General features: G+C 71.1%; 58 protein-coding genes (2 of these 58 cut by a window edge). 36 read left to right on the top strand and 22 right to left on the bottom strand.

All coding sequences use genetic code 11. The features are described 5' to 3' along the window. Positions 1–358 carry the beginning of a saccharopine dehydrogenase family protein gene (locus NAF06_RS14300; RefSeq protein WP_008586596.1) on the bottom strand. Its footprint begins 911 nt before the window's first position, so the window shows 358 of its 1,269 coding nt (coding positions 1–358); the start codon lies at positions 356–358; the stop codon falls past the left edge of the window. A 169-nt stretch (positions 359–527) separates the two neighbouring features. Here NAF06_RS14300 and NAF06_RS14305 point away from each other — a divergent pair, with 169 nt between their 5' ends. Both NAF06_RS14305 and NAF06_RS14310 read left to right on the top strand, forming a co-directional pair. Beyond that, positions 528–791, top strand: a complete 264-nt coding sequence (locus NAF06_RS14305) for a hypothetical protein (RefSeq protein WP_049906258.1) — start codon at positions 528–530, stop codon at positions 789–791. Continuing rightward, complete coding sequence (locus NAF06_RS14310) at positions 784–999, top strand: hypothetical protein (protein ID WP_049906260.1); 216 nt, start codon at positions 784–786, stop codon at positions 997–999. The genes NAF06_RS14305 and NAF06_RS14310 overlap by 8 nt, the downstream gene beginning before the upstream one ends. Before the next feature lie 141 nt (positions 1,000–1,140). Here the strand turns inward: NAF06_RS14310 and NAF06_RS14315 are convergent, their stop codons facing one another. The 4 genes from NAF06_RS14315 to NAF06_RS14330 all read right to left on the bottom strand — a co-directional run bounded on the left by NAF06_RS14315 (position 1,141) and on the right by NAF06_RS14330 (position 4,502). Further along, complete coding sequence (locus NAF06_RS14315) at positions 1,141–1,785, bottom strand: ribonuclease HI family protein (RefSeq protein WP_008586593.1); 645 nt, start codon at positions 1,783–1,785, stop codon at positions 1,141–1,143. Positions 1,786–1,928: 143 nt separating this feature from the next. After that, entirely contained in the window at positions 1,929–2,822 is an 894-nt protein-coding gene (locus tag NAF06_RS14320) for a DUF4097 family beta strand repeat-containing protein (protein ID WP_008586591.1), read from the bottom strand. Then, positions 2,815–3,498, bottom strand: coding sequence for a sensor domain-containing protein (locus tag NAF06_RS14325; RefSeq protein ID WP_239638725.1), 684 nt, complete (start codon positions 3,496–3,498; stop codon positions 2,815–2,817). Before NAF06_RS14325 ends, NAF06_RS14320 begins: the two co-directional genes overlap by 8 nt. A 233-nt stretch (positions 3,499–3,731) precedes the next feature. Then, positions 3,732–4,502, bottom strand: coding sequence for a sensor domain-containing protein (locus tag NAF06_RS14330; RefSeq protein WP_006628378.1), 771 nt, complete (start codon positions 4,500–4,502; stop codon positions 3,732–3,734). Between the two features lie 185 nt (positions 4,503–4,687). On the opposite strand from NAF06_RS14330, the gene NAF06_RS14335 reads away from it, so the two are divergent. Genes NAF06_RS14335 through NAF06_RS14345 form a run of 3 tightly spaced genes read left to right on the top strand, consistent with a single transcriptional unit; the run spans position 4,688 to position 5,696 of the window. Further along, a complete protein-coding gene (locus NAF06_RS14335) occupies positions 4,688–5,044 on the top strand; it encodes an ArsR/SmtB family transcription factor (protein ID WP_006628379.1) in 357 nt (118 codons plus the stop codon). Continuing rightward, positions 5,041–5,427 (top strand): hypothetical protein, encoded by a 387-nt coding sequence (locus tag NAF06_RS14340; RefSeq protein ID WP_006628380.1) that lies wholly within the window; start codon positions 5,041–5,043, stop codon positions 5,425–5,427. The genes NAF06_RS14335 and NAF06_RS14340 overlap by 4 nt, the downstream gene beginning before the upstream one ends. After that, positions 5,424–5,696, top strand: a complete 273-nt coding sequence (locus tag NAF06_RS14345) for a DUF7521 family protein (protein ID WP_006628381.1) — start codon at positions 5,424–5,426, stop codon at positions 5,694–5,696. The genes NAF06_RS14340 and NAF06_RS14345 overlap by 4 nt, the downstream gene beginning before the upstream one ends. 285 nt (positions 5,697–5,981) lie before the next feature. Here NAF06_RS14345 and NAF06_RS14350 read toward each other — a convergent pair whose 3' ends face one another. The 3 genes from NAF06_RS14350 to NAF06_RS14360 form a co-directional block, all read right to left on the bottom strand. Beyond that, complete coding sequence (locus NAF06_RS14350) at positions 5,982–6,902, bottom strand: NAD-dependent epimerase/dehydratase family protein (RefSeq protein WP_008586585.1); 921 nt, start codon at positions 6,900–6,902, stop codon at positions 5,982–5,984. An 83-nt stretch (positions 6,903–6,985) separates the two neighbouring features. Beyond that, positions 6,986–9,577 carry a hybrid sensor histidine kinase/response regulator gene (locus NAF06_RS14355; RefSeq protein ID WP_008586583.1) on the bottom strand — a complete coding sequence of 864 codons (2,592 nt, stop codon included), beginning with the start codon at positions 9,575–9,577 and terminating at the stop codon, positions 6,986–6,988. Positions 9,578–9,851: 274 nt separating this feature from the next. Then, positions 9,852–10,517, bottom strand: coding sequence for an O-methyltransferase (locus NAF06_RS14360; RefSeq protein WP_008586581.1), 666 nt, complete (start codon positions 10,515–10,517; stop codon positions 9,852–9,854). 167 nt (positions 10,518–10,684) lie between these two features. On the opposite strand from NAF06_RS14360, the gene NAF06_RS14365 reads away from it, so the two are divergent. The 3 genes from NAF06_RS14365 to NAF06_RS14375 all read left to right on the top strand — a co-directional run bounded on the left by NAF06_RS14365 (position 10,685) and on the right by NAF06_RS14375 (position 13,463). After that, positions 10,685–12,358 (top strand): acyl-CoA mutase large subunit family protein, encoded by a 1,674-nt coding sequence (locus NAF06_RS14365; RefSeq protein WP_008586579.1) that lies wholly within the window; start codon positions 10,685–10,687, stop codon positions 12,356–12,358. A gap of 74 nt (positions 12,359–12,432) precedes the next feature. Then, complete coding sequence (mce, locus tag NAF06_RS14370; protein WP_008586577.1) at positions 12,433–12,819, top strand: methylmalonyl-CoA epimerase; 387 nt, start codon at positions 12,433–12,435, stop codon at positions 12,817–12,819. Between the two features lie 86 nt (positions 12,820–12,905). Beyond that, positions 12,906–13,463, top strand: coding sequence for a type IV pilin domain-containing protein (locus tag NAF06_RS14375; protein ID WP_008586575.1), 558 nt, complete (start codon positions 12,906–12,908; stop codon positions 13,461–13,463). Positions 13,464–13,500: 37 nt separating this feature from the next. On the opposite strand, the gene NAF06_RS14380 is transcribed toward NAF06_RS14375, so the two are convergent. Next, complete coding sequence (locus tag NAF06_RS14380; RefSeq protein ID WP_049908869.1) at positions 13,501–15,663, bottom strand: S9 family peptidase; 2,163 nt, start codon at positions 15,661–15,663, stop codon at positions 13,501–13,503. A 91-nt stretch (positions 15,664–15,754) separates the two neighbouring features. Here NAF06_RS14380 and NAF06_RS14385 point away from each other — a divergent pair, with 91 nt between their 5' ends. From NAF06_RS14385 to NAF06_RS14425, 9 genes are all read left to right on the top strand, one after another. Beyond that, positions 15,755–16,432, top strand: coding sequence for a cyclase family protein (locus NAF06_RS14385; RefSeq protein ID WP_008586571.1), 678 nt, complete (start codon positions 15,755–15,757; stop codon positions 16,430–16,432). Positions 16,433–16,536: 104 nt separating this feature from the next. After that, on the top strand, positions 16,537–16,818 hold the full coding sequence (locus NAF06_RS14390; RefSeq protein WP_004595867.1) for a 50S ribosomal protein L44e: 282 nt from the start codon (positions 16,537–16,539) through the stop codon (positions 16,816–16,818). Between the two features lie 2 nt (positions 16,819–16,820). Further along, complete coding sequence (locus NAF06_RS14395) at positions 16,821–16,994, top strand: 30S ribosomal protein S27e (RefSeq protein WP_004595868.1); 174 nt, start codon at positions 16,821–16,823, stop codon at positions 16,992–16,994. Between the two features lie 18 nt (positions 16,995–17,012). Beyond that, positions 17,013–17,813, top strand: a complete 801-nt coding sequence (locus tag NAF06_RS14400; protein WP_008586566.1) for a translation initiation factor IF-2 subunit alpha — start codon at positions 17,013–17,015, stop codon at positions 17,811–17,813. A gap of 36 nt (positions 17,814–17,849) precedes the next feature. Continuing rightward, positions 17,850–18,032 (top strand): RNA-protein complex protein Nop10, encoded by a 183-nt coding sequence (locus NAF06_RS14405; RefSeq protein ID WP_008586564.1) that lies wholly within the window; start codon positions 17,850–17,852, stop codon positions 18,030–18,032. 82 nt (positions 18,033–18,114) lie between these two features. Beyond that, the gene (locus NAF06_RS14410; protein WP_008586561.1) at positions 18,115–18,867 is read left to right on the top strand and encodes a proteasome assembly chaperone family protein; all 753 of its coding nucleotides are present in this window, start codon (positions 18,115–18,117) and stop codon (positions 18,865–18,867) included. Positions 18,868–18,978: 111 nt separating this feature from the next. Next, positions 18,979–20,145 (top strand): thiolase domain-containing protein, encoded by a 1,167-nt coding sequence (locus tag NAF06_RS14415; protein WP_008586560.1) that lies wholly within the window; start codon positions 18,979–18,981, stop codon positions 20,143–20,145. Then, entirely contained in the window at positions 20,142–20,585 is a 444-nt protein-coding gene (locus NAF06_RS14420) for a Zn-ribbon domain-containing OB-fold protein (protein ID WP_008586558.1), read from the top strand. The genes NAF06_RS14415 and NAF06_RS14420 overlap by 4 nt, the downstream gene beginning before the upstream one ends. A 93-nt stretch (positions 20,586–20,678) precedes the next feature. After that, the gene (locus tag NAF06_RS14425; RefSeq protein WP_008586556.1) at positions 20,679–23,375 is read left to right on the top strand and encodes a hybrid sensor histidine kinase/response regulator; all 2,697 of its coding nucleotides are present in this window, start codon (positions 20,679–20,681) and stop codon (positions 23,373–23,375) included. Positions 23,376–23,402: 27 nt separating this feature from the next. Here the strand turns inward: NAF06_RS14425 and NAF06_RS14430 are convergent, their stop codons facing one another. Next, entirely contained in the window at positions 23,403–24,173 is a 771-nt protein-coding gene (locus NAF06_RS14430) for a VOC family protein (protein WP_008586554.1), read from the bottom strand. A gap of 182 nt (positions 24,174–24,355) precedes the next feature. Between NAF06_RS14430 and NAF06_RS14435 the strand changes: the two genes are divergently transcribed. From NAF06_RS14435 to NAF06_RS14460, 6 genes are all read left to right on the top strand, one after another. Then, positions 24,356–25,315 (top strand): UbiA family prenyltransferase, encoded by a 960-nt coding sequence (locus NAF06_RS14435; RefSeq protein WP_049908868.1) that lies wholly within the window; start codon positions 24,356–24,358, stop codon positions 25,313–25,315. Positions 25,316–25,410: 95 nt separating this feature from the next. After that, positions 25,411–27,123 (top strand): histidine kinase N-terminal 7TM domain-containing protein, encoded by a 1,713-nt coding sequence (locus tag NAF06_RS14440; RefSeq protein WP_008586550.1) that lies wholly within the window; start codon positions 25,411–25,413, stop codon positions 27,121–27,123. Between the two features lie 30 nt (positions 27,124–27,153). Beyond that, on the top strand, positions 27,154–27,594 hold the full coding sequence (locus tag NAF06_RS14445; protein ID WP_008586547.1) for an EamA family transporter: 441 nt from the start codon (positions 27,154–27,156) through the stop codon (positions 27,592–27,594). Positions 27,595–27,723: 129 nt separating this feature from the next. Further along, positions 27,724–29,337, top strand: coding sequence for an MATE family efflux transporter (locus tag NAF06_RS14450; protein ID WP_008586545.1), 1,614 nt, complete (start codon positions 27,724–27,726; stop codon positions 29,335–29,337). 229 nt (positions 29,338–29,566) lie between these two features. After that, positions 29,567–29,860 (top strand): DUF6199 family natural product biosynthesis protein, encoded by a 294-nt coding sequence (locus NAF06_RS14455; RefSeq protein WP_049908867.1) that lies wholly within the window; start codon positions 29,567–29,569, stop codon positions 29,858–29,860. A 145-nt stretch (positions 29,861–30,005) separates the two neighbouring features. Next, entirely contained in the window at positions 30,006–30,431 is a 426-nt protein-coding gene (locus tag NAF06_RS14460) for a universal stress protein (protein WP_008586541.1), read from the top strand. A 78-nt stretch (positions 30,432–30,509) separates the two neighbouring features. On the opposite strand, the gene arcS is transcribed toward NAF06_RS14460, so the two are convergent. Further along, the gene (arcS, locus tag NAF06_RS14465; RefSeq protein ID WP_008586539.1) at positions 30,510–32,300 is read right to left on the bottom strand and encodes an archaeosine synthase subunit alpha; all 1,791 of its coding nucleotides are present in this window, start codon (positions 32,298–32,300) and stop codon (positions 30,510–30,512) included. A 124-nt stretch (positions 32,301–32,424) separates the two neighbouring features. Between arcS and NAF06_RS14470 the strand changes: the two genes are divergently transcribed. Both NAF06_RS14470 and NAF06_RS14475 read left to right on the top strand, forming a co-directional pair. Next, entirely contained in the window at positions 32,425–32,922 is a 498-nt protein-coding gene (locus NAF06_RS14470) for a pyridoxamine 5'-phosphate oxidase family protein (RefSeq protein ID WP_008586536.1), read from the top strand. A gap of 138 nt (positions 32,923–33,060) precedes the next feature. After that, positions 33,061–34,341 carry an amidohydrolase gene (locus NAF06_RS14475; protein WP_251106168.1) on the top strand — a complete coding sequence of 427 codons (1,281 nt, stop codon included), beginning with the start codon at positions 33,061–33,063 and terminating at the stop codon, positions 34,339–34,341. 374 nt (positions 34,342–34,715) lie between these two features. Here NAF06_RS14475 and NAF06_RS14480 read toward each other — a convergent pair whose 3' ends face one another. Both NAF06_RS14480 and NAF06_RS14485 read right to left on the bottom strand, forming a co-directional pair. Next, entirely contained in the window at positions 34,716–35,162 is a 447-nt protein-coding gene (locus tag NAF06_RS14480; RefSeq protein WP_008586534.1) for a Rieske (2Fe-2S) protein, read from the bottom strand. Positions 35,163–35,189: 27 nt separating this feature from the next. Further along, positions 35,190–36,560, bottom strand: coding sequence for a geranylgeranyl reductase family protein (locus tag NAF06_RS14485; protein WP_008586531.1), 1,371 nt, complete (start codon positions 36,558–36,560; stop codon positions 35,190–35,192). A gap of 158 nt (positions 36,561–36,718) precedes the next feature. Between NAF06_RS14485 and fer the strand changes: the two genes are divergently transcribed. Beyond that, positions 36,719–37,519 (top strand): ferredoxin Fer, encoded by an 801-nt coding sequence (gene fer / locus NAF06_RS15515; protein ID WP_008586529.1) that lies wholly within the window; start codon positions 36,719–36,721, stop codon positions 37,517–37,519. 36 nt (positions 37,520–37,555) lie between these two features. Here the strand turns inward: fer and NAF06_RS14495 are convergent, their stop codons facing one another. The 5 genes from NAF06_RS14495 to NAF06_RS14515 form a co-directional block, all read right to left on the bottom strand. Continuing rightward, positions 37,556–38,602: an ABC transporter permease gene (locus tag NAF06_RS14495; RefSeq protein WP_008586527.1), complete on the bottom strand. Its 1,047-nt coding sequence runs from the start codon at positions 38,600–38,602 to the stop codon at positions 37,556–37,558. Then, positions 38,595–39,893, bottom strand: coding sequence for an ABC transporter permease (locus NAF06_RS14500; protein WP_008586525.1), 1,299 nt, complete (start codon positions 39,891–39,893; stop codon positions 38,595–38,597). The genes NAF06_RS14495 and NAF06_RS14500 overlap by 8 nt, the downstream gene beginning before the upstream one ends. Continuing rightward, complete coding sequence (locus NAF06_RS14505; protein ID WP_008586523.1) at positions 39,890–41,506, bottom strand: ABC transporter ATP-binding protein; 1,617 nt, start codon at positions 41,504–41,506, stop codon at positions 39,890–39,892. The genes NAF06_RS14500 and NAF06_RS14505 overlap by 4 nt, the downstream gene beginning before the upstream one ends. A gap of 227 nt (positions 41,507–41,733) precedes the next feature. Beyond that, complete coding sequence (locus NAF06_RS14510; RefSeq protein ID WP_008586521.1) at positions 41,734–42,876, bottom strand: BMP family lipoprotein; 1,143 nt, start codon at positions 42,874–42,876, stop codon at positions 41,734–41,736. Positions 42,877–43,056: 180 nt separating this feature from the next. Further along, positions 43,057–44,562, bottom strand: coding sequence for a phosphohexomutase domain-containing protein (locus tag NAF06_RS14515; protein WP_008586519.1), 1,506 nt, complete (start codon positions 44,560–44,562; stop codon positions 43,057–43,059). A gap of 103 nt (positions 44,563–44,665) precedes the next feature. Between NAF06_RS14515 and NAF06_RS14520 the strand changes: the two genes are divergently transcribed. After that, positions 44,666–44,944, top strand: a complete 279-nt coding sequence (locus NAF06_RS14520) for an acylphosphatase (RefSeq protein WP_008586516.1) — start codon at positions 44,666–44,668, stop codon at positions 44,942–44,944. A 43-nt stretch (positions 44,945–44,987) separates the two neighbouring features. Here the strand turns inward: NAF06_RS14520 and NAF06_RS14525 are convergent, their stop codons facing one another. Next, entirely contained in the window at positions 44,988–45,473 is a 486-nt protein-coding gene (locus NAF06_RS14525) for a DUF7960 family protein (RefSeq protein WP_008586515.1), read from the bottom strand. 127 nt (positions 45,474–45,600) lie between these two features. Between NAF06_RS14525 and NAF06_RS14530 the strand changes: the two genes are divergently transcribed. Then, entirely contained in the window at positions 45,601–46,500 is a 900-nt protein-coding gene (locus NAF06_RS14530) for a hypothetical protein (protein ID WP_008586512.1), read from the top strand. Between the two features lie 120 nt (positions 46,501–46,620). After that, on the top strand, positions 46,621–46,833 hold the full coding sequence (locus NAF06_RS14535) for a hypothetical protein (protein ID WP_008586510.1): 213 nt from the start codon (positions 46,621–46,623) through the stop codon (positions 46,831–46,833). Between the two features lie 2 nt (positions 46,834–46,835). Here NAF06_RS14535 and NAF06_RS14540 read toward each other — a convergent pair whose 3' ends face one another. Beyond that, positions 46,836–47,294: a winged helix-turn-helix transcriptional regulator gene (locus NAF06_RS14540; RefSeq protein WP_008586508.1), complete on the bottom strand. Its 459-nt coding sequence runs from the start codon at positions 47,292–47,294 to the stop codon at positions 46,836–46,838. A 69-nt stretch (positions 47,295–47,363) separates the two neighbouring features. Between NAF06_RS14540 and NAF06_RS14545 the strand changes: the two genes are divergently transcribed. After that, entirely contained in the window at positions 47,364–47,813 is a 450-nt protein-coding gene (locus tag NAF06_RS14545) for a DoxX family protein (RefSeq protein ID WP_008586506.1), read from the top strand. Between the two features lie 66 nt (positions 47,814–47,879). Beyond that, entirely contained in the window at positions 47,880–48,362 is a 483-nt protein-coding gene (locus tag NAF06_RS14550) for a VOC family protein (RefSeq protein ID WP_008586504.1), read from the top strand. 43 nt (positions 48,363–48,405) lie between these two features. Here NAF06_RS14550 and NAF06_RS14555 read toward each other — a convergent pair whose 3' ends face one another. Further along, positions 48,406–48,867: an SRPBCC family protein gene (locus NAF06_RS14555; RefSeq protein WP_008586502.1), complete on the bottom strand. Its 462-nt coding sequence runs from the start codon at positions 48,865–48,867 to the stop codon at positions 48,406–48,408. A gap of 189 nt (positions 48,868–49,056) precedes the next feature. Here NAF06_RS14555 and NAF06_RS15600 point away from each other — a divergent pair, with 189 nt between their 5' ends. Together NAF06_RS15600 and NAF06_RS14560 are read left to right on the top strand one after the other, a co-directional pair. Continuing rightward, positions 49,057–49,176: a DUF7989 family protein gene (locus tag NAF06_RS15600; protein ID WP_486612226.1), complete on the top strand. Its 120-nt coding sequence runs from the start codon at positions 49,057–49,059 to the stop codon at positions 49,174–49,176. A gap of 104 nt (positions 49,177–49,280) precedes the next feature. Further along, positions 49,281–49,796, top strand: coding sequence for a CNNM domain-containing protein (locus tag NAF06_RS14560; RefSeq protein ID WP_008586499.1), 516 nt, complete (start codon positions 49,281–49,283; stop codon positions 49,794–49,796). Positions 49,797–49,894: 98 nt separating this feature from the next. On the opposite strand, the gene NAF06_RS14565 is transcribed toward NAF06_RS14560, so the two are convergent. Continuing rightward, positions 49,895–50,800, bottom strand: coding sequence for a hypothetical protein (locus tag NAF06_RS14565; RefSeq protein ID WP_008586497.1), 906 nt, complete (start codon positions 50,798–50,800; stop codon positions 49,895–49,897). A gap of 113 nt (positions 50,801–50,913) precedes the next feature. Here NAF06_RS14565 and NAF06_RS14570 point away from each other — a divergent pair, with 113 nt between their 5' ends. The 3 genes in view from NAF06_RS14570 to NAF06_RS14580 are tightly spaced (each overlapping or abutting the next) and all read left to right on the top strand, a layout consistent with a single transcriptional unit that may run on beyond the window. After that, positions 50,914–51,960, top strand: a complete 1,047-nt coding sequence (locus NAF06_RS14570; RefSeq protein ID WP_008586495.1) for an ABC transporter ATP-binding protein — start codon at positions 50,914–50,916, stop codon at positions 51,958–51,960. After that, the gene (locus tag NAF06_RS14575; RefSeq protein ID WP_008586493.1) at positions 51,957–54,002 is read left to right on the top strand and encodes an ABC transporter permease family protein; all 2,046 of its coding nucleotides are present in this window, start codon (positions 51,957–51,959) and stop codon (positions 54,000–54,002) included. Before NAF06_RS14570 ends, NAF06_RS14575 begins: the two co-directional genes overlap by 4 nt. Next, positions 53,995–54,734: the 5' portion of an ABC transporter permease gene (locus NAF06_RS14580; protein WP_008586491.1), read on the top strand. Its footprint extends 307 nt past the window's final position; 740 of the gene's 1,047 nt are visible here — the first part of the coding sequence; it begins with the start codon at positions 53,995–53,997; the stop codon falls past the right edge of the window. Before NAF06_RS14575 ends, NAF06_RS14580 begins: the two co-directional genes overlap by 8 nt.

Genomic DNA, 54,734 nt, shown 5'->3' on the forward strand with positions numbered 1-54,734 from the left:
CTTCGCCGGTGAGATCGCAGTAGTCCGTCCCGGTCTCGACGCAGGCCTCGACCAGCGGCGAGCCGTACTTCGTGTACGGCCCGACCGTCGTACAGACGACGCGCGCGTCGCGGGCGATCGCCCGCAGGCTCTCGGGGTCCGTCGCGTCGCCCACGACGACGGGCACGTCGTCCCACGCGTCGCCGCGACGGGCGAGGTCGGAGACGAGCGCGTCGAGCTTTCCCCGGTTCCGGCCGCCGACGGCCAGCGAGAGCTCCTCCGGCCCGTACCGCTCGGTGAGGTACTCGGCGGTGAACCGGCCCGCGACTCCGGTCGCTCCCCACACCACAACGTCGTACGTCGGATCGGCGTCGGTCATTCACCGACCCTACGCGGCGACCGCGCTAAACTCCCGGGGTCGCGGGCCTCCCGCCATGCGCGCGCGGCCGACGCGCTGACTCGACGCTGACTCGGTTCGGCGGCGAGCGCGGCGTCGCAGACGCTCGCGGCGCGCTACCTCTTTACATGACCGGCCGTAAGGGGTACGCATGGCCGTTGGCACCCGGTTATCACTACAGCTCGCCGACTTCGGCACCCGCTCGCTCGTCACGCACAGCCTCATGGCGCTGGGGTTCGTCGGGGCCGTCGTCACGGGACTGTTCGTCGAGGGACAGGTAGGCACCATCTCGATGGCGGCGTTCATCAACTTCACCGCCGGGCTGTGGATCTCGCAGTCGATCCACTCGCTCGGCAACGCCGCCACCGAAGACGAGTACCAGGGCGTCCTCAAAGAGTTGTTAGACCGTGTCTAGCGACGTCGAACCCGGCATCGACGCCGGCCGGTTCGGGCGGATCCTCCTGCTCGTCGGCTTCGTCACGACCGTCTTCCTGTTCCTCACCGCGAACCGACTGACCGGCGACGCCTTCCGCATCGGCGCTGTCGCCATCGGCATGGTCGGACTGATCACCGCGATCATCGGCTTCCTCGTCGCCGCCGGCAGCGCGGTCGACGCCTCCTGACCCCGCCCCGGACGCGTTCCGCCGATCGCGTCGCCGGTGCGGTTCGGGGACGAGTTCGACCCCTCCTCGACGTCGGTCGCCGCCTCTCAGCCGGTCGGCGGGTGGTCCGGGGCGCTTCAGGCACCCGCGCTCGCGGGCCGGTCACGGACCGAGCGCGGCGATGTCCGCGCCGACGGCGGCGCGGGCGTCGGCCGGGTTCGGGTCGCTGTCGGCCAGGTGCGTCCACTCGCAGGCGGGGAGCGCCGCGAGGCGCTCGCGGATCGCCGGCCTGTAGGGCGCGGCCGCCGCGAGGCCCTCCGCGTCGCCCCAGACGTCGTCGATGACGGTCCGCGAGTCGATCCGGACCTCGACGGCCGCCGGCTCCCACCGCGCCGCCAGCGCTTCGAGACCGAGGTGGAGCGCCGCGTACTCCGCGGTGTTGTTCTCCGAGCGCGCCCCCACCGGTCGACCGAGCCTCACCGTCGGCCCGTTGGCCGCTCGGAGCACCGCGCCCGCGCCGGCCGGACCGGGGTTTCCGCGGGAGCTTCCGTCGACGTAGAGGACGACCTCGTCGCCGGCCGCCCTCGGGCAGTCGTCCGCCGCTGCGCGGGGGTCGGCGGCGAGCACCTCCTCGGCGGCGCTTCGGATCTCCCCGTCCGTGGTCCCGGGGTCGAACAGCCCGCCGTACCCGGAGACGGCACCGTCGATGGCGTCTATCGCCGGGCCGATCTCGTAGCCGTACCGGGCGAGCACCTCGTCGACCCGGGCGGCGAGCGGCGAGAGCGTCCCGGTGGGGAGTCGGTCCACGCTACGCCCCGCCCGAGCGTCGCCTTTCGCGTCTGTCCATCGTTCTTATCACGGTTAGCAGGCACAAAAAGCCGATGACGACGACGCCGCGGGCACCGTTCACGCAGACGACGCCGCAACCGCCGGTGGCGGCGTCGTCGTGATCACGCCCAAATCGTGACATCGCCGTCGTTCGTCCGCGCCGTCAGGACGGCTTCGCCGTCGTTGACGCCCGCCCGTAATCGGGTCTCCGTTCGCTCGTGGACCCGGAACGACGAGTCGGCGTCCGTCACGCTGACCTCGCCGTCGCGCGTGCGAGCGGTGAGCGCCGCGCTCAGCTCGTCGCCGAGACGAAGCGAGAGGTCGCCGTCCGACGACTCGACGACCGCGTCCGCGACCGCGGCGGGCACGTCGGCGAACACGTCGCCGTCTCGCGTCCGGAGCGTCTCGACGCGAGCGGGGTCTCCGACGCGGATCGTCCCGTCGTTCGTCGTCGCGGACACGGGTCCGCCGGTGCCGTCGACGCTGACGTCACCGTCCCGTGACTCGACGGCCACCGCGCCGCGCGCGTCGGTGACGGCGACGTCACCGTCCGACGTGACGAGCGTCGCTCCGTCCGGGACCGAGGTCGCGTGAACGTCTCCGTCGGTCGTATGAAGCCGGTCCACGGCCACGTTCGGCGGGGCGTGGACCTCGACGTCGACTCGCCCTCCGCCGAAACCGAAGATCCGCGGCTCGTTCGTAGTCACCTCCAGCCGGTCGTCGTCGACTCGCACCGTCGCGTCGAGTTCGTCGAGCGAGACGCCGCCGAGCGCGCGTTTCCGAGCGACGACCTCGATATCGTCGCGAGGCTCGCTGCGGAACGCGACGTCACCGGTGGCGTCCGAGACCGTGAGCGTCGACACCGTTGACGGGTCGACGGTCCGCCGCTCAGCCGTCGTTCTGCGCTCGGCGTCGACGACTGCTCCGCAGCCGGCGAGGACGCCGCTCAGCGCGACGCCGCCCGCGGCGAGCAGTCGGCGACGCGTCGTCGCGTTCGCTGTCGGCTCGTCAGTCATCGGCGGCCCCCGCGGAGTTCACCGTGCCGCCGAGGAGGGCCCCGGTGAGGAACCCGCCGAACCGTGCGACGCCGTTGAGCACGTGGAGCGATGCGAGGAGGACGAAGAGCCCGAGGCCGGCACCGGCGACCGCCTCCCGCAGCGTGTCCACCACGTACGGACCGATCGTGTAGGTCACGCCGGCGGCGTCGTAGAACGCCGGCAGCGAGAGCAGCGAGACCGCCACGGCGAAGGCGGTGACGAGGGCGGTGAACGCGACGATGCCGTAGACGAACTTGAGGCCCACCAGCAGGAGGCCGGTCCAAGTCGTCGGCGCGGTCAGGACGCGCTTCGCCGTTCCGAGCGCCTCATCGACCGAACCGAAGGCGAGTTCCACCTTGGACGGCGCGCCGTCGATGTCGACGTCGAGGAGCCACTCGGCGAGTCGACGCTCGAACGAACCGATGCCGAGCGTCACGAGGAGCGTCGCGAGGACGATCGGGACGCCGGCGAGCGTCACGAGCAGCCCGAGGCCGGTAGAGAGCCCGGTCGTGACGAGCGTGAAGTAGGCGATCCCCAGCGGGAACGCCAACAGCAAGTACGCGAGGTTGCGGTACGTCTGTCCGTCGAACGGCACACCGACGAAGCGCGCGAGCGCCTCGCCCGGTGAGCGTGGGGACCAACTGTGGTCGCTCATGCCGTACTCTCGGCTTGACACCGAGTTCACGTATAAAGAACTGAGCGCTACAGGACGGGCAAGAGCACCAAAAATATAAGTAGGAGTTTGTCAGCTGCCACCCGATCGGAAGGTGTAACCGGCGAGGCGGAGCGCCCGACCCCCGCGGCGGGGCGGCCGGGCGCGCTCGGGATGAGCGCGACGACACCGCGGACGCGCCGCGGACGACCGCGTCGACGACGCGACGACAGCAGCTAGGACGCGTCCGTGGCGTCGACCGTCGAGGTCCCCGTCCAGCCCAGCGTGAGCTCCGCCCAGCGCGCGCAGACCCAGCCGACGGCGTTCAGCGCGTTCAGCCCGACGACGAGCGCCGCGACGCCGACGAGCGACATCGCGAGCGCGCCCGGCAGCGTGGACACTTCCCACGACGTGAGCCGAAGGATGAACGAGACGCCGACCTCGAACTGCTCCCACGGGACGACGAGAGACAGCTCTCGCCGGATCGGTTCCGGGAGAATGAGCCCGACGGAGGTCCCCGGCGCGTCGTAGTACAGCGGGGTCGCCGCCAGCGACCCGCCGACGCTGAGGACGACCGTGATGAGGGTGAACCCGACGACCCCGACGAGCAGCTTCGAGAGGACGAAGGCCAGAGCGCCCCACACGGCGAGGTCGGTCACCACGGCGACCGCGCCGTCGAGCGGGCCGGACGCCTCGGAGACCTTCCAGGACGGGGGCTCGATCTCGGCACCGAGGAGCGTTCGGGCGAGTGCGCGCTCGGCGATCGACACCAGCACCACCCCGCCCACGGTCGCGGCGAGTATCGGGACGCCGATCAGGAGCACGGACAGCCCGAGACCGAGCGAGAGCCCGACCACCGTACAGACGAAGTACGCGATCCCGAGCGGAAACGCGAGTGCGAGGTAGAGCGCGGCGGCGTACGTGCGCGCCCTGAACGGTGCCGAGAGCACCGTGGTGGTGATGCGGTCGTTCGCGGGTCCGGCGGGGAACGCGTCCGAGAGGGCCATCAACGGTCCAGGAGCGTCTAGCGGTAGTAATAAACTTCGGCTCCCCGGGCGCGGCTCTCATCGCGTGCGAGCGTGCCGTTAAGATCCGAGAGACGGGTGGCAAGCGCGTTCGTTCCGTGGGCGGCGGGCTACCGACGGCGCTCACGCCGAGGAAACTAAGTTGCTCCGAGGAGACCCTTCGTCGGATGGGTTCGGAGCCGTCGGTGGACCCGCGGGAAGTGTACTCGCTGCTCGACGACGAGCACGCCCGACGGATCCTCATCGAGACCTACGACGAGACGCGCTCGGCGCGGGCGCTGAGCGAGGCGTGCGACGCCTCCGAGGCGACGGTGTACCGCCGCCTCGAACGCCTCCGCGAGCAGGATCTCGTCGAGACCGTTCAGGAGGTCGACCCCGACCGCGGGCCGCAACAGGTGTACGCCGCCCGGCTCAACCGGGTCTCGGTCGACCTGACCGCGACCGGCTTCGAAGTGAGCGTCGACTACGTCGAAGAGACGGCCGCGGATCGACTGACGCGGCTCTACGAGGAGTTATCGGGATGAAGTGGGCACACGCGGCGGCGACGACACCCGATGCCGTTGCGGCGCTCGACGCCTTCCCGGCGCTCAGACGGGCGGCGGTGCCGACGCAGGTCGAAGCGGTCGGCGGCGGCGTCCCGCTCGCCGCCGTGACGGTGGCAGCGTTCTTCGTCTCGGTCCTGCTCGCGGTGTTCGTCACGTACCGCTTCGCGCGCGGGTACCTCCGGACCCGCCGCCGGCCGCTGTTGTACCTCACGCTCGGGCTCCTCCTTCTGGCCCCGCTACCGATGTTCCTCCGGCTGGCGCTCGGTAACGTCGGGGAAGTGAGCGCCACCGAGCGGACGGTGGCCGTCACCGCGAGCAAACTCTGCGGACTCCTGGTCGTCCTCGGGGTGGTCCACCGGTGACGCTCTCGCTCGTCGCGACCGCCGGCGGCGTCGCGACCGCCTGCCTCGGGACGTACGTGGCGTACCTGGCCTACGACGGTCACCGCCGGAACGAGAGTCGGACGATGCTGCTGTTGGCCGTCGGCGTCGCGTGTATCGCGGTCCTCCCGTACGTCATCGCGTACGGCGTGACGCCCCTGTTCGCGCTCTCCGACGCCGCGACCGTCTTCGGCGTCACGGTGGCACACCTGATTGGACTCGGGGCGCTGGCGCGGTCGGTGACGGGCTGACGCCGGGGGGACTCCCGCCGGCCCGACCGATCGAAACCGGATCGCGGGCCGGCACGTCGCGCCGTGCGCCTGACTCCCCTCGATGACCGGAACCGTCGGAGAGCTCCGCGCGTCGTCGGTGCCGGACCAGAACGCGAGCCCGAGGACGGCGACGTGGCCGAGGTCGACGGCGGCGGCGAGGAACCGCGCGGGTCCTTCGGACCGACCGCCAGCGACCGTCACCGCGGTGTCGGGGCACACCGATCCGCCCGGCCTCGCGGCCGAGGATGACCGAACGCCGTGCGGCTACTCGTCGCTGCGGTACGGCTCGCAGACGAGTTCAACGCCCGCCTCGAAGCTGATCTCGGGCTCCCAGCCGGTGGCCTCGTGGAACGTCGAGTAGTCGGCCATCGTGTCGTGGACGTAGCCGTCGAACGGACACTCGATGTACTCGGGGTCGATGTCGGTGTCGAGCGCGTCGTTGATCATCGTTACCATCTCGTTGAACGAGTACGCCTCTTGGGTGCCGACGTTGTACACGCCCGTCAGCTCGCGGTCGGCGGCGAGCTCGCAGGCGCGCGCCACGTCCGAGACGTGCGTGAAGTCGCGGGTCTGGGTCCCGTCGCCGAACAGCTCGGGGGCCTCCCCGTTGGCGATCTTGTCGGCGAACTGCGCGACCGTGTTCGCGTACTCGCCTTTGTGCTCCTCGTTGCCGGCGAAGCCCTGATACACCGAGAAGAACCGCAGTCCCGCCACGTTCATGTCGTGGTGGTTGGCGTAGTACTCGGCGTAGCGCTCGCGGGCGAGCTTCGAGGCCTCGTAGGCGGTGCGGGCCTCGACCTCCATGTCGACCGGCGAGGGCTCGGTGCGGCTCCCGTAGATCGACGAGGTGGAGGCGTAGACGACGGTGTCACACCCCGCTTTCCGGGCGCGCTCGACGGTGTTGACGAACCCCTCGACGTTGACGCGGCAGCCGCGCTGGGGGTCGGACTCGTGCATGTTCCGCGAGGAGAGCGCGGCGAGGTGGAAGACGACGTCGACGTCGACCGGGAAGTCGCCGTCGACGACGGAGGCCTCGACGAACTCGACCGCGTCGTCGAGGTTCTCGGGCGTGCCGAGATAGGTGTCGTCGACCGCGATCACGTCGTTGTCGGCCGCGAGCCGGTTCGCGAGGTTCGAGCCGATGAAGCCCGCGCCGCCCGTGACGAGGACGCGTTTGTCCTGCATGGGCGAGGCTCGTTTCGGCGGGCGCATTACCGTGTCGGTTTCTGCGGGTCGCGGCCGCGACGGTTCGCGTCCGACGACCGGACTCAGTCCGTGCGTTCGTCCGCGGTCGCGGCCGGCTCCGGGCGGTCGACCCCGACGAACTCGAACCGCGCGCCGCCGTCGTCGCCCTCCGTGACGGCGACCTCCCAGCCGTGCGCCTCGGCGATGCGCTCCACGATGGCGAGCCCGAACCCGGTTCCCGTCTCGGACGTCGTGTAGCCGCTCTCGAACACCGTCTCGCGCTCCTCCGGGTCGATCCCCGGGCCGTTGTCCGCGACGTAGAAGCCGTCGGGGAGGTCGCCGACGACGACGCGGTCGCCGCCGTGTTCGTCGGCGTTCCGGAACAGGTTGCCGAGGAGCTGGCGGACCCGCCCGGGGTCGGCGAGGATCTCGGCGTCGGTCTCGACCGCGACTTCGATCGGCGTCTCCTCCGCGTCGCCCGCGTCGCGGTCCGTCCCGAACGGGTCGTCGCCGCCGGCCGACTCGAACGCCTCGTCGCTGTACGCGGCGGTCAGCTCCCCGAGGTGGACGCGCTCGAACGACCCGACGGTCTCGCCCTGCTTGGCGAGCGCGAGCACGTCGTCGATCAGCCGTTCCATCTCGTCGAGCGCGCGTTCACAGCGGTCGAAGTACGAGTCGGTCCCCGTCTCGCGGGCGAGCCTGAGGTATCCGGAGAGGACGTTGAGCGGGTTCCGCAGGTCGTGCGAGACGATCGAGGCGAACTCGTCGAGCCGCTCGTTCTCCCGTTCGATGCGCCGCTCGTACGCCTTGCGCTCGGAGATGTCGCGGCTGCTCGCCAGGAACCGGTCCTCCCCTTGGACGTCGATGCGCCGCACGTGGACCTCCGCCGGGAACGTCGAGCCGTCGGCGCGCGCGAACGACGTCTCCAGCCGGACCGTCTCGTCCATCTCCAACCCGTTCCAGAGCCGCTTCCCCTCCTCCGGGTCGAGTTCGTCGTCGACCTCCCACACGTCCATGCCGACGACCTCGTCGCGGTCGTACCCGAGCGCCGTCGTCATCGCCCGGTTGGCGTCGACGATCTCCCCCGCCTCGTCGTGGATGTCGATCATGTCCGGCGAGCGCTCGAACAGCGCCTCCAGCCGCGCGGACGTCTGTTCGAGCCGCCGCTGCCGCCGGCGCTGCTCGGTCACGTCCCAGGAGACGGCGAGGACCCCGTCGAACTCGCCGTCGATGACGAGGCGCGTCAGCGAGTAGTCGATGATCATGCCCGAAGCGCTCGGCACGTCGAGTTCCGCGGTCCCCGACAGCGACTCCCGCTCGCCCTCGACGAGCGCGGCGAACGGGTCGCCGTCGCTCGTCTCCCTGATCCGGTCGACCAGCGTGCTCCGCCGCCCGACGAGCCCCTCCGGTGTGGTCTCGTACACCTCGGCGAGCCGGTCGTTTGCGAGCGCGAACCGGCCGTCAGCGTCGTACACGCAGACGGCCTCGGGGAGCTCGTCCACGATCCGGCGGTACCGTTCGAGCTCGCGCTCGCGCGCCTTCTCCTCGGTGACGTCGATGTGGATGCCGACGGCCCGCCGCGGCTCGCCGCCGTCGGTCCACTCGACGACCCGGCCCCGGTCGCGGATCCACCTCCACTCGCCCGATTTCGCCCGCATCCGGAAGTCGCACTGGTAGAGGTCGGTCTCGCCCGCGAAGTGCCGCTCGATGGCGTCCCACGCCGCGTCGATGTCGTCCGGGTGGACGCGCTCCTCCCACGACGCGAGCTCGAACGCGATCTCATCGGGGTCGTGGCCGAGCATCGCCGCCCACCGCTCGTCGAACCGGACCTCGTCGGTCTGGACGTTCCAGTCCCAGACGCCGACGTCCGCCCCCTCGACGGCCAGTCGGAGGCGCTCGGAGAGCTCGCGGAGGTCGCGCTCGCGCTCCCGCCGCTCGGTCACGTCCCGGACGTACAGCGCCATCCCGTCGTCGGTCGGGTACGCGTTCACGACGAGGTGGGCGTCGAGCCGGTCGACGCGCTGGTCGAACTGGACCGGGTCGCCGCTCGCAGCGGCCTCGCGGAGCGCCGCCTCGCCGTCGGAGCCGACGGTTCCCGGGAACACGTCCCAGAGGAGTTCTCCGACGACCTCGTCCGAGTCGAGGCCGCTCATCCCCGCCGCGCGCTCGTTGAGGTGCGTCACCCGCCAGTCGCCGTCGACCACGCAGAACCCGTCGGCGACCCGCTCGAACCGGTCGGCGGTCCGGCGGTCGCCCCGCGTCGAGGGGACCACCTCGTCGACGGCGGCCGCGAGCCGCTCGTACTCGTCTCCCATCTCCGCCCTGCGGAGGTACTCGTCGACCCCGGCCGAGATCGCGCGGCTGGCGACAGCCTCGGACCCCTGGCCGGCGAACAGGACGAACGGGACGTCGCCGTGCCGGTCCCGGACCGCCTCGAGCAGCTCGACCCCGTCGTCGGTCCCGGACGTCTCGTAGGCCGAGACGACGCACTCGAACGCCGCCGTCGACAGCGCGTCCAGCGCCGCGTCCGCGCCGCCGACCGCCGTCACCTCGATCCGGTCGCCGCGGCGCTCCAGCGCGGCGGCGGCCGCCTCCGCGAACCCCGGTTCGCCGTCGACGAGGAGGACGCGAACTGGCGGCGCGGCTCCGGTCGACGGCCCGCTCGGTTCGCTCATCTACGTTGGTGTTTTTAATCCGACATGATAACCGTTACGCTCGACGCGACACGGACCGAGTGAGATCGACGCGCGATCGGATCGATCGGTTCGACGCCGCACTCCCTCGATTCCGTCGCGGCCGTTCGACACAAAATTCACGCGGAGAACCGATGAACGTTTGTCAGCATTCCGAGACCGGCTCCGTCATGTGCCCGAGATGCGCCGGATCTCCGGCCGGAGTGCCAAGGCATCCGTCCCTCCGCGTCGCCGCCGCCCGCCTCTCGCGGCCGTCTCACGTCACCTTCGTCGAGACCGCGATCCCGGAGCCGACGGGGAGTATCGCGGTCTCGACGGCGTCGTCCGAGCGAACCGTGCCGACGTACTCGCCGATCCCGCGCGTCTCCCCGTCGACCGCGGCGTCCGGGAGCGGTTCGCCCGTCTCGAAGTGCGCCACGAGGTCGCCGAAGTCGATCGGTCCCCGGGCGATGTTGTCGGCGACGACCACGCCCCCGGTCCGGACCTTGGGGAGGACCGTCCGGTAGGCGTCGGCGTACCGACCCTTCTGGTGGTCGATGAGGACGATATCGAAGGGGCCGTCGTAGCGATCGACCGTCTCCATCGCGTCCCCCACCTCGAAAGTGACGCTGTCGGCGTAGCCGTGGTCGGCGGCGAACGCCGCGCCGCGCTCGGCCTCGTCTTCGTCGAACTCGGTACAGACCACGCTCCCCGCCCCGCCGCGGAGGAACCAGGTGGCGGAGTAGCCGAACCCGGACCCGAACTCGAACACGCGCTCCGCGTCCGTCAGCCGGGCCAACAGCCGGAGGACCGCGCCCGCCTCGGGACCGATGATCGGGAACCCCCACTCCTCGGCGAGGTCGGCCATCTCCGCCTGAACCGCCGTGTGCTCCGGGGCCGTCGCGGTCAGGAACCGGCGCGCGGGATCTGTGAGCACGTCCATGCGGACGGGTCGGACGCCCGACACTTAAATCGGACCGGCGGGTCGGGGCCGATTAGCCGTCGTCGAGGATCGGACCGCCGGCCGAGCGTCCGCCCGGGTCCGCCCGCCGCCCGCGGACCGGCCCCGCCTGAAAACTGTTAAGTCCCGCTCGGCCGACCGATTCGATAATGTACGACCCTGAGGAACTCGAAGCGATCCGCGACGCAAAGTCGTCGTGGGAGGAGGGCACCTACGGGGAGACCGTCGACCGGTTCGGCGAGCGCGAGGAGACGTTCACCACCGACACCGGCGGGCAGGAGGTCGACCCCCTCTACACCCCGGCCGACGCGGAGACCGACTACCGCGAGGACCTCGGCTACCCCGGCGAGGAGCCGTACACCCGCGGCGTCTACTCGACGATGCACCGGGGGCGGCTGTGGACGATGCGCCAGTACGCCGGGATGGGGACCGCCGCGGAGACGAACGAGCGCTTCCAGTACCTCATCGACGAGGGGTCGTCGGGGCTGTCGATGGCGTTCGACCTGCCGACGCAGATGGGCTACGACTCCGACGCCGCGATGGCCGAGGGGGAGGTGGGCCGGTCGGGGGTCGCCATCGACACGCTCGACGACTTCGAGACGGTCTTCGACGGCATCCCGCTGGACGAGGTGTCCACGTCGATGACGATCAACGCCCCCGCCGGAGTGCTGCTCGCGATGTACGTCGCGATGGGCGACGAGCAGGGCGTCCCGCGCGAGGAGCTCCGGGGGACGATCCAGAACGACATCATGAAGGAGTACATCGCGCGGAACCTCTACATCTACCCGCCGAAGCAGTCGATGCGGCTGATCACGGACATCTTCGAGTTCTGCGCCGCGGAGACCCCGCGGTTCAACACCATCTCCATCTCCGGGTACCACATCCGCGAGGCGGGCTCGACCGCGGCCCAGGAGATCGCCTTCACCCTCGGCGACGGCATCGAGTACGTCGAGGCGGCGCTCGACGCCGGGCTGGACGTCGACGAGTTCGCCCCGCAGCTCTCCTTCTTCTTCAACGCCCACAACAACATCTTCGAGGAGGCCGCGAAGTTCCGCGCCGCGCGCCGGATGTGGGCGAAGATCATGGACGAGCGGTTCGACGCCCAGAACCCCAAATCGAAACAGCTGAAGTTCCACACCCAGACCGGCGGCTCGACGCTCACCGCCCAGCAGATCGAGAACAACGTCGTCCGCGTCTCGTATCAGGCGCTCGCGGCCGTCCTCGGCGGCACCCAGAGCCTCCACACGAACGGGAAAGACGAGGCGCTCGCGCTGCCGACCGAGAAGTCCGTCCGCACCGCGCTCCGCACCCAGCAGATCCTCGCCCACGAGTCGGGGGCCGCGGACACGATCGACCCGCTGGCCGGCTCCTACTACGTCGAGAACCTCACCGACGGGATCGAGGAGGAGGCGTTCGAGATCCTAGAGGAGGTCGACCGCCGCGGCGGCATGCTGGAGGCCGTCGAGAGCGGCTGGGTCCAGCGGCAGATCCAGGACGTCGCCTTCGAGCGCCAGCGGGAGATCGAGGAGGGCGAGCGGATCATCGTCGGCGTCAACGAGTTCGAGGTCGACGAGGAGCCGGAGATGGACTTAGAGGAGGTCGACCCCGAACAGGAGCAGAACCAGCGCGAGCGGCTGGCGGACGTGAAGGCCGACCGCGACGACGACGCGGTCGACGAAGCGCTCGCGGGGCTCCGCGAGGCCGCGCAGGGGACCGAGAACGTGATGCCGCACATCGTCGACGCCGTGAAGGCGTACGCGACGGTCCAGGAGATTTCGGACGTGCTCCGCGACGAGTTCGGGGAGTACAAGCCGGGGCGGTAGCCCCGCGGGCGACCGTTCCGAACTCCGGACGCCGCGCGGGTCGTTTTATGTCCTTCGCGCCGCGACGTGTCGCCATGCGCTTCGACCACGTCGGCGTCGCGACGCGAGACGCCACCGATCTGGCCGACCTGTTCGGCGGCCTGCTCGACGCGCCGGTTGCCCACGAGGAGACGTTCGACGACATGCGGATCGTCTTCCTCGAACTCGACGGCGGCGGGTACTTCGAACTGCTCGAACCGGACGCCGGCGGGACGATCGCGGAGTACCTCGACCGCGAGGGCCCCGGCGTCCACCACGTCGCGCTCGCGGTCGACGACCTCCCGGCCGCGCTCGATCACGCCCGCGACCTCGGTATCGACCTCGTCGACGAGGAGCCGCGCCCCGGCGCGTGGGGCCACGACGTGGCGTTCTGTCACCCGCGGTCGACGGGCGGCGTCCTCGTCGAGTTCGTCGAGCGCTGAACCGCGGGGCCTCACGACTGATCCCGTCGCGGCGGTCCGCTCCGAAAGCGTCGGACTTTCCCGAGCGGACCGTCGAGACCGGCGTGATGCCCAGACCCTCCCGAGGAGTCACGTCGGTCGTCTCGACGGTCCTCCTCGTCGCGATCGTCGTGGTCCTCTCGGCGACCCTCTCGGCGTTCGCCGCGGGCGTCGCGGACGACCTCCGGAACCCGGGCCCGTACGTCTCGCAGTCCGGCGGACAGCTCGCGGTTCAGGACGGGTACGACGGCGGGACCGTACGCGTCACGCACGTCTCGGGCGATCCGGTGCCGGTCGAGGAGATGGAGATAGCCATCGACGCGTCCGACGCCTGCGGAGAGCGCGAACGACTGATACGCCTGCCGGAGGGAGGAAACTCGTCGGGGAGCTTCGCCGATTCCAACGTCGCGTCCGGGTCGATAGACGAGAGCATCGTCTCCGGCGGGAACCGAGTCGACCTCGGCGTGTTGGACTCCAGAACGACGAACCGCTTCGCCGCGGGCTCGTTCCTCCAGTTTCGACTCACCGGGGAGAGCTGTTCGCTGGCCGAGGGCGACCGGGTCGTCGTCAGCGTCGTCCACGTCCCCTCGGGCTCGGTCGTGATCAGACAGGAGCTCGTCGTCTGACCGTCTCGCTCCTCGGCGGAAGGGCCTTCCGTTCGCCTTACTCCTCGCCGGACCGCGTCGCGTCAGCGACCGCCGGGTCGTGCGTCTCGTACCAGTCGAGGATCGTCTCTAACCGGTGGATCGCGCGGTCCGGGTCGCCGATGTTGTGGTGTTCGTCGGGGTAGACGACCAGTTCCGCGTCGATCCCCTGCTTCCGAGCGGCGACGTACAGCTGCTCGGACTGCGAGGGGGGACACCGCCAGTCCTCGCCGCCGGCCATCACGAGCAGCGGCGTCTCGATGTTCCCGGCGTCCAACACCGCCGTCGAGGAGTCGTACGCCTCCGGGTTCTCCCACGGCAGGCCGAACTCCGCCTCCAGCCAGACGTGGGTGTCGTCCGTGCCGAACGCCGAGCGCAGGTCGTAGATGCCGTGCTCCGGAGCCGCCGCGGTGAACAGGTCAGGTTCCTGCGTGACGAGGAATCCCTGCGCGATGCCGCCGTACGAGAACCCGTGACCGAAGACCCGGTCGGGGTCGACCCAGCCGCGGTCGGCGAGCGACTCGACGCCCGCCGCGATGTCGTCGACCTCGGCGGTCCCCCACTTCCCGGTCAGCTCCGCGGTGAACTCGCGGCCGCGGGAGGTGCCGCCGCGGTAGTTCGGCCGGAAGACGAGGTACCCCCGGCTCGTCAGCGCGGCGTGCGCGAAGCTGAACACCGGCTCGTCGTACGACATCGGGCCGCCGTGGATCGCTACCACCAGCGGGTGGTCGCCCGCCTCGGGGGCGACCTCGGGGTCGTGGTAGAGGACGCCGTCGAGCGTCCAGCCGTCGGACTCCCACTCCACCCGCTCGGCGGTCGGCATCGCGAACTCCTCCGTGAGCGACTCGTTGACGCGGGAGAGCCGTCGGAGGGAGTCGGGCTCGGTTTCGGCGTCGAGGTCGTCGACGCCGACCGCGTACAGGTCGCTCCCGTCCGTCGGGTGCGAGAGGACCGTCACGGCCGTCTCACCGCCGTCGTCGACGCCGAAGGCGGCCATGGCGCGGTCGTGGCCCTGCGCCTCGAAGACGCGCGTCGCGGTCCCGCCGGGACCGTCGTCGTCGAGGTCGACCCGGACCAGGCGAGTGCTGCTCTCGTCGGCGATCCGGACGTGGATCGCGTCGTCGACCCACGCGGGTTCGCCGCCGCGGGCGACCGTCCGGTCGAGGTCGGCGGTGAGGGAGACGGGGGCCGCGCGGTCGGCCTCGTCGCCGGCGTCGACGAGGTACACCTCGGCCGGGGCTGGCGGGTCGTCCGGGTCGCTCGCGACGGTCGCGATCCCCTCGCCGTCCGGCCGCCACGCCGGCGCGCCGTGGGTGAGGTCGCCGCCGGTGAGCCGCTCCGCGTCGCCGCCCTCAGGCGACACGACGTAGAGGTCGCGGACGGTGGTGTCGTCCGGGCGGTCGAGCCGGCAGGCGGTGAAGGCGATCCGGCCGTCCGGTCCCCACGCGGGGCCCATGCCGGCGATGTCCTCGAACGCGCCGCCGCCGTACGCGTCGTCGAGGCGGCGCGGGTCGCTCTCGGGGTCGTCGAGGTCGACCACGAAGAGGTACCGCGTCACGTCGTCGGTCCACCCCGCGCCGTTCACCTTGTGCTGGAGCCGCGTCGTCTCGATCGGCCCGCCCTCCTCGCGCACCTGATCGAGGTACTCGGACTCCTCGTCGGTCGGGTCGCGAGACTCGATCACAAGGCGGTCGCCCTCGGGCGAGAAGTCGAAGCCGGCGACGCCCTCGTCGCGCTCGGTGACCTGCCGCGCGTCGCCGCCCAAGGCGAGGTCGAACAGCCACACCTGCGGCTTCGGCTCCTCGTCGCCGTTTCCGAAGGGGTCGTCCTCCGGCTCTCCCTCCTCGTCCGTTTCACCCCCCTCGGAGGCGTCGTCGTCGTCTCCGGACTCGTCGCGGTCCCGCCAGCCGACCCGTCGCTCCGCGTCGCGCTCGCGGGCGGCCACGAACGCGAGGCGGTCGCCGTCCGGCCCCCACGTCGGCGCGGAAGCCCCGGACGCACTCGTCAGCCGGTGCGGCTCGCGGGAGCCGTCGGTCGGGACGACGAACAGCGAGGAGACCGCCTCGTCGGCGGCCTGATCGTACTCGGCCGCGGTGAAGGCGACGCGGTCACCGGTCGGGGAGACGGCGACCTCGCCGATCTGGGTCAGGTCGTAGTACGCGTCCAAAGGCAGTTCCGACATGGACACTCCCAGCGGTGGAGGGAGGAAATACGTTCGGGCCGCGGAACCCGAGCGGCGACCGACTTAACCCCGACGCGGTCCGACGGCCGCCGTGTTCCGCGACCTCTCGCGACCGATCGAGACCGGGATGCCGACCTACCCCGGCGACCCCGGCGTGACGCTCGGGCCCGACGCGACCCACGAGACGGACGGCTACGCGACGAGCGGACTGCGCACCGGGACCCACGCGGGGACGCACGTCGACGCGCCGCGACACACCGTCCGCGACGGGGAGACCATCGACGACCGGGAGGTCGGGTCGTTCGCGTTCGACGCCCGCCTCGTCGACCTCGGGCCGCTGGAGCCGCGGGAGGCCGTCGGTCCCGACGCGTTGCCCGACCCGAGCGCCCTCGACGAGGCGGTCGACCTCCTCGTCCTCCGGACCGGGTGGGCGTCGCGCTGGGGGTCCGAGCGGTACCGCGACCACCCGTACCTGACCGCGGCGGCCGCCGGGCGCTGCCGGGAGGCGGGCGTCGGCGTCGGGCTGGACGCGTTCGGGCCGGACCCGACGCCGACGACGGGGGACGGTCCCGAATCGGGCCCACCCACGGGGGGCGACGAGCCCGACGGCACGCCCGCGCACGACGTCCTGCTCGGCGGTTCGCTCCCGATAGTCGAGAACCTCCGGGGGCTCGACGGCCTCCCCGATCGGTTCCGGCTGTACGCCTTCCCGCTCCGGCTGCGCGGGGCCGACGGGTCGCCGGTGCGCGCGGTCGCGGAGTGGGAGTGAGGCGTCCGGGAGTCACCCGCCGAGGCGGTCGGGTCCCTCGCGCGCGGGCAATACCAAACCCGTTTTAAGCGTCGGCGACGAACCACGTTTCAAGGTCGATATCCATGGAAATGCCACGCCGCTTCAACACGTACTGCCCCCACTGTGACTCGCACCACGAGCACGAGGTGGAGAAGGTTCGATCGGGTCGCGCGACCGGAATGAAACGCGACGCTCGGCAGCGACGCCGCGCGCTCGCGACGATCGGCAACGCCGGCGGGTACTCGAAGGTTCCGGGTGGCGACAAGCCGACGAAGAAGACCCACCTGAAGTACCGCTGCGGCGACTGCGGGAAGGCCCACATGCGCGAGGGATGGCGCGCCGGCCGCCTCACGTTCCAGGAGTAAGCATGGCGGGAGACTTCCACCGCGTCGCCTGCGGCGACTGCGAGAACGAACAGGTCGTCTTCGGCAAGGCCTCCTCCACGGTGTCGTGCGCGGTCTGTGGCACGACCCTCGCGACCCCCACCGGCGGAGAGGCCGAGCTTCACGGCGAGATCGTCGAAACCGTTGAGGCGCGGTAACAGCCTCACCGCTCCGTCATGAAGTACAGCGGCTGGCCCGAACCCGGCGAGTTGGTGGTCGGCGACGTCGACGAGATCGCCGACTTCGGCGTGTTCGTCGACCTCGACGAGTACGAGGACAAGCGCGGCCTCTGTCACATCAGCGAGGTCGCCTCCGGCTGGATCAAGAACGTCCGCGACCACGTCCGCGAGGGACAGACGGTCGTCGCGAAGGTGCTGGAGGTCGACGAGTCGTCGAACCAGATCGACCTGTCGATCAAAGACGTCAACGAGCACCAGCGCAAGGAGACGATCCAGGACTGGAAGAACGCTCAGAAGGCCGACAACTGGATGGAGATCGCGCTCGGCGAGGACGTCGACGACGACCGCTACACCGCGGTCGCCAACGCACTCCTCGTCGAGTACGAGAGCCTCTACGACGCCTTCGAGGCGGCCGCGATCAGCGGCGACGAGGCCCTCGAAGCCGTCGACGTCGACGACGACACCGTCGACGCGATCGTCACGGCGGCCCGCAACAACGTCTCCGTCCCGTACGTCGACGTGACGGGGTACGTCGACCTCGAATCGGCGGCCCCCGACGGCGTCGACGACGTGCGGGACGCGCTGGCCGCGGCCGAGGGGAACGGCGAGATCCCGGACGGCGTCGAACTCGACATCGGGTACGTGGGGTCGCCCGAGTACCGGATCAAGGTCCGCGCGCCCAACTACAAGACGGCGGAGTCGCAGCTCGAAGCCGCCGCCGAGCGCGCCCGCGAGTCGATCGAGGCCGCCGGCGGCGCCGGCGAGTTCCACCGCGAGCGACGCGAAGACGACGAGTAACCGCGACCGGCCCGACGCCGCGTCGCCTTTTCACCCGTGAAATCAGATATCCGCGTCTGCGCGAACTGGGAGACCGTCCACGACCGACCGGTGTACGCGCTCGGCGACCGCTGCCCGGAGTGCGACGGCCCGACCGAGAACAGCGCGCCGGCCCCGTTCGGGCCGGAGGACCCGTACGGCGAGTACCGCCGGCGGGCGCGGCGACGCGACTCGGGGTAGGACTCCCGGGCGTCGGCTGTTGCGGGCGGCGTCCGCGCGCGAATAGCCACGCTCTTGTGAGCGCCGGACGGACGGGTACGGTATGGAGGACATCGAGATCGACGAGGTCGCGACGCCGGAACTGGACGACCCGGTGTTGATCGAGGGGCTGCCGGGCGTCGGCCACGTGGGGAAACTCGCTGCCGAACACCTGTTAGAGGAGTTCGACGGGGAGCTGGTCCGCCGGGTGTACGCCACGGAGTTCCCGCCGCAGGTGAGCGTCGACGACGAGGGGGTCGCGGAGCTGACCTGCGCCGAGTTCCACGCCGTCGAGACCGACGGGGCCGACCTGCTCGTGTTGACCGGCGACCATCAGGCCGGGTCGAACGCTGGCCACTACCGGCTCACCTCGACGTTCCTCGACGTCGCGGAGGAGTTCGGCTCCGAGCGCGCGTTCGCGCTCGGGGGCGTTCCCACCGGCGAACTCGTCGAGGAGTACACGGTCCTCGGTTCCGTCTCGGACGCGGCCCTCGTCGACGAGTTAGCGGACGCGGGCGTCGAGTTCCGCGCGGACGAGCCGGCCGGCGGCATCGTCGGCGTCTCGGGGCTCGTCTTGGGGCTCGGCGGTCGCCGCGGGTTCGACGCCGCCTGCCTGATGGGCGAGACGAGCGGCTACCTGGTCGACCCGAAGAGCGCGCGCGCAGTGCTGGAGACGCTGGAGGCGGTCCTCGACTTCTCCGTCGACTACGAGAGCTTGGAGGACCGCGCCGAGGAGATGGAGGAGGTCGTCGGCAAGATCCAGGAGATGCAGGAGGGGCCCGCCGTCCCCGACGACGACCTGCGCTACATCGGCTGATCGGACGCGTTCGCCGACTTCGCTCGTTTTCTCCGCCGCCCCGTCGCCGCCCGGCGAGCGGAACCCCCGGTTTCGGCAGAGCTAAACCGGATCGTCGATCATCGTTCGTGTATGACCGACGTACGCGTCGCCGGGGTCGGGCTGACCCGGTTCGGCGACCACCCGGAGCGCACTGGCCGCGACCTGTTCGGCGAGGCCGCGCTGCGGGCGTTCGAGGACGCAGGCGTCGACAGCGCCGACGTCGAGGAGCTGAACTACGGGAACTTCATGGGCGCGCTCGCGGAGCATCAGGGCCATCAGGCACCCCTGATGGCCGAGGCGGCGGGCGTCCGGTGTCCGGCGACGCGCTACGAGTCGGCGTGCGCGTCCGCGGGCGTCGCGGTCCGCGAGGCGGTGCGGACGGTGGCGGCGGGCGACGCCGACGTCGTCCTCGCCGGCGGGATGGAGCGCATGACGAACCTCCCGACCGACGAGGTGACGGAGGGGCTCGCCATCGCGGCCGACGACCTCTTCGAGGTGCGGGCGGGCGTGACGTTCCCCGGCGCGTACGCGCTGATGGCGAACGCCTACTTCGACGCCTACGGCGGGAGCCGCGAGGACCTCGCGCACGTCGCCTCGAAGAACCACGCGAACGCCGTGCCGAACGAGTACGCCCAGTACCGGACGGAGGTGTCCGTCGAGGAGGCGATGGACGCGCCGCCGGTCGCGGAGCCGCTCCACCTCTACGACGCCTGCCCGATCACCGACGGCGCGAGCGCGCTCGTGCTCGTCTCCGAGGAGTACGCGGCGGACCACGACCTCGACGCGTCAGTCGCGGTGACGGGCACCGGACAGGGGACCGACCGGATGGCGCTCGGCGACCGCGAACACCTCGCGCGGACGCCCGCCGCCGACGACGCGGCCGACGCGGCCTACGCCGACGCCGGTATCGACGCCGACGCGGTCGACGTCGCGGAGGTCCACGACTGCTTCACGATCGCCGAGGTGCTGGCGCTGGAGTCGCTCGGGCTCTTCGAGACGGGCGAGGGGATCGCGGCCGCCCGCGAGGGGACCACGACCGCCGACGGCGACCTCCCGGTGAACCTCTCGGGGGGGCTGAAGGCGAAGGGGCACCCGGTCGGCGCGACCGGCGGCTCGCAGATCGCTGAGCTGACCCGGCTTCTCCGGGGGGATCACCCCAACAGCGAGCACGTCTCAGACGCCGAGGTCGGCGTCGCGCACAACGCCGGCGGCACGGTGGCCAGCGCGGTCGTCCACGTGCTGGAGGTGGCGGAATGAGCGACGCGGACGCGTCGGAAGACGCCGCCCCGACCGACCGCGAGTACGCCGAGTGGCTCGACGCGCTCGCCGACGGCGGCGGGTTCGCCTTGGTCTGTCCGGACGGGCACGGCTCGCTCCCGCCGCGGCGGGTGTGCCCCGAGTGCGGCTCCGCCGACCTCTCTCGGGGGGCCCTCGACGAGACGGGGGTCGTCGAGACGTACAGCGTCGTCCACGTCCCGTCGCCGCGCTTCGCGGACGACGCGCCGTACGCGACCGCCGTGGTCGATTTCGGCCCGACGCGGCTGACGGGCGTGTACCGCGAGGGCGGCGACGCGGCCCCGGACCCGGCCGTCGGCGACCGGGTGACGGTCGACGTGGGCGAGCGCGCCACCGACGGCGAGCGGCTCGTCGTGTTCCGCCCCGCGGACGGGGAGACGGGGAGCGGAATCGAGAGGTAAAGCGCCGGCGGTCGGCGCACGGACGGGATCACCGGAGCGACGGGGTCGGCGTCGGCAAAAGTATTATAGTCAGTTCGTCGATATTCGGGACGTATGCCCGACCGCATCCCGGTCCTCCTCGTCGACGACGACCCGGACCTGCGCGAGGTCACCGCCTCGTTCCTGGAGCGAGAGGCGGACCGGATCGCGGTCGAGACGGCACCCGACGCGGCCGCCGGACTCGACGCGCTGGCCGACTGCGAGATCGAGTGCGTCGTCTCCGACTTCGACATGCCGGGCCGAAACGGGCTGGAGTTCCTTGACGCCGTGCGCGAGCGCCACTCCGATCTCCCCTTCATCCTGTTCACCGGGAAGGGGAGCGAGGAGGCCGCGAGCGAGGCCATCTCCGCCGGCGTCACCGACTACATTCAGAAGCGCGGCGGCACGGAGCGGTACGAGCGCTTGGCGAACCGGATCGTCGAGGCGGTCGAGAAGTGTCGGGCCGAACGGGAGGCCGAACAGGCGATCGAGCAGTTCCGCGCGGTCGCCAACGGCGCGTCGGACGCGATCCTCACGATCGACACCGACGGGGTGATCCGGTTCGCGAACCCGGCGGTCGAGTCCGTCTTCGGCCACGAGCCGGCGGCGATCGAGGGCGAGCCCCTGACGACGCTGCTACCGGAGCGACATCGCGAGACGGTCGACCGGCATCTTGACGGCGGCGACGGCGGCGTCGATCGCTCGGAGATCCGGTTCGACGCGCGCCGCCGCGACGGCCGCGAGATACCCGTCTCCATGTCGTACGGGGAGTTCGCTGCCGACGGCGAGCGGCGGTTCGTCGGCGTGGTCCGCGACGACGCCGGCCGCGACCAGCACCGGGCGTTCATCGAACACGCCGGCGACGTGGTCGCGGTGCTGTCGAGCGACTGGCGGTTCCGCTACCTGAGTCCGTCCTGCGAGCGCGTGACCGGGCACGCGCCGTCCGACCTGATCGGCGAGCGGTCGCTCGACTACGTCCACCCGGAGGACCGAGAGGCGGTCGAGGACGCGTTCGGCGAACTCGATCCGGACGGGACGCCCCCCACCGCCGAGTACCGGTTCCGGACGGCGGACGGCGACTACCGGTGGCTCGAGTCCGTCGGCAGCGACCGGATCGACACCGACGACATCGAGGGGTACGTCGTCACCACGCGCGACGTCTCCGAGCGCAAGGAGCGCGAGCGGACGCTGTCGAAGCTCCGGGAGTGGACGCGGAAGCTCAACTACACCCGGACGACCGAGGAGGCGGCCGACCTCGCGATCGAGGCGGTCGACGACCTGATCGACGCCGGCCTGAGCGGAATCCACCTCCGAACCGAGGACGGGAAGCGCCTCGAACCGGCCGCGCTCGGGCAGTCCGTCGCGACGGAGTTCGAGACGCAGCCCTCGTACGACCGCGACGCGCCGCCCGGGTCGCGGGCGGCGTTGGTGCGGGACGCGTTCCGCGGCGAGGAGTCGGTCGTCATCGACGAGCTCTCCGCCTACGAGCCGCTCGACGAGCCCTCGCCCGCCGGGAGCCTCGTGTTGCGGCCGGTCGGCGACCACGGGGTGTTCGTCGTCTCCGCGCCGGAGCCGAACGTCTTCAGCGACACGGACGTCCTCGTGGCCGAGATCCTCTCGGGCCACCTGGAGGCGACCCTCGACCGCATCGAGCGCGAGGGGCGGGTGAAGCGGCTTCACAACGCCACCCGATCGCTCGTCAGCGCGGACTCGCCGGAGGGCGTCGCCGAGCGGGCGCTCGAGGCCGCGACCGACGTGTTGGGCTTCTCGCTCGTCGCCGTCCGGATCTACGACGAGGAGGCCGGCGGGCTGGTCCCCATGGCGGTCTCGCCGGAGGCGGCCGACCTCCTCCCGGAACGGAAGACGTTCACCCCGGACGGGGGGACGATCACGTGGAAGGCGTTCGAGGCGGGCGAGATCCGGATCTGCGACGACGTGGCGGAGAGCGGCGGGGTCGACGCCGACACTCCGCTCCGAAGCCTCCTCGTGGCTCCGATCGGCGAGTACGGGACCGTCTCGGTCGGCGAGACCGAGCCGGGGGTGTTCGGCGGCGGCGACGAGTACCTCGCCGGGATCTTGGCCACCGCCGCGGAGACGGCGCTTCAGGCCGAGGCGCGCACCCGTCGGCTCGCCGAGCGGACCGCCGAGTTGGAGCGGCAGAACGACCGGTTAGAGGAGTTCGCGGGCGTGGTGTCGCACGACCTCCGGAACCCGCTGGAAGTCGCCCGGGGGCGGACCGAACTCGCCCGCGAGGAGTGCGACAGCGAGCACTTGGCGGCGGTCGGGCGCGCGCACGACCGGATGACCGCGCTGATCGACGACCTGCTGACGCTCGCCCGGGAGGGCGACCCCGTGACCGACGCCGGACCGGTCGACCTCGGCCAGATCGTCGGCTCCTGCTGGCGGACGGTCGACACGAAGGAGGCGACGCTGCGCGTCGAGGCCGAGCGGATGATCGTCGCGGACGAAAGCCGGCTCAGACAGCTGTTGGAGAACCTGATGCGGAACGCGGTCGAACACGGCGGCGAGGGGGTGACGGTCACCGTGGGCTCGCTGCCGGACGGCTTCTACGTGGCCGACGACGGGCCGGGGATCGAACCGGAGCGGCGCGAGGAGGTGTTCGACGCCGGCCACTCGACCTCGGAGTCGGGGACCGGGTTCGGACTGCGGATCGTCGAGCAGGTGGCCGACGCCCACGGGTGGTCGGTCCGCGCCGTCGAGAGCGAAACCGGCGGCGCGCGGTTCGAGATCACCGGCGTCGAGGTGCGGTGACCCCGTCGCGACGGGAGGGGCCGCAGATCAGTCGCGAGTGACCAGTTCGACCTCGTGGCCGTCCTGGTCCTTCGTGAACGCGTAGTTGTGGTCGCAGGAGGCGGGGTCGCGGTAGTCGGGCGCTTCGCGGGTCAAAAGCGTCTCCCAGGCGTCGTCGAGGTCGTCGACGCGCACCGCGACGTGCCCCCAGCCGTCGCCCATCGTGTACTCGCGACCGTCGTAGTTGTACGTGAGTTCGAGCTTCATCGCCTCCTCGGGGGCGTCGTCGGGCGCGACGAAGTAGTTCGAGAAGGTGTCAGCCTCCCAGCGGCCGGAGGGCTGCTCCGTGTACTCGAACTTACGGGTCCAGTAGCCGAGCGCCGCGTCGGCGTCCTCGACGCGGATCATCGTGTGGTCGATGCTCCACTTCGCGCCGTGGTCGCGCTTGACGATCTCGATCTCGTGGCCGTCGGGGTCCTTCACGAACGCGTAGCGGTTCCCGCAGGACTCGGGGTCGCGGTAGTCGTCGACGCCCTCTTCCATCAGTTGGTCGTACGACTCCTGGAGCGCGTCCTCGGGGACGCGGACCGCGATGTGGCCCCACGCGTCGCCGATCTCGTAGCTGCGGCCGTCGTGGTTGTACGTGAGCTCCAAGAGCGCGCCGTCCTCGTGGACGTCCTCGGGGCCGAGGAAGACGTTGGTGAACGTGTCGGCCTCCCAGCGGCCCTTCTCCTCGTAGTTCAGGTGAGTCTGATACCAGTCGAGGCTCTCCTCTAAGTCCTCGACGCGGATCATCACGTGGTCGAAGGTTCCGTCCATACGCGACGGATCGGCCGCTCGGGTCAAAAGCGTACTGAAGCCCGAACCCGGCGCGGACCGAGCGACGGCTCGGTCGAGCAAATCGCGAGTTCAGTCTGGTTTTATTAACACCGCACGGCGTGGATAGATGTCGCGCGGCCCCTCATTCCCCGTGTTCGTCGCCGCCGGCGACGGACGCGTTCATGGCAAACGAACCGACCAGACCGTCGACGCCAGACGGCACGGCAGAGCAGCAACGTTCGATATTGACCACCCGCCGCGCGCTCCGCGGGGTCGCCGCCTTCGCGGCGGGCGCGCCGTTCACGGCGGTCGTCGCCGCGGTCGAGGTCGCCGTCGCGACGGCGGCGCTCGGGGTCCCGCGGTCGACCGCGCCGGTCGCGGTGGGGCTCGTCGCGTTCGCGGTGTACGCCGCGGACCACGTCGCCGACGCCGAGGGCGACGCCGCTTCGACGCCCTCGCGGGCGCGGATCGCGCTCCGCTACGGCGACCAGTTGATGACGGCCGCCGCGGTGAGCTACGGGGTCGCGGTCGCGCTCGCGGTCCGCGCCGGGCCCGCGGCGCTCGCGCTCGTCTGCGTTCCGGGCGCGGTGTGGATCGGCTACGCCTCCGACTGGCTGCCGACCCTCGGCGACGTGCTCGCGCCCCCCGGGGAGGTGTCAGTCCCGCGGCTGAAGGACGTGTTCCTCCTCAACTCCGCGGCGGTCGCGCTCGCGTGGGCGGTCGCCGTCGTCGCCGCGCCGCTCGCGTTCGGCGGCGTGGCGGTCGACGCCGTCGGGGCTCCGACGGTCGCGCTGCTTTTCGCGTACGTCGCGGTCCGCTCGTTCGTCGACGTCGAGGTCCCGAACGTCAGGGACGTCGCCGCCGACGCCGCGCGCGACGTGGCGACGCTCCCCGTCGTCTACGGGGTCGGGCGGACCCGGCGCGTCCTGCTCGGCGTCGACGCGCTCGCCGCGGGACTGCTGGCGGCCCTCGCCGGGACCGGCACCGCGTCGCGGCCCGCCCTCGTCGCGCTCGCCGCGGGGCTCGCGGTCTCGGTGGCCGTCACCGCGCTGGCCGACCGGCTGGACGGGGCGACGCTCGGCGTCGCGCCGGACTGTAGCTACCTCGTCGCGGGCACCGTTCTCCTCGCGCTCGGCTGGTGAGCGCCACGCTCCCGGCTTCGCGGACGTGACACCCGATTTTTGGACGAAATAATACGACCCGATGAGTTATAAATCCAATACGCCTTGAACACGGTATGGCAGCGCTGGCTCCGCTTTCGGTCGCGCTCCTCGTCGCCGTGACGATCGGGCTGGCGGCGGCGATCCTCGCGTGGCGGGAGCGGCCGGAGCCGGGCGCGACGTGGCTCGCCGTCCTCCTCGCGGGACAGGTCTGGTGGGCGACGTTCCTCGTCTTCGAGCTGGAGGCGGCGACCCTGCCCGCGAAGGCGCTGTGGTACGACGTCCAGTGGGTCGGCGTCGTCGCGATTCCGGTCGGGTGGCTCTTCTTCGCGCTGTCGTACACCGGATACCACCGCTACGTGACCCGCTTCTCCGTCGCGCTCGTGTCCGTCATCCCCGTCGCCACCGTCGCGGTCGCCGCCGCCGGCGACCCCGGGGACCTCCTCGCAGTCGACCGAGTCGTGCGCGAGACCGCCGTCGGGACGTTCCTCGACATCGCTCCCGGACCGCTGTACTACGTCATCGCGGGCTACACCTACCTCCTCGGCGCGGTCGGCTCGGTCCCGCTGCTACAGCTGATCCGCGACGACGCGCGCCCGTTTCGGGGACAGAGCGCGGCGCTGCTGATCGGCACCGCCGCGCCGTGGGCCGGGAGCGTCGCGTACCTCACCGGCGCGATTCCGGTCCCGGGGCTCGACCCCACCCCGATCGTGTTCGCGGTCTCGGGGGTGACGTACCTCTTCGCGCTCTCGCGGTTCCGGCTGCTGACGCTCGCGCCGGCCCCGCGCCGCCGCGCGCGACAGCTCGTCTTCGAGCAGCTCCACGACCCCGTGTTCGTCGTCGGGGCCGAGGACCTGCTGGTCGATCTGAACGAGAGCGCCTCCGAGACGTTCGGCATCGACCGCCGGGCGGCGATCGGCGAGCGGGCCGGGGCGATCGTCCCCCGGTACGACGCGGTGCGCGAACTCGACGGCGAGCGGGGGTCGCCGCGGCCGATGTCGATCGTCGGGCGCGACGGGCAGCGGCCGTACGAGGTGACGATCAGGGACGTGGTCGACGACCACGACCGCACCACCGCGAAGGTGATCGCCTTCCACGACGTCGGGGCGTACCTCGGCCAGCAGCAGCGGCTCAACGTGCTCAACCGGGTGTTCCGCCACGACGTGCGGACGGAGACCAACCTCATCCTGGGGTACGCCGAGCGGCTGCGGGCGGACGCGACCGACGAGCGCGCCCTCGCGATCATCGAGGAGAGCGCGGGACGGATGCTCGAACTCAGCGAGCGCACCCGGACCGCCGGGGAGCTGTTCGACCCGACCGAGGAGGCGAAGTCGGGGGCGCTCCCGGACGTCGTCGACGAGGTCGTCGCGGACGCTCGGGACCTCGACCCCGACGCCCGGATCGAGACCGGGCGGGTCCCGGACGTCACGGTCTCGTCGGTGTTGCGGGTCGTCTTGGAAAACCTCTGTTCGAACGCGGTCCGGCACAACGACACCGAGACGTCGTGGGTGCGGATCGACGCCGCGGTCGCCGACGGGTGGGTGGAGGTCACCGTCGCCGACGACGGGCCCGGCATCGACCCCGCCGAGTACGACGTGTTGGACCGCGGCACGGAGACGCCGCTCCGCCACGGGAGCGGGATCGGGCTGTGGATCGTCAAGTGGGGCGTCGACCACCTCGGCGGCCGGATCTCGTTCGCCGAGCGCGAGCCGCGAGGAACCACGGTGACGGTGTCGGTTCCGATCGACGAGTCGGTGACGGGGAAACCCTCGTCGGACGAGGGTCGATAGTCACTTGCGGCCGGAGGGCGACCTCGCCGTATGGACGCTACGGCCACAACGTATCTCCCGTACGCGCTGCTCGCGATGGGCGCGTACGCGCTGGTCGCCCCGCTGATGCGCGTCGCCACGTCGGGACCGAACGCGATCCCGAGCGACGTCGCTGTCGTCGTGTCGAACACGCTCCTCATCGTCATGGCTATCGGCGTGATCGCCTACACCGGGCAGGGGTTCGCGACGCACCTCGCCTCGCCGAAGCTGCCGCACGTGCTCGCCGCGGGCTTCTTCCTCGGCGTCGGGATCCTCGCTTTGTACCGGTCGCTGTCGCTCGGCCCGGTGAGCGTCGTGACGCCCGTCTTCGCGATGTTCCTCGTCTTCTCGTCGGTGATCGGCTTCCTGTTCCTCGGCGAGTCGTTCACCCTCCGGAAGGGGCTCGGGATCGTCTTCGCCGCCGCCTCCGTCTACCTGGTCTCCGGCGGGTAGCGACGGCGCGACCGGCCGCCGGCCCCCGGACCTCGCCGCCCCGACCGCCCCGTCGCCGTCGCCGATCCGGAACCGCCTGCCGCGTGACGAAACCCCTTTACTCGCCAGCGGAAAAGGAGCGCACCCGCCGTGTCTCGCCTTCCGAAATCCCTGCGCGCGCTGCTCTCATACGTCGATCGCCTCCCGAACCCGTTCCGTCTGCTCATCCTCTACATCGGGTTCGCCCTCGCGCGGGTCGGCCTGATCGACCGCCACCGCGTGGTCCGGACGACTGACCTCGCGTGGCCGCGGATCGTCACGGGGATCGCCCGGATGTCGAAGAACGCGGTCGACGTGGCGATGGTCGGCGTCGCGGTCGGCACGAGCGCCGTCGCCGGCGTCGGGTTCGCGGGCCCCTACTGGGGGCTGGCGTTCGCGTTCGGCGGCGGCGTCGCCGGGGGGACCATCGCCTTAGTCTCCCAGCGGTTCAGCGCCGAGGCGTTCGGCGAACTCGGCGACGCCGTCCGGTCGAGCGTCCTCCTCGCGGTGGCTATCACGGTCCCGGTCAGCGCGGCGTTCTGGGCGTACGCCCCGGCGTTCATCGACGCGCTGAGCAGCAACGAGCGCGCGATCGCCTACGGCGCGGACTACCTCCGGGTGGTCGGGCTCGGCGTCCCGTTCGCCGCGCTCAACCTCGTCGGGAGCCGCGTGCTGGTCGGCTGCGACGACGCCTACACCGCGATGCAGGTGCGGGCGGGCGGCGCGGTCGCGAACATCGTCCTCAGCGCGCTGTTCATCTTCGGCTTCGGCTGGGGCGTCGAGGGGGCCGCGATCGGGACCGTCCTCTCGAACGTCCTCGCGGTCGGCGGCTTCACCGTCGGGCTCGTCCGCGGCAGCGCCCCGCTGATCGGGGAGTTCCCGGTCTCGATCGACCCGACCGGCTCGTACGTGAACCCCGGAATGCTGCGCGACCTCGTCGAGATCGGCGTCCCGGTCGGCGCGCGCAACCTCGTGTGGACGGCCGCCGAGTTCCCCATGCTCGCCATCCTCGACGTGTTCGGCGAGAACACCGTGGCGGCGTTCGTCATCGCCCGCCGCATCTGGGGGATCATGAACACCCCCGGCTGGGGGTTCGGGCTCGCCTCCTCCAGCTTGGTCGGGCAGGAACTGGGCGTCGAGCGCCCCGACGAGGCGGAGGCGTACGCCCGGGACATCATCCGCTTCTCGGTGGCGACGTACGCCGTCTCCGCGGTGTTGATCGCCGTCTTCGCGACGCAGATCGTCTCGCTGTTCGCCAACTCGCCGAACAGCCCGGAGATACCGATCGCCGTGAACCTCGTGTACGCGGCCTGCGCGGCGGTGATCTTCCAGGGCGTCTCCGGCGGCGCGGCCGGCCCGCTCGACGCCGCCGGCGACACGAAGATTCCGTTCGCGAGCCAGTTCCTCGGGATGTTCTGCGTGTCGATCCCGCTCGCGTACGTCGGCGCGCACGACGCGACGCCGGCGATAACGGTTCCCGACGTCCTCGCGATCCCCGCGGTGGAGGTCCCGCTCGTCGGGGTGACCGTCGGGGCCGCTGAGATCCCGTTCGTCGGGTTCACGGTCCCGGAGGTCGCGCTCCCCGCGATCGGCCTGTGGGGACTCTACATGGCGTTCATGGCCGAGACCACGATACCGGCGCTGATCAACTACCTGCGGTTCCGCTCGGGCAAGTGGAAGAAGATCAGCGAGGCGTATCGCCCCGAGGCGACCGCGGACGACTGAGGCGTCGGACGGCGGACGACCGAATCAGGAGGCCGAACCGACCGATCCCTTCGACGCTCCGATCGAGCGCTCGGCGGATCGAACGCAGCTACATCACACATACAGTAGTGTATGTATTGTGGAATTCAGAGTGCCAAATGTTCTCTGAAGTAGTCCTTTCTGGCCCCATGAACGAGAGTATTGATAATTAGGGGCAATACTTATGCGACAGGGACGCGTACGAATCGACGTGAAAAACTGCGAGAAGGGCCGTCGGTTCGGGTCAGCCGTAGTGCTCTTACAGGGAGTCGTGACGGCGCTGTTCCCACGAGCGAGCGTCCGGCTCACGAAGAAGATGATAGGGAAGAACTTCGACAACGCCGACGAGCTCGAGGCGACGCCGGCTTACGTCCGGCAGCTTCGTGCGATCGGCGTGGGAATGATCGCGGCTGGCGGGACCGGGCTGCTGCTCGAGGACGCGACGGAGTCGGAGGCCGAAGTCGTCGAAGCGGCCGACGAAGCGACTACCGGCGGCGAGGACTGAGCCGGCCTCGGAATCGAGATCCGGCGAGCCGCCGCCCGTCGGCCTCCCGTCGGGTATCGCGGGCGTCGTCCCGCTGCGTCCCGCGTGCGCAGGGGTGGCGAGACGGCCCAGTACGCTTTTGTTCGGTCCGAGAGTGGGTTCACTCGTGAACGACGAGCTATTCGAACGGATCCTGATACCGATCGCGGGCCCCGACGACGCCGAGGCCACCGCGCGGGCGGTCCGGCCCCACCTCGACCCGGACACGACGCTCATCGTGACACACGTGACGGCTGGCGAGAGCGCCGAGACGACGATCAAGACGGGTCGGGACCAGTTCGCGGGGGCGACCTACGAGACGTTCTACGACATCCTCTACCGAGACGACCTCGAGTTCGAGTGGGTGACGCTCGAAGCGCCGGAGGTCGCGGCCGGGCTGGTCGACGCGATCGACATGACCGAGGCGACGCTCGTCGCTTTCACCCCCCGAGACATCGACGCGTGGAAGCGAGCGATCACGGGCGACCCGGGAGGTCGCCTCATCCGAGCGGCCGACGTCCCGGTTATGGTCTTCCCGGACCGGCGGGCCTGACGGAGGGCCGGCGGACGAGGCCTCCCGCGGGCGTTTACTACTGGAACCCGCTACTGATATCCGACCGGCGTCCTCCGCTCACCGCTCGTCGACGTGGCGGACCTGAACGGCGACGCCGCGCGTCGATCCCGCCATCTCCGGGCCGGACATCTCGGCGCGGCCGACCGCGAACGCCTTCGGGCCCTCGATCACGACCTCGTCGCCGACGCGGATCCCGTCGTCGGCGTCGACGACGCCCGGCGCGAGGACGGAGCCGTGCGGGACGAACGCGTCGATCTCAACGCGTTTCGTCGGCGCGTCGCTCTCGACCCAGCGGCGCGCGCCGGCGAGGGTGAAAGAGAGGGTGCCGTACTGGGGGACCATCGTCGCCAGCTGTTCGCCCGGCTCGCCCTCGCGGCCGGCGTCGGGGTCGTCGCCCCAGACCTGAAGCTTGGGATAGCGCCCCGTCGTTCGGATCTCGCCGCCGAACAGGTCGTCGCCCGCGCCGTCGCCGAGCAGGTAGTCGGCGAGCGCACGGACCGTGTTGTGTTCGCGCTCCCGCTTGCTGTAGGCCGGCTCGCCCTGTAGGGCGGCGTTCAGCTCCCCGAGCGACTCGTCGGTCGTCGGGTGGTCGACGCAGGTGTACTCGAAGGGGACATCGATCTCGGGAGCGGCCTCGACGCGCTCGCAGATCTCGCGGTAGCCGTCCTCGGGGACGTGCGCGACGACGCGGGAGTAGTCGTTGCGTTCCAGATAACGGCGCAGCACCTCCGCGACGAACGATATCTCGTCCTCGCTCCAGTCGCCGGTGACCACCGAGTCGTAGTGTTGGGCGGGGTAGGTCGTCTCCAGCTCCTGCGGGACCACGCCGATCGGCGAGGTCATCGAGACGGTGTGGCCGCGCCACTTGATCGCGTCGTGGAACTGGCGGTGGCTCTGGGAGTCGCTGTACGGCTTCGTCGCCGAGCAGGGGACCAACACGAGCGGCTGGTCGGTGAATCGGTTTCGGTAGCGGCTCGTGACGCGGTCGGCGAACCGCCGGATCTCGACGCGATCGAGCGTTTCCGCCGACGCCGCCGTCACCTCGGCGTCGCGCATGAGCGGCGTGCGCGCTTCGAGGTACCCCCACTGGTCGTCGAACTCGCGGAGGGCGGCCGTGAGCCACCCCTCGTGGCGGGCCTGCCCCTCGACGTAGTCGCGCAGTCGACCGCTCCGGATCCGCTCGCGGACCCGGCGGAGCTCGGCGCGGAGCGCGTTCACGTTGTGCTCGGCGCAGTCGGCGCGGGTGAACTCGCTCCGGGGGTTCGCGCAGGCCGGGCAGGCGCAGGGGAGTTCGTCGAGGTCTTCGAGGAAGTGCTCCGCGTCGGCGGTGAGGTACATCCCCTGCGTCCCCTTGGTCCGGGCGAGCGTCGCGTCGACGAGGTCGACGCCGGCGTACGCGAGGACGGCGACGTTCCGCGGCGTCACGACGCCGGAGAGGCCGAGCGCGGCGTCCGGCGGCAGGGATCCCTTCGCCCGGAGGATCGCGTCGCGGAACGCCTCGCCGTGCCCGACGAACCCCTGCGCGTCCGAGAGGAGGTACGCGTCCGCGCCGAGGTCGCGCGCCCCCTCGCTGTCGACGACCGCCGCGGTCGGGAACGCCGCGTCCGGGTGGTCGACCGCGAACGACTCGCGCACCTCGTCGCGCGTGCCGGCCGGGAACGACCGGTGCGGGAGCACCGTCAACGCGTTCTCGTCGCCGTCGGGCACCTCGCGGTCGCCGGCCCAGAGGCTCCCGGCGTCGTCGAGGAACGGGTCCGCGAGCGCCGGCGTGGTCACCGGGTCGGCGAGGCGGACCTCGCCGAGGCGGGCCGCGCCGTCGCGCTCGTGGACCTCGAAGTGATCGGTCATACCACCACTCGCGCGGGGACGGTCAATTCTCTTGTGTTCCGCGGTCGGTCAGGGTCCGTCGCGCGGGGCGTCGCGCCGACCGCTCCGCCGCAACTGTTAGGCGGTCCGCGACCGACGGATCCGTATGGATCCGACCGGCCCGTGGGACCGCGAGCGCGTCGACGAGTTCCTCGCCGACGCCCGCGTCCCGATCCGCCTCGGCTGTCGCACGCCGAGCGACCGCCCGTGGATCGTCTCGCTGTGGTTCGCGTGGGACCCGGACGGAGGGGGCCGCGCCGACGGCGGGGGCGACTCCGCCGGCCCGACCGGCGCGATCCGCTGTGCGACGAGCGCGAGCGCCGACCTCGTCGAGTTCGTCGAACACGACGACGAGGTCTCCTTCGACGTGTCGACGAGCGACCCGCCGTACAAGGGCGTCCGCGGCCGCGGTCGCGCGACGGTCGTCCCCGACGAGGACAAGCGGCTCCTGCGGTCGCTCCTGACGCGGTACCTCGGCGGGACCGACAACGAGACGGCCGACCGGCTGCTGCGCCCGGAGCGCGAGGAGGTCGAGATCCGGGTCGAACCCGAGCGGCTCCACACGTGGGACTACTCCGAGCGCATGGGATCGCCAGAGGAGTGAGCCGGCCGCGGTCGGCCGCTCCGGTTCGGCGGTCCCCCCTCGGCCGCGGGTCGCCGCTCCCCCCTCGGCCGCGGGTCGCCGCTCCCCGTCGTTCTCCGACAGGCGATCGTTTAAGCGGTCGCCGGGCCACCCACGGGTATGAGCGTTCTCGACAACGACGAGTACCGCGAGTTCCGACGCGACCTCCACCGCCACCCCGAGCCGGCGTGGCGCGAGTTCTACACCACCGCCCGCATCGTCGAGGCCCTGCGCGAGCGCGACCTGACGGCGCTTCACGTCGGTCCCGAGGCGCTGGCGACCGAGGAGCGGCTGAACGTCCCGGACGACGACGAACTGGCCGAGTGGGAGGACCAGGCCCGCGAGGCGGGCGCGGACCCCGAGATTCTGGACCAGATCTCCGGCGGCTACACCGGCTGCGTCGCCGTCGTGGAGCGCGGCGAGGGCCCCGTTGTCGGCCTGCGCGTCGACATCGACGGACTCCCGATCACGGAGTCGGAGGAGGGAGACCACGTCCCGGCCGGAGAGGGGTTCCGCTCCGAGCACGAGGGGTTCATGCACGCCTGCGGCCACGACGCCCACGCGACGATGGGGCTCGGCGCGCTCGACGCCGTCCTCGACTCCGACTTCGCCGGCACGCTGAAGGTGTTCTTCCAGCCGGGCGAGGAGCAGGTCGCGGGCGGCAAGCCGATGGCCGAATCCGGACACCTCGACGACGTCGACTACCTCTACGCGGTCCACGTCGGCCTCGATCACCCCTCCGGCGAGGTCGTCTGCGGCGTCGAGGGGTTCCTCGCGGTGCGCCACCTGCTCGCGGAGTTCGAGGGCGAACCGGCCCACGCCGGCGCGCGCCCCGAGCAGGGCCGGAACGCGGTCCAGGCGATGGCGGCGGCGGTCCAGAACCTCTACGGCATCCCACGCCACGCCGACGGGCCGACCCGAGTGAACGCCGGCCTCGTCGGGGGCGGCACCGCGACGAACATCATCCCCGAGGAGTCGCACATCGAGGGCGAACTGCGGGGACAGACGACCGAACTGGCCGAGTACATGTCCGACCATGCCGACCGCATCCTGAACTCGGCCGCGGAGATGCACGACTGCGAGGTGGAGATATCGACGCTCGGCGAGGCCCCCAGCGCGACGAGCGACGACGCGCTCGCCGGCCTCGTCCGGGAGTCCGCGGGCGACGTCGCGGGCGTCACGAGCATCGTCGACAGCGACGACCTCGGCGGCTCCGAGGACGCGACGTACCTGATGAACTACGTCCAAGACCGGGGCGGACTCGCCTGCTACCTCGGCGTCGGAACCGATCACCCCGGCGGCCACCACACCAGCGACTTCGACGTCGTCGAAGACGACATCTCGATCGGCATCGACGTGATCGCCGGCGCGATCCGACGCGTGGCCGAGACGCGGCCGTAGCGGGACTGGGCCTCAAAAACACCAATTTTGGGACATAATGTGGGACGGTGGCGCGTGCCTGCGAGCGGCCGACAGGCCGCGAGCCAGCACGCGCGAGGGAGTCGCTCGCCGCAGGCGAGCGACGAGGCTGGGGAGGCGTGAGGTGCTGTTGCTGTGTGGGGCGGGAATCGAAGGGGCAGCCGGGAGGCGGGCGCAGGCGACGGTAGGACCGCAGCGAGTGAGCAACGCGAACGAGCGAGGACCGCCCCGAGCGTGCGCCCGCCTCCCGGCTGGGGCTTCGGTGGTGTTCGTGTTGATCTGTGATTTACGAGCGGCTACTGCGGCGTACACCCTCGCTGACGGTCGACGCCGTAGCCGCACGGACTGTACTCAATTCAGAACGTCAGGTGCGAACTCGACGACGGCCCCTCGTCGTCGCCGTCGTCGTCGGGTAACTCCTCGTAGAGGTAGGTGAGGTCGTCGTCGGTGAGGAACACCGCGCCGTCGCGGACGGCCACGTCGACCTCCCGCAGCGTCGTCCCCGCGGCCTCGCCGTTGTCACAGGAGCCGTCGCAGGCGTCGAACGCCGAGCCGTGCTTCGGGCAGACGACCGACCCGCCGCGGGTGACCGCGCCGATATCCTCACGATAGAGTCGCTGGTCCTCGTGGGTACAGCGGTTGATCCACGCGCGGACGGGACCCTCGCCGTCCTGTGTCTCTCCCGGCTCGTCGACGCAGGGCACGAGGAACACCTCGCGGTCGGCGTCGCCCTCGCGGGCCGTGAACGCCCACGAGCCCGCCTCGCGCACGGTCTCGACGGTCGTGAGTCGGTAGTCGGTCATCGGGTGCGTCGGCGTCCGGTCACCGTGTCAGTACTTCGCGTCCGCGCCGGTCGTCTCGTACACGCGGTCCATGATGGCGTCGCGCTCGCGGGTCCAGTTCGCCATCGCGGCGGGGCTGGTCGGATACTCGTCGTAGTGGCCGATCAGCTCGTCCGCCAGCGACTTCGTCTGGTAGAAGTTCCGGATCGTCCCCCAGTAGCCGAAGCTCTTGATCGCGGCCTTCACCTTCAGCCCGAAGGACATCGAGGTCGAGCCCTCGTAGAGCGCCTCCGCGAGCTTCTCGCCCGGCAGCGACGCGAGCAGGCCCATCAGGTCGTCCACGTCGACCGCGGTCGAGAGGACGTTGTACACGTCGAGGCCGGCGTACCGCCCGCCGAAGTGGTCCATCACGCGGGTGTTGTACCGCCAGAGGTTCTCCTCGCTCACGTCGCCGTCGGAGACCGCCTTCACGGCCTGCTCGCCGGCGTACTTGCCCGCGTACGCCGCGCCAGCGATGCCGCCGCCGGTCGTCGGGTTCACGTGGCCCGCGGCGTCGCCGACCGCCATGTACCCCGGCGCGACCGCCGAGTCGTAGGGGCGTCGCGTCGGCAGCGCGCCTCCGAGCTTGTCCCTGACCTCCGCGCCCTCGAACTCGGGGCGGTCCCGGAGGTCCTGTTTCAGCGACTCGATCAGCTGCATCGGCTCCTCGGTCATCTGGAAGCCGAGTCCGGCGTTGATCTCCGTCGCCGTCCGGGGGAAGTACCAGAGGTAGCCCGCGGCGCGGTCCGTCGCCTTGAACACCAATGCGTCGTCCCACTCGACCGGCTCCGGCACGTCGACGATCTCGCGGTACGCGGAACAGAACTGCGAGTAGCGGACGTTCGTGTCGAAGGTGGTCCCCTCGAAGTCGGCCTTGTCCTGAAGCAGCGAGAGGGACCCCGCGCCGTCGATGACGAGGTCGGCCGCGTACGTCCGGGGGTCGCCCTTCCGCACCGCGCGCAGCCCCGTGACGCGGCCCGTCTCGTCTTGTACCACGTCGTTGATGACGGTGTCGTAGTGGAAGTCGACGCCCGCGTCCTCCGCGCCGGCGATGATCTGGCGGCCGTACTCCCAGCGGTCGATGACGGCGAGCTCGCCGGGGACGGGGATATCCAGAATCGTGTCCTCCTGCGGGATCTCGAAGCGACCGTGATCGACGCCGGTGTTCGTGAACGCCGGCTCCAGCCGGTCTTTCGGGATCGCCTCGGGGAACGCGTCCGCGCCCTTCAACGCGTCGCCGCAGGCGATGTGGCCGGCCTCCTCCTCGTCCTTTCGCTCGACGATGACGACGTCGAGCCCCTCGTTCGCGATCGTCGCGGCCGCGTAACAGCCGGCCGTCCCGGCCCCGGCCACGACGACGTCGTACTCGTCGATATCCATTACCGGAGCGTGTCGTGCGCCGGGCAAAACTCTTTGCTCCCGTTTCGGTCGGGTCCGAGAGGTCGGATTCCGCGGCGCGCCGCGGCCCGACGGATCCGACGGCGGAGCCTGACTGTTCAGGCTCGGCGTTTAACGGCGTGGAGCCGCGTTTCACGGACATGGGACGACTGGACGAGGTCGACGCGGACCGGATCCGGGCGTGGCTGCCGGAGGTCCGGTCGGCGGAGGCGACCGCGGCGCTCATGATCGCCGTCGCGTACGACCGGGGAATCGGCACGGCGGAGCTCGCATCGTGGTACGACCGACCGGAGGAGTGGGTCGAGGAGACGGTCGACGCCCTCGACTCGCCGCGGTTCGTCTCGACGGTCGCTCGGCTCGAAGGGGTCGACGTCGAGGCGGTCGCCGCGGAGTCGAACCTCGCGCCCGACACGGTCCGGGACTGGTTCGACGACCTCGCCGACCGACCGGTCGCCGACGCGGCCGACGTGGTGCGACGCTACGCCGAGGGGGCCGTCGAGCCGGTGCGGACGGGGACCGCCTCGACCGTCTACCACCTCGACCGCGACGCCGCGGAGGAGCGCGGCTGGTCGGTGACGGACGACGACCTCTTCGCGAAGGCGGCCGAGGCGGACCTCGGACTGCCGGAGTACGGCCGCTTCCTCGTCGAGCCGGGCGAGTCGATCTTGGAGGCCGCCGAGCGGGGCGGCCGGTCGTGGCCGTACGCCTGCCGCGGCGGTGCCTGCTCGAACTGCGCCGTGGTCGTCGTCGAGGGCGACGTGGCGATGCCCGGCCAGTCGATCCTCTCGGACGAACAGATCCGCGAGTCGAACGCCCGCCTCTCCTGCGTCGGCGTCCCGATCACCGACGAGGTCAAGATCGTCACCGGGATCGGCGACACCGAGGCGTTCGCCGACCTCCGCCTCCCGTCGCCGAGCGACACCGCCGAGACGTCGGACTGACACCCCCCGTCGGACGGGGCTTCGTCCGACCGCGACCTACTCTTCCGTCTCGTAGTGTTCGCCCGCCGCCTCGGGGATCTGGGTCCGGCCGACCAGCGTGAGCACGACGATCACCATCACGTACGGGATGGTCTGGACCAGCGTGTCCGGGACCGCGTAGCCGAGCTGCTGGAGCCGGATCTGTATCGCGTCGAGGCCGGCGAACAGCGCGCCAGCGCCGAGCGTGCCGAGCGGGTTGTAGTTGCCGAACAGGTACGCGACGATGGCGATGAACCCCTTCCCCTGGACCATCGTCTCCCCGGAGCCGACGAACTGGCCGATGGACAGCGCGAGCGCGGAGCCGCCGATCCCGGAGAGGAATCCCGAGAGCAGCACGCCCGCGTAGCGCACCTTCGAGACCGAGACGCCGACCGTGTCGAGCGCCTTCGGGTTCTCGCCGGCCGCCCGGAGGTGCTTCCCGAAGGCGGTCCGGTTCAGCAGCCACCACGACCCGGCCGTCGCGAGGATCACCAGTATCGCGGAGTACAGCCAGCCGACGTTCGCGCCGAGGTTCGGCGTGTTGACGCCGCCGAAGAACACCGTCGACATGAACGGCGCGAGCCCCAAGGCGATGAGCCAGACGGCCAGTCCGGCGATGATCTGGTCCGCCTTGAACTCGATACAGACGACGGCGAACACCGCCGACAGGAGCGTCGACGCGGCGATGCCGGCGAGGAACCCGACCGCGAGCGCCGGGACGCCGAGGACCGCGTTGCCGATCCCGACGACCGACGCGGCGTACACCGAGACGAACGCCGAGATGATCAGCAGTCCCTCCAGCCCGATGTTGATGACGCCCGACTTCTCGGCGAAGATGCCGCCGAGCCCGGCGAGCACGATGGGGGCCGCGAGCCGCGCCGTCGACGTGGCGGTGCTCGTCGAGAAGACGATCCCCGCGAGGTCGCCGGCGACCGAGTCGGGGAACAGGAGCCCGAGCAGCCCGAGCAGCGCGAACACGCCGACGGTGCCGACGACGAGCGACCGCACGTAGTCGGACTCGAACAGCCCCTCCATGAACCGCGTCGACGACAGCGGGTTACGCATCGGTCTCACCTCCCTCGCCGCCGGCGGTCCCGTCCGGCTCGGCCGCCGGTCCGACGCCGCCCCCGCCGAGGCCGGCGTACCGGCCGATCATCCGGAAGAACTCCGGCATCGCGACGAAGAGGATGATGAGCCCGCGCAACACGGCGACGAGCTCCGTGGGGACGTCGGTGCGGAAGCCGATCTCCAGAGCGCCGCCCTTCAGGATCCCGAAGAGGAACGCCGCCGGCAGCACGCCGATCGGGTTGTTGCCGGCGAGGATCGAGACGGTGATGCCGTCGAAGCCGAGGTCCGGGATCGAGGCCAGCCACCGGCCCTCGGACATCAGCACCCACACCGCGCCGCCGACGCCGCCGAGCGCGCCGGACAGCGTCATCGCCCGGACGGTCGTGAGCTTCGCGTTCACGCCGCCGTACTCGGCCGCGGCGGCCTGAACGCCGCTCGTCCGGAGGTCGTAGCCGAGCGAGGTGTGTTCGACGAAGTAGTACAGCGCGCCGATGAAGCCGACCCCGATGAGCAGCGCGACCAGCGCGAAGTCGCTGGAGGTGGGGAACAGCCACGGGCGCAGCTGCGCGTACTCGGGGACGTACTCGGTGGCGACCACGGACGAGCCCTCGGCGCGGAACACCTCCAACACGAGCACGTACGCGACGTTCGCGGCGACGAAGTTGAGCATGATCGTCGTGATCACCTCGTTGGCGTCGGCGTACGCCTTGAGCGCGCCGGGTATCGCGCCCCACAGCCCGCCGCCGACCGCGCCGGCCGCGGTGCCGATCACGATCAGCACGACCCCGCCGACGGGGCCCGCCGGGAGCAGCGGCGCGAGCGCGAGGATCGAGAGCGCGGTCGCCAGCCCGCCGACGACGAGCTGGCCCTGCGTCCCGATGTTGAACAGCCCGGCGCGGAAGGCGACGGCGACGGACAGCCCCGTGAAGATAAGCAGCGTCGTCTCGGAGAGCGTCAGCCCGAAGGAGAGGTTGAGCGGGGTCCAGCCGGCGTTGAAAAGCCCCGGCTCGCCGACGGCGAACGGGTAGCCGAGCGCCCCGTTGAACAGCACGACGTACACCTCGACGGGGTCGTAACAGAACCCGACCCCGGTGAACGGCAGCGTCCAGGCCGCGGTCGAGCACTCGGCGATCCGACCGGAGACGAGCACGATTCCGAACCCGAGGGCGATCGAGAGGAGAATCGCGGCGACGCTGATGACGAGCCGCTCCGCGACGGTCCGGTCGACGAACGGCCCGACCAGCCGGGCGAGGACGGACGCCGATCGGTCCGCGTCCGGATCGCTCACGCGTCCACCCCCTCCTCACCGGCGGTCGCTTCGTCGGGGTCGTCGCCCGGCCCGCCGGTCGCGGCGTCGTGGAGCGCGGCCCCCTCGATCGAGTCGTCGTCGGGCGACTCGCCGGCCATCAGCAGGCCGATCTCCTCTTCGGTCACGGTCGCGGGGTCGACGATTCCGGTGAACTCGCCCTCGTGCATCACCGCGAGTCGGTCCGAGAGGCCCTGTACCTCGTCGAGCTTCGAGGAGACCAGCAGGACCGCCTTCCCCTGTGACCGGAGTTCGAGCAGCCGGTCGTGGAGGAACTCCGTGGAGCCGATGTCGACGCCCCGGGTCGGGTGGGTCGCGACGACGAGCTCCGGGTCGCGCTCAAACTCGCGGCCGACGATGAACTTCTGCTGGTTGCCGCCCGACAGCGACTCGGCCTCGGCGTCCGCGTCCGGCGGGCGGACGTCGTACTGCTCGATGACGGACTCGGCGTGGTCGCGCGCTGCCCCCCAATCGAGCCGGCCGCCTCGCGCGAACGGCGCGTCGTGTTGGCTCCCGAGGATGCCGTTCTCGGTGAGGTCGTACGACATCACCAGCCCCCGCTCCTGTCGGTCCTCCGGGATGAACGCCATCCCGCGGTCGATCCGGTCGCGACGGCTCTTCCCGACCATCGACTCGCCGCGGTAGCGGATCTCGCCGTCAGTCGCCTCGCGCAGCCCCGTGACCGCGTCGACGAGCTGGGACTGCCCGTTGCCGTCGACGCCCGCGACGCCCAGCACCTCGCCGGCGCGGAGCTCGAACGAGAGGTCCGAGACCGCCTCGACGCCCCGGTCGTCGTCGACGCTGAGACCGGTCACTTCGAGCACGCGGTCGCCCGGCTCCTGCGGGGTCGTCGCGGGCTCCATCAGCACCTCCCGGCCGACCATCATCTCCGCGAGCTCCTCGCGAGTCACGTCCGCGGACGCGACCGTGCCGACGTTGACGCCGTCGCGGAGGACGGTGATGTCGTCGGCCGCAGACAGCGCCTCGCCGAGCTTGTGCGAGATGAAGATGATCGTCTTCCCCTGCTCGGTGAGCTCGTCGAAGACGCCGTACAGTTCCTCGACCTCCTGCGGGGTCAACACCGCGGTCGGCTCGTCCATGATGAGCACGTCGGCCCCCCGGTACAGCGCCTTCAGGATCTCGACGCGCTGCTGTTCGCCCACCGAGATGTCGGCGACCGTCGCGTCGGGGTCGACGTCGAAGCCGTACCGCTCGCTCAGTTCGACGACGGCCTCGCGGGCCGCCTCTCGGTCGACGCGGAGGCCGCCCCACGTGGTCGGCTCGTTGCCTAAGACGACGTTCTCCCACACCGTCATCGGGTCGACGAGCATGAAGTGCTGGTGGATCATGCCGACGCCCGCGTCGATCGCGTCCCGCGGCGAGTCGAACGACTGCGCCTCGCCGTCGAGGCGGACGGTCCCCTCGGTCGGCCGGTAGAGACCGTACAACACGTTCATCAGCGTGGTCTTGCCGGCCCCGTTCTCGCCGAGCAGGGCGTGGACGCTCCCGCGTTCCACCGCGAGATCAACGTCGTCGTTCGCGACGACCCCGGGGAATCGCTTCGTGATACCGTCCAAGTGGACCGCCGGGTTCATTCACCCGTAACTCCGCACCGGAGCCTAAAAACGCGCGGATTTCCGACCGGGGTGGCGGTTCTGTCGGCCGTCTGACCGACACGTCGGAGGGTCGAAGCCCGGCGCTACCGGCGACGCCTCTGAAAAGCCGCGGTCGAAGAACGGACGCCGAGTCGGCGAGAAGCCGGATTCGGTGAAAAGCCGAGGTCGGCGAGAAGCCGAGGTCGGCGGTCGACGCCGACGCGTCCTCAGTTGCTCGTGGTGTCCGGCACGTCGATGTTGCCGGCGATGATCTCGTCGCGGGCGTCCGAGACCGCGGTCACGATCTCGTCGGGCACCTGGTCGCCGATCTCCTGTCCGTAGACGCACTCCACGCCGTTGGACTCCAGCCCGAGCGCCGTCGTCGAGCCGCCCTGATGGTCGCCGTCGACGACGTTCGAAATCGACTCGTACACCGCGGTGTCCACGCGTTTCACCATCGAGGCCAGGATCACGTCGGCGAACGAGTCTTCGGTGACCGACTGGTCCTGGTCGACGCCGAAGGCGAACCGACCCTCGGACTGCGCGGCCTGGAAGACGCCGACGCCCGTCGCGCCCGCGGCGTGATAGACGATGTCGGCCCCGCTCTGATACATCGACAGCGCCTGCTCCTGGCCGCCCGAGGGGTCGGCGTAGCTGCCGACGTAGCTCGTGGAGACGTCGACGTCGTCGGAGGCGTAGTCGACGCCGGCCTCGAAGCCCGCCTGGAACCGGCGGATGACCGGGCTGTCGACCCCGCCGATGAACCCGACGTTCGTCGAGTCGGGGGCGGTCGAGCCCGCGCCCGCGGAGAAGTCGGTCTCGGTCAGCCGCGCGGCGAGGACGCCCATCAGGAACGAGCCCTCCTCCTCGCGGAACAGGTAGTTCGCCACGTTCGACGCGTCCACCGTGGTGTCGACGATCATGAAGTCCTGATCGGGGAACTGCGACGCGGTCTCGGTGAGCGCGTCGCCCTGGTTGAACCCGATACAGGAGACGAGGTCGTAGTCCGGGTCGGTCGAGCTCGCGTACCGCTGCTGGTACTGGCCGAACTCGCCGGTGCCGTCCGGCTCCGACTCGGCGTACTCGATGCCGAACTCCTCCTCGGCGTCGACGATGCCCTGCTTGGCGGCGTCGTTGAACGAGTTGTCGCCCAGTCCGCCGTCGGAGTAGACGATGCCGACCCTCGCCGGGGGAGAGTCGGAGCCGTCCTCCCCGTCGGAGCCGTCACCGCCGTCCGAACCGTCACCGCCGTCCTCCCCGTCGGAGCCGTCACCGCCGTCGCTCGGGCCGCCGCTACAGCCGGCGAGGCCGATCAGGCCCGCTGCGCTTGCCGCCTTGACGAACCGCCGCCGATCGAAGTCGGATGCCATCTCGTTCGTACACCCGTCGGAACAGGGGATAAATTCACCGTTCCCCGCCCACCGAGGTGACACGTTCGTGAAAAGAAGCGGCGGTATTACGCCGATATCGCGGGTATTTCGAGCCGTTCGATCCACGAACCCGGATTCCTCACGGTCGTAAACGGCCGGTCGGGCGCTCGGACCGCGGGCTTACGCCGCCGCGACCGCGTCCTCGACGACCCCCTCGACCTCGGCGACGAGGGCGTCGACGTCGTCGCTCTCGGCGTACACCCGGACGTACGGCTCCGTCCCGGACGGACGCACTAGCGTCCACGAGGCGTCGTCGAACTCCAGTCGGACGCCGTGGTCGGTGTCGACCGCTGCGTCGGGGAACGCCGCCGGCAGCGCCGTCTCCAGCCGGTCCATCACCGACTCCTTCGCGTCGTCGGGACAGGAGACGCTCACCTTGCGGTACGGGCGCTCGGTGACCGACTCGCGGAGCGCGGCGAGCCCCTCGTCGGCGACGAGGCGGGCGATCACCGCCGCGGAGGCCACGCCGTCGATCCACCCGCCGAAGCCGACGTGGATGTGCTTCCACGGCTCGGCCGCGAAGACGACGCGGGTGTCGTCGCCGCCCGCGCCGTCGGGGTCCGCCGCCGCCTCCCGCACCGCCGCGATCCCCTCGTGGAGCGCGCCGAGACGGACGCGCTCGACGCGGCCGCCGGCGTCGCGGACGCGCTCGTCGATCCGACCGGAGGCGTTCGGCGTCGTCACGACGACCGGGTCGTCGGCGTCGCTCTCGCGGGTGTACCGCTCCGCGAGCACCGCCAGCACCGTGTCCTCGTGGACGACCTCGCCGTCGGCGTCGACGATCACGATCCGGTCGGCGTCGCCGTCGTGACCGATCCCGAACGCGAATCCCTCCGCGTCGCCGGCGCTGTCGCCCCCGGCGTCCTCGCCGTCGCTCCCGCCTCCCGCCTCGGTCGGGCGGCCCGGCTCCGCGACGCCCTCGTTGGCGTCGGCGACGAACGCGCGCAGGTCCGCCAGCGTCTCCGGCGTCGGCTTGCTCCCGCGACCTGGGAAGTGGCCGTCGACGTTGCCGTTGAGCGTGACCACGTCCGCGCCGAGCTCGCGGAGGACGGTCGGGGTCGCGGGCGCGCTCATCCCGTTGCCGCAGTCGACCGCGACCCGGAGGCCGTCGAGGGGCGCGCCGAACCCCGCGGCGTACTCGCGGACGTCGGCGAGGTAGCCGTCGAGCGGGTCGGTCCGGGTCGCCTCGGTCCACTCGTCCCACGGCGCGACCGACTCCTCGTCGGCGACGCGCGACTCGACGGCCCGCTCCAGCTCCCGGTCGAACTCGGTGCCGTCGCGGAACAGCTTGATCCCGTTGTCGGTCGGCGGGTTGTGCGAGGCGGTGAGCATCACGCCGTACCGCCCCCGCGAGGCGTGCGCGAGCGCCGGCGTCGGGAGCCGACCGGCGCGGCGGACGGCCACCCCGCCCGCGGCCAAGCCGGCCTCCGTCGCGGCCGCTAGCGCCGACCCCGTCACCCGCCCGTCGCGGGCGAGGACGACCGTCGGGTCGGGGCCCTCCTCGCCGTCGGCTCCCTCTCGCGATCGGATCTCGGCACCCACCGCCCGCCCGACGGCGAGCGCGAGCGCCGGCGTGACGCGGTCCTCGACGCCGCCGCGTATCCCGGCGGTTCCGAACAGGTCCATGTCGACCACCTCGGTGCCCGACAGTTAGTAGGCGTCGGTTGCGGACGGGGCGGGTGGGTCGCGGACGGGGCGTTTAAGCGGCGGGCGGTCCCACGGTCGGGCGATGACCGACCGCGTTCGCGCACACGTGTTCGTCTCGGGTCGCGTTCAGGGCGTCTACTACCGGGCCTCGACCCGCGACGCGGCCCGCGAGAGGGGCGTCGACGGCTGGGTTCGCAACCTCGACGACGGGCGCGTCGAGGCCGTCTTCGAGGGGCCAGAGGGCGACGTCCGCGACATGGTCGCGTGGTGCGAGACCGGCAGCGAGGCCGCCGAAGTCGACGACGTCGACGCCGAGTACGGCGAGCCGGAAGGAGAGGACGGCTTCGAGGTCAGGTGGTGACCGCGGGGGACGACGAGCGGCGACCCGGGCCGCCGCGGGCGGATCAGTCGTCGTCCGCGGCGGACAGACTCGCGGCGTTCATGCCGCCGGGCCGCTCCCGCACGCCGAACTCCTCCAGCGCGCGCAAGACGACGACCGCCTCGACCACGTCGCGCTCCTCGGTGTAGGGGTCGTCGACCGCGTCGAGGGTCGCCTCGGCCTCGCGTTCGAGCCGCGATTCCAGCTCCGTCTGGTCCGTCTCCGCCTTCGTCGCCGACAGCAACGCCTCGTGGTCCTCGCGGAGGTCGAGGGAGACGTGGGCGGCGTTACACCGCGAGAGCGGGTGGGTGTCCATCTCGATCGCGAGGTCGCTCACGAGGTCCCAGTCGTCGGCGCAGAAGCGCAGGGTGACGGTCCCGACCACGTCGCGCCACGAGATCGGCCCCCCGTTCTCCATGAGGGTGAGCGCCCGCGGCGGCACCGCGATCCGGGTGTGGGTGTCTTCGCGCCCGCAGAGGCAACACGGGGTGTTCTTCAGTCCGGCGTACACGGCCGATGTACGGGCCGGAAACGGGAGTGCGTTTCGGCGGCGACGGGCAGTCTGACCCCGTCGAAGACGACGGCGACCGGTCGCCCCCACAGAAAGCACTTACGCGGTCGGAGAGTCGCGTCACGCGATGGACCGCCCGTCACCGGCACTCGTTGCGGCCCTCTGTCTGCTCGTCGTCGGAGCGGGACTCGTCGCCGTCGCCGCCGGCGACCTGACGGACTACTCGGGCCCGCTGACGTACTCCGTGGAGGAGACGGACGGCGAAGTCAGCCGCTACGCGGCCCTCTCCGGGCCGGGGCAGGACCTCGTCGACGCCGGTACCGATCGCGACGGGGTCGCCGTCACCGGCGTCGACCGCGACGAGGCCGTCGCCGTCGACGAACTCCCCCCGGCGTTCGAATCGGGGGCGTGGAACTTCGTGAGGAGGGACGGAGAACTCGTGTGCCTGCTGCCGAGCGAGGACGCCGACACCGGGGATTTCAGGGTCGCGTTCGCGGACGGCGAGGGGTTCGCCTTCGAGTACGAGGCGCTCCCCGAGCGCGGACGGATACTCTTCACGGCGGCGACGGAGCGCCCTGACGGGCGTGTCTCGTACGCCGGACCGATTCCCGAGGGGTTCGAGGTCTCCTCGTTCTACGGCCCCGAATTAGCCGAGGCCCCCGCGGAAGGCGGGCTCTACTACGTGTTCGCGAACGGTCGGGCGTACGAGTTCGAAGTCCACGGACAGGGTCCGTGGGGCGGGTTCCCCAGCGTCGTCGGTGACTGCTACCTGATCGCCCTCGGTCTCGCCCTCGTCGGCGGCGGGGCGTACGGCTACGCGACCGCGTCGGTTCGCGCCCCGGCCGCCGCCGCGGTCGGCGCGAGCGTGTACCTCCTCCCGCCGCTCGTGGAGGCGGCGGGGCTGATCCGGTGGTCGATACGGCTCGACGGACATCACTACGCGGTGCCGTCCGTGATCGCTCTCGCCGTGGGCGGGGCGACGTACGCGCTCTTGAGCCGACTCGCGTCGCCGCAGACTAACGCCTGAGGGCGACGCGGCGGCCGCGCGACGCGCCGTCGGCCTCGGCCGGACCGGTTTCGTCGATCGGCGGGGGCACAAAACGTATGCTCCGGGCGGCTCAATTCGAGACGTACGACCCCTCCAGACATGGTTCCGATCCCCTCCGCCGTCTCTCCGCGATTCCGATCCGTCGAGGCGCTGGTGGCCGTCTACCTCGTCGCCGCGTTCGGTCTCACGGGCGTGCTCGCGAGCGTCTGGCTGCCGATCGAGTGGGCGGTCCCGGCGCTCGCGGTCGTCTCCGGGGCGCTTCTCGTTCCGTTCTGGCCGGCGTTCAGACGAGCGCTTCCGGACGGGGAGTGAGCCTACGCGTTACACTCGGCGAGCCACTCGTGGGCCCAGTCGTCGATCTCCTCGAAGACCGGCGCGAGCGACTCCCCCTTGTCGGTCAGGCTGTAGTACGTCGCCACGGGCGAGTCCTCCTCCAGCCGGCGGTCGACGAAGCCGGTCTCCTGGAGGTCGTCGAGCACGCGCGAGAGGGTCCGGGCGTTCGCGTCGGTCTCGCGTTTCAGCTCGTTGAACCGCGCCTCGCCGCTCAGCAGCTCGTGGAGGACGACGAGCCGCCACTTCGAGCCGATCTGCTCGATCGAGTCGACGACCGGACAGGGGGTCTCCGGCGCGCTCGCGGCGTCCGTCTCGGTTGCCGCGGCCGCCTCCGCCGCCGCCGAGTCGCTCGCGTCCGACTCCGCTCCACTCGCGGCCGCTTCCGCCTCTCCTGCCGCCGTTTCCGCCGACTCCGTGCCGGCGAGTTCCTGCGATGACATCGGTGTTACCTACTTACCCTATTGTCCGGGAAGCGATATATAGGTTACGTCCGTATAGCAGGTTACACGATGTTAGCTGAATTCGCGACGCTACCGCTCCAGTTCGACACCCCCCTCGCGGGCGAACTCTTCCTACTCGGCCGGATCCTGTTCGGCGTCACGCTCGCGTTCATGGGGTTCAACCACTTCACGGACCTCGAAACGATGGCCGGCTACGCCGAGTTCAAGGGGCTTCCCGCGCCGCAGTTCTCGGTGATCGCCTCCGGTGCCGTCCTCGTCCTCGGCGGACTGGGCGTCGCGGCGGGCGCGTTCCCCGTCGCCGCGGCCGGCGGCCTCGCCTTCTTCCTCATCGTCTCCGCCGTGACGATGCACGACTTCTGGTCGATGGACGACCCCGAGGAGAAGCAGAACGAGATGACGAGCTTCCTGAAGAACGTCTACGGCGCGGGCGCGGCGCTTGCGCTGCTCGCCGTCGGCGGCACCGCGTGGCCGTACGCGGTCGGCGTCGGTCTCTTCTGAGACGGGCCCCTCGGAGTCGCTCCGACCGCCGGAACGGCTAACCGTCTCGGCGGCGAGACCGGGGACATGAGCGACGCGCCCCCGACGACCGGGCTCCACCACGTCACGAACATCTGTACGGACATCGAGGAGACGCGGTCGTTCTACGAGGACGTCCTCGGCTGGCACACGGTCAAGCGCACGCAGAACTACGACGACCCCGGCACGCCGCACTACTACTTCTCGTCGACGCCCGAGGGCGAACCCGGGACCAACGTCACCTACTTCGAGTACCCCGACTCGCAGGGGACGCCCGGCCCGGGCGCGAGCCACCACTTCGCGTTCGGCGTCGAAGACGAGGAGGCCCTCCGCGAGTGGCGCGACCACCTGCGCGAACACGACGTGCGCGTCTCCGAGGTGAAAGACCGGACCTACTTCAAGAGCGTGTACTTCACCGATCCCGACGGACTCGTCTTCGAACTGGCGACGCGGGGGCCGGGGTTCGGCCTGGACGAGGAGGACCCGGGGAGCGAGGCGATCGACCCGTTCGAGCGCGGCTACGAGAACTGAGCCGCAGCGCCCCGCGACCGAAGCCGGCGGACCCTCCGGCGGCTCAGTCCGCGCCCTCGACGAGCGCCGCGAACCGGTCGAGCGCGCGCCGGCAGACGGGTACGTACGCGGCCGCGACGAGCGGGACCTCGACGACGGCCCGACACCGGTCCGAGCGCCCCGGATAGCGGTCGACGCGGTGCCCGGTCGCGGGGACGCCGGCGACGCGCCAGTCCCAGCGGAGCCGCGTCGCGGCCGTCACCCGAAACGGGGTCCAGACGCCCGCGACCCGGACCCGTCCGGTCGTTCCGGTCTCGACGAACCGGTCCGCGCTCTCGACGGCGTCGACCGACGGACTCCACTCGGGCCACCGCCGCGTGTCCCGGAGCGTCTTCGCGGTCGACGCCGGCGGCGCGGCGACGTCGCGGCCGACCGCGAGCGTCGCGCCCTCCCTGACCACCGCGGCTCGCCCGTCCGACTCGCGAGTACCGAACACGGCTCGCGTTCCGGAGTCGCGGCGCTTCATCGTCGCGGTCCCCAGATCATTTCCGTACGTTCGTCCGGTTTCGGGACGCCCGTCCGACGGCAATATTCGTTTCGTTCACCGATCGGTTCGCACCCACGAGAACAGATATTAATTCCTTATATGGTATCAGGTCTCATTATCTCTTTCCACGAAGGGTTAATACGGAGTTCCGGGGTATCGGGAGTCAATATGGCAAGCGATCGCGACACCATGAAAGACGTCTCGCACACCGCACCGAACGACACCTCCGCGGACGCCGTCTGGGAACGAGGGCGGGGACCGGTCGAGGAAGCGGAAGAAGGGGAGTAACGCGTCGCCTTCTGCGGCACCCTCCCGTCGACGAGCAGCGCTGCGGCCCGTCTCGCCTGCCGACGCTCCGCCACCCTCTTTGACCTCGTCTGTCGACACGTCGCATGGTCGGAGTCGCACTCGGGCTGGCCGGAATCGTGGCGGTGACCGTGTTGCTGGCGTTCAGCGCGTTCCTCTCGAGCTCCGAGACCGCGATCTTCTCGCTGCCGGCGGAGTGGTTCGAGCGGCAGGCCGCCGGGGACGACCCGCGCGCCCACGTCCTGAAGGAGCTCTACGACGACCCCCACCGGCTGCTGGTGACGCTGCTCGTCGGGAACAACGTCGTGAACATCGCGATATCGAGCATCGTGACTGTGCTGGTCGCGAGCTACCTCCCCACCGGCGCGGCGGTCGTGGTGACGACCCTCGGAACGAGCTTCCTCGTCCTCGTGTTCGGCGAGATCGTCCCCAAGGCGTTCGGGCTCGGAAACGCCGAGACGTGGTCGCTGCGGATCGCGTCGCCGATCCGGCTCGTCGAGCGCGCCCTCTCGCCGCTCATCACGCTGTTCGACGGAATCACGCGTCGGATGAACGCGTACATCAGCGGCGACGCAAACGTCGAGAAGCCGTACACGGACTGACCCGGCGCGGGTCGAAGGCGGCGCTCGCGTGCCGGTGGGAGAACGGACGCGCGCGTCTCGACCGACCCGATCCGGTCGTCGGCCGGCGTCCGTCGGGGTTATCGACCCGCGTCTTCGACATCGCCGTTCGCTCCCTCGTCGACGCCCGTCTCCATCGGCGCGATGCCCAGTTCTTCCGCCTCCGTGGGCGCTCGCCCGAGCATCGCCCGCAGCGAGGCCCACGCCTGTCGCCTGTCGCCGCCCTTCGAGAGGGGGATCCCCGCGAACGACGCCGCGGGGTGGGTGGTTTCGGGACCGAGGTGGTCCATGTGGGCGGATATCCACGTGAACGCGGCCGAGAAGACCGTGAGAACGACGAACGAGGTCCACGATTCGACCGCCGTGAGCCCCGCCGCGCCGACGACGACGCCGGCGATCACGTAGACGAAGGCGACGAAGATCAGTAGCACCGTGATCGTCGCCAGCAGGTCGTTGACCGCGGTGACGCGGGCGTTGTAGTCGATCCACTCGGCGTAGCTCCGGAGCAGCCGCTCGTCGAACTCGGCGTCGCTCCGCGGCGATTCCCCGCCCGCGGCCAGCGCGTCTCCGTCGCGTTCGGCGGCGATCACGGCGTCGACGGCGTTGAGGTCCAGCCCACCCCGGAGGTCCGAGGCGGTGTAGGTGACCGCGGCCAGTCCGGTCGACGCGAGCAGGAGGAGCCCGCCCACGACGGTGAGAGGGTTGAGGAAGGCGGCCAAGTCCACCGTCGTCTGGACGACGATCGAACCGCCGGTGACGACGATCCCGATGAGCAGCAGGTTCGCCTTCAGGATCTCGATGGCCTTGTTGTCGATCTCGCGGAGCCGCTCGACCTGGTAGTCGAACGTCGTGCGGAGTTCCTCGCGGGTCGTCGCCGCGACCGCGGGATCGATCGCGGCGTCCGAGACGGCCGGGGTCTCCTGCCCGCGTCCGGGCTCCGTCTCGTCGGCGGTCGCGTCGCCGGTCCGCTCCCCGCGTTCGGTCATGCGAGGGGTGTATTTGAGGCTCCGGTGTAAGGCTACCGGCGGCGACCGGCACCGTTCTCGCGGCTGATACCCGCGGGCGTGGGTTTAACCCGGCCCCCGGCGGAGCCGCACGCATGATCGAGGTGTCGGGGCTGCGGAAGACCTACGGCGACTTCGCGGCCGTGGTCGACAGCGACTTCGCCGTCGAGGACGGGGAGGTGTTCGGGATCGTGGGCCCGAACGGCGCGGGGAAGACGACGACGCTGAAGGTGCTCGCCGGCCTCGTCGAGCCGACCGACGGCGAGGTGACCGTCGCCGGGTTCGACGCGTCGGACCCCGAGATGCGCCGGCACCTCGGGTTCCTGCCGGAGGAGTCGCCGCTGTACGAGGAGATGACGGCGCGGTCGTACCTCCGCTTCTTCGCGGACCTCTACGACGTGCCCCGAGAGGTCGCCGACGAGCGGATCGAGGCGGCGCTCGACCGGCTCGAACTCGACCACCGCGAGCGCCGCCTCGGCGACGTCTCGAAGGGGATGAAACGGAAGGTCGCCATCGCGCGCTCGCTCGTCAACGACCCCGACGTGCTGGTGTACGACGAGCCGGCCTCGGGGCTGGACCCGGTGACGACGAACTCCGTGCTGGCGTTCACCCGCGAACTGCGCGAGACGGGCAAGACGGTCGTCTTCTCGGCGCACAACCTCTACCACGTCGAGTCCGTCTGCGACCGCGTCGTCGTGATGAACGAGGGCCGGATCGTCGCCCGCGGGAGCGTCGACGGGATCCGCGAGCGGCACGGCGAGACGACCTACCGCGTGTTCACCGACGTCGCCCCCGCGCGCACCGACCGGCTCACCGAGTTGGACGCGACGACCGAGGAGGTCGGAGACCGCTTCCGGACCGCGGTCCCGAGCATGGACGCGGTCGCGGCCGTCCGCGAGGCGGTCGCCGACGCCGGCGGCGAGGTCGTCGACATCCGCAGCCGCGAGCCGAGCCTCGAGGACGTGTTCCTCGACATCGTCGGGCGACCGATGCCCGGGCGGTACACCGGCGACCTCGGCGGCGAGTCCGACGGAGCCGACGAACCCGGCGAGTCCGATGAGTCGGGGACCCCCGAGGGCGACGAGGAGGCGGGCGAGAACGGAGAGACGAAGGCCGCGACGGCGACGGAGGCGACCGAGTGACCGACCGACTGCGCCGCGTCGGCCGGCGGCTCGCGGTCGCCGTCCGCCGCGTCCTCCGGGTCGCGAAATGGGAGTCCGCCCGCGCCTCCGGCGGCGTCGACCGCCGGACGCTCGCCGCGGGGGTCGCCCTGCTCCTCGTCGCCGGGGGCGTCGTCGGCGTCGCGGTGGCGACCGGGGTCGCGGGCCTCGACGTCGATCAGGACGTCTATCGGGTCGGCGTCGACGCCGAGTCGCCGTACGCGGACGCGATCGAGGCGGAGTCCTCGCTCAAGCCGGTTTCGGCCGGCACGGCGTCGCTCGGCGACTCCACCGACGCGGTCGTGACGACGGTGGTGCGGCCCGGAACGGTCGACGACGGCTCGATCGGCTCCGGGGACGTCGAGGCGGTCGTCGTCCGCGCGAGCGACACGCAGAAGGGGCGGGCGGCGGCCGCCACGGTCCGCGAGGCGGTCGAGGCGCACAACGAGCGCGTGATGCGGGCCGAGCCGAACCAGACGGCGGCGTTCCCGGTCACCGTCACGCTGCGGTACGTCAGTCGGACGACCGGATTCGACGACGGCGCGACGCTCGGCGGGAGCGACGGCGACGACGGGACCGGGTCGGGAGACGGCGCTGAGGGCGGTGGAGGAGACGGCGGCGACGGCGGGGGGAGCGACGACGGCGACAGCGGTGACGCGACGACCGACGGCGACGCGACGACCGACGGCGACGCCAGCTCCGTCGACGGCGGCGCGGGATCGGACGACGACGGCGGGCTCGCGGTGCCGTCGATCGGCGGCGGTGCCTTCGGCGCGGACACGATCGGATCGCCGGGATCGATCACGCCGCCGTTCCCGTTCACCTCGCTGCTACTGGCGTTCGCCTTCCTCGTGCCGATGAACTTCCTGATCCAGGCGTACGGCTCGTCGATCCTCGACGAGCGGACGAACCGGCGCGGGGAGCCGCTCTTGGTCACCCCGCTGTCGCCGGCCGAGATCGTCGCCGGCAAGACGCTGCCGTACGCCGCGGCCGCCGCGGTCGTCACGACGCTCATCGCGCTCGCGGTCGGCGGCGGGCCGCTCTCCGTGTTCGCCGTGGCCCCGGTCGCGGCGGCCTTCCTCGGGGCGACGTTCGTCGGCGCGATGTTCGCGCGCTCGTTCAAGGAGCTGACCTTCGTCACGGTGGGCGTGAGCGTCCTGCTGACGACGTACGCGTTCGTGCCGGCCATCTTCACGAACGTGACGCCCGTCGCGCTCGTCTCGCCGCTGACGCTCGTCGTCTTCGACCTCCAGGGCGAGGCCGTCTCCGCCGGAGAGGCGCTCTTCTCGACGGTCCCGATGGGCGCGGGCGCGGCGCTGCTGTTCGGGCTCGGCCTCGGCGTCTACCGCGAGGAGGACATGTTCTCACAGAAGCCCGTGGCGCGGAAGTTCCTCGACGCGCTCGCGGTGCGGCTCTCCCCCGTCCCCGCCGGCGGCGGGATCCTGCGGCGCGACCGGCTCCGGGCGCTCGGGTCCGTCGCGTTCCTCACCGCCTGTACGATCCCCTTCGTGTTCGTCGCGGAACTGCTGGCCGTCGCGGTGCTGTTCGCGCTGCCGGTCACGGTGTCGATCCCGGTGTTGCTCGTGACGATCGCGTTTATCGAGGAAATCGCCAAGAGCGTCGGCCTCTACGCCGGGTTCGAGCGCGGCGTCTTCGAGCGCGGAGTCTCGGACCGCCCGGACGGCGACGGCGTCGGTCGCGGCGCGCTCGGCGTCGCGTTGGCGGTCGGCGTCGCCTCGGGGACCGGCTTCTTCCTCGCGGAGAAGGCCACGGCGGTCGTTCAGGCGGTCGGGCTCACCGACCTGTTCCTCGGTCGCGCAGCCTTCGCCGACGTGGCCGGCCTCTCCGGGCTCCCGCCGCTCGCGCTCGCGGCGCTGTTCTTCGCGCCGCTGGTCCTCCACGTCGTCACGACGAGCGCCGCCGCCGTCGGCGCGAGCCGCGGGCGGACCGCCTACGCGGTCGCGCTCGCGCTGGCGACCCTCGGGCACGCCGCGTACAACGTGGGGGTGGTGAGCCTTGGATAGCCGCCTGACGATCGCCGGGCGGGAGCTTGCCGGGCTGCGCGCGGAGAAGACGATCTTGCTGGCGATCGGGATCCAGCTGTTCATCGCGATGTTCTCGTCGTTCCTCGTCGTCGGGCTCGTCTCGATGTACGACCCCGGCGCGCTCGACGGGGCGGAAATCGAAGTCGCGGCCGCGGGCGACGCGGTCGACGACCTAGAGCGCGCCGCCGCGGAGGTCCCCGGGGCCTCCGTCACGCCGTACGACGACGGGGACGCGGCGCGGAGCGCGTTCGAGCGGAACGCGGCCGACGCGGTGGTGGTCGCGACCCGCACGGAGTCCGGCCGGGTGTCGACCGTCGTCACCGCGCCGGACGCCACGGTCGAGACGACGGTGATCGTGGTACAGCTGCGCGAGCTGTTGCGCACCTACGAGCTGGACGAGCGCGACCGCCGGACTGCGTCCCTCGACGAGTCGCCGCTCCCGCTCCCCGACCGGGGCGAGACCAGCCCGTACTTCTCGTTCACCTACACCGTGTTGATCCCGGTGTTGGTGTTCCTCCCGGTCTTCATCTCGGGGTCGCTCGTCGTCGACTCGATCACCGAGGAGTTAGATCAGGGGACGATGGAGCTACTCCGGGTCGCGCCCGTCACGCTCGCCGAGATCGTCGACGGGAAGGCGGCGGCGGCGGTCGGAATCGCGCCGGGACAGGCGCTGCTGTGGCTGCTGCTCCTAGAGGCGAACGGCACGTCGGT

Origin of the sequence: Halorubrum hochsteinianum, assembly GCF_023702125.1 — an archaeon.
GTDB classification, from domain to species: Archaea; Halobacteriota; Halobacteria; order Halobacteriales; family Haloferacaceae; genus Halorubrum; species Halorubrum hochsteinianum.

Coding starts and splice junctions, on each gene's coding strand:
- NAF06_RS14305 (WP_049906258.1), top strand. CDS start 528: ATGGCCGTTGGCACCCGGTTATCACTACAGCTCGCCGACTTCGGCACC.
- NAF06_RS14320 (WP_008586591.1), bottom strand. CDS start 2,822: ATGACTGACGAGCCGACAGCGAACGCGACGACGCGTCGCCGACTGCTC.
- NAF06_RS14325 (WP_239638725.1), bottom strand. CDS start 3,498: ATGAGCGACCACAGTTGGTCCCCACGCTCACCGGGCGAGGCGCTCGCG.
- NAF06_RS14330 (WP_006628378.1), bottom strand. CDS start 4,502: ATGGCCCTCTCGGACGCGTTCCCCGCCGGACCCGCGAACGACCGCATC.
- NAF06_RS14335 (WP_006628379.1), top strand. CDS start 4,688: ATGGGTTCGGAGCCGTCGGTGGACCCGCGGGAAGTGTACTCGCTGCTC.
- NAF06_RS14340 (WP_006628380.1), top strand. CDS start 5,041: ATGAAGTGGGCACACGCGGCGGCGACGACACCCGATGCCGTTGCGGCG.
- NAF06_RS14350 (WP_008586585.1), bottom strand. CDS start 6,902: ATGCAGGACAAACGCGTCCTCGTCACGGGCGGCGCGGGCTTCATCGGC.
- NAF06_RS14355 (WP_008586583.1), bottom strand. CDS start 9,577: ATGAGCGAACCGAGCGGGCCGTCGACCGGAGCCGCGCCGCCAGTTCGC.
- NAF06_RS14360 (WP_008586581.1), bottom strand. CDS start 10,517: ATGGACGTGCTCACAGATCCCGCGCGCCGGTTCCTGACCGCGACGGCC.
- NAF06_RS14365 (WP_008586579.1), top strand. CDS start 10,685: ATGTACGACCCTGAGGAACTCGAAGCGATCCGCGACGCAAAGTCGTCG.
- mce (WP_008586577.1), top strand. CDS start 12,433: ATGCGCTTCGACCACGTCGGCGTCGCGACGCGAGACGCCACCGATCTG.
- NAF06_RS14375 (WP_008586575.1), top strand. CDS start 12,906: ATGCCCAGACCCTCCCGAGGAGTCACGTCGGTCGTCTCGACGGTCCTC.
- NAF06_RS14380 (WP_049908869.1), bottom strand. CDS start 15,663: ATGTCGGAACTGCCTTTGGACGCGTACTACGACCTGACCCAGATCGGC.
- NAF06_RS14390 (WP_004595867.1), top strand. CDS start 16,537: ATGGAAATGCCACGCCGCTTCAACACGTACTGCCCCCACTGTGACTCG.
- NAF06_RS14395 (WP_004595868.1), top strand. CDS start 16,821: ATGGCGGGAGACTTCCACCGCGTCGCCTGCGGCGACTGCGAGAACGAA.
- NAF06_RS14400 (WP_008586566.1), top strand. CDS start 17,013: ATGAAGTACAGCGGCTGGCCCGAACCCGGCGAGTTGGTGGTCGGCGAC.
- NAF06_RS14410 (WP_008586561.1), top strand. CDS start 18,115: ATGGAGGACATCGAGATCGACGAGGTCGCGACGCCGGAACTGGACGAC.
- NAF06_RS14415 (WP_008586560.1), top strand. CDS start 18,979: ATGACCGACGTACGCGTCGCCGGGGTCGGGCTGACCCGGTTCGGCGAC.
- NAF06_RS14420 (WP_008586558.1), top strand. CDS start 20,142: ATGAGCGACGCGGACGCGTCGGAAGACGCCGCCCCGACCGACCGCGAG.
- NAF06_RS14425 (WP_008586556.1), top strand. CDS start 20,679: ATGCCCGACCGCATCCCGGTCCTCCTCGTCGACGACGACCCGGACCTG.
- NAF06_RS14430 (WP_008586554.1), bottom strand. CDS start 24,173: ATGGACGGAACCTTCGACCACGTGATGATCCGCGTCGAGGACTTAGAG.
- NAF06_RS14435 (WP_049908868.1), top strand. CDS start 24,356: ATGGCAAACGAACCGACCAGACCGTCGACGCCAGACGGCACGGCAGAG.
- NAF06_RS14440 (WP_008586550.1), top strand. CDS start 25,411: ATGGCAGCGCTGGCTCCGCTTTCGGTCGCGCTCCTCGTCGCCGTGACG.
- NAF06_RS14445 (WP_008586547.1), top strand. CDS start 27,154: ATGGACGCTACGGCCACAACGTATCTCCCGTACGCGCTGCTCGCGATG.
- arcS (WP_008586539.1), bottom strand. CDS start 32,300: ATGACCGATCACTTCGAGGTCCACGAGCGCGACGGCGCGGCCCGCCTC.
- NAF06_RS14470 (WP_008586536.1), top strand. CDS start 32,425: ATGGATCCGACCGGCCCGTGGGACCGCGAGCGCGTCGACGAGTTCCTC.
- NAF06_RS14475 (WP_251106168.1), top strand. CDS start 33,061: ATGAGCGTTCTCGACAACGACGAGTACCGCGAGTTCCGACGCGACCTC.
- NAF06_RS14480 (WP_008586534.1), bottom strand. CDS start 35,162: ATGACCGACTACCGACTCACGACCGTCGAGACCGTGCGCGAGGCGGGC.
- NAF06_RS14485 (WP_008586531.1), bottom strand. CDS start 36,560: ATGGATATCGACGAGTACGACGTCGTCGTGGCCGGGGCCGGGACGGCC.
- fer (WP_008586529.1), top strand. CDS start 36,719: ATGGGACGACTGGACGAGGTCGACGCGGACCGGATCCGGGCGTGGCTG.
- NAF06_RS14495 (WP_008586527.1), bottom strand. CDS start 38,602: ATGCGTAACCCGCTGTCGTCGACGCGGTTCATGGAGGGGCTGTTCGAG.
- NAF06_RS14505 (WP_008586523.1), bottom strand. CDS start 41,506: ATGAACCCGGCGGTCCACTTGGACGGTATCACGAAGCGATTCCCCGGG.
- NAF06_RS14510 (WP_008586521.1), bottom strand. CDS start 42,876: ATGGCATCCGACTTCGATCGGCGGCGGTTCGTCAAGGCGGCAAGCGCA.
- NAF06_RS14515 (WP_008586519.1), bottom strand. CDS start 44,562: ATGGACCTGTTCGGAACCGCCGGGATACGCGGCGGCGTCGAGGACCGC.
- NAF06_RS14520 (WP_008586516.1), top strand. CDS start 44,666: ATGACCGACCGCGTTCGCGCACACGTGTTCGTCTCGGGTCGCGTTCAG.
- NAF06_RS14530 (WP_008586512.1), top strand. CDS start 45,601: ATGGACCGCCCGTCACCGGCACTCGTTGCGGCCCTCTGTCTGCTCGTC.
- NAF06_RS14535 (WP_008586510.1), top strand. CDS start 46,621: ATGGTTCCGATCCCCTCCGCCGTCTCTCCGCGATTCCGATCCGTCGAG.
- NAF06_RS14540 (WP_008586508.1), bottom strand. CDS start 47,294: ATGTCATCGCAGGAACTCGCCGGCACGGAGTCGGCGGAAACGGCGGCA.
- NAF06_RS14545 (WP_008586506.1), top strand. CDS start 47,364: ATGTTAGCTGAATTCGCGACGCTACCGCTCCAGTTCGACACCCCCCTC.
- NAF06_RS14550 (WP_008586504.1), top strand. CDS start 47,880: ATGAGCGACGCGCCCCCGACGACCGGGCTCCACCACGTCACGAACATC.
- NAF06_RS14555 (WP_008586502.1), bottom strand. CDS start 48,867: ATGAAGCGCCGCGACTCCGGAACGCGAGCCGTGTTCGGTACTCGCGAG.
- NAF06_RS15600 (WP_486612226.1), top strand. CDS start 49,057: ATGGCAAGCGATCGCGACACCATGAAAGACGTCTCGCACACCGCACCG.
- NAF06_RS14560 (WP_008586499.1), top strand. CDS start 49,281: ATGGTCGGAGTCGCACTCGGGCTGGCCGGAATCGTGGCGGTGACCGTG.
- NAF06_RS14565 (WP_008586497.1), bottom strand. CDS start 50,800: ATGACCGAACGCGGGGAGCGGACCGGCGACGCGACCGCCGACGAGACG.
- NAF06_RS14570 (WP_008586495.1), top strand. CDS start 50,914: ATGATCGAGGTGTCGGGGCTGCGGAAGACCTACGGCGACTTCGCGGCC.